61 protein-coding genes and 1 riboswitch (2 of these 62 running past the window's edge) are annotated in these 54,931 nt (G+C 73.0%); of the genes, 33 read left to right on the forward strand and 28 right to left on the reverse strand.

Features of this window, described 5'->3' with window-relative positions:
* A protein-coding gene (locus TOK_RS09960) for a transglycosylase family protein (protein WP_098957508.1) crosses the window boundary here: on the reverse strand, positions 1–188 show its 5' portion. The gene continues 508 nt to the left of window position 1, outside the view; only the first 188 of its 696 coding nucleotides appear in the window; the start codon lies at positions 186–188; its stop codon lies beyond the left edge, outside the window.
* A gap of 416 nt (positions 189–604) precedes the next feature.
* Between TOK_RS09960 and moaC the strand changes: the two genes are divergently transcribed.
* From moaC to TOK_RS09975, 3 genes are read left to right on the forward strand one after another with little or no spacing between them, the layout of a single operon-like run.
* Positions 605–1,084, forward strand: coding sequence for a cyclic pyranopterin monophosphate synthase MoaC (moaC, locus tag TOK_RS09965; RefSeq protein WP_098957509.1), 480 nt, complete (start codon positions 605–607; stop codon positions 1,082–1,084).
* Positions 1,081–1,563 (forward strand): molybdenum cofactor biosynthesis protein B, encoded by a 483-nt coding sequence (locus tag TOK_RS09970; RefSeq protein WP_098957622.1) that lies wholly within the window; start codon positions 1,081–1,083, stop codon positions 1,561–1,563. Before moaC ends, TOK_RS09970 begins: the two co-directional genes overlap by 4 nt.
* On the forward strand, positions 1,560–2,006 hold the full coding sequence (locus TOK_RS09975; protein ID WP_098957510.1) for a molybdenum cofactor biosynthesis protein MoaE: 447 nt from the start codon (positions 1,560–1,562) through the stop codon (positions 2,004–2,006). Before TOK_RS09970 ends, TOK_RS09975 begins: the two co-directional genes overlap by 4 nt.
* 103 nt (positions 2,007–2,109) lie before the next feature.
* Here TOK_RS09975 and TOK_RS09980 read toward each other — a convergent pair whose 3' ends face one another.
* The gene (locus TOK_RS09980) at positions 2,110–2,718 is read right to left on the reverse strand and encodes a transglycosylase family protein (protein ID WP_253258290.1); all 609 of its coding nucleotides are present in this window, start codon (positions 2,716–2,718) and stop codon (positions 2,110–2,112) included.
* 535 nt (positions 2,719–3,253) lie between these two features.
* Between TOK_RS09980 and TOK_RS09985 the strand changes: the two genes are divergently transcribed.
* From TOK_RS09985 to TOK_RS10010, 6 genes are all read left to right on the forward strand, one after another.
* Complete coding sequence (locus TOK_RS09985; RefSeq protein WP_098957511.1) at positions 3,254–4,156, forward strand: MoxR family ATPase; 903 nt, start codon at positions 3,254–3,256, stop codon at positions 4,154–4,156.
* A gap of 22 nt (positions 4,157–4,178) precedes the next feature.
* Positions 4,179–5,327 (forward strand): VWA domain-containing protein, encoded by a 1,149-nt coding sequence (locus TOK_RS09990; RefSeq protein ID WP_098957512.1) that lies wholly within the window; start codon positions 4,179–4,181, stop codon positions 5,325–5,327.
* The gene (locus TOK_RS09995) at positions 5,320–6,444 is read left to right on the forward strand and encodes an XdhC/CoxI family protein (protein WP_098957513.1); all 1,125 of its coding nucleotides are present in this window, start codon (positions 5,320–5,322) and stop codon (positions 6,442–6,444) included. Before TOK_RS09990 ends, TOK_RS09995 begins: the two co-directional genes overlap by 8 nt.
* A 264-nt stretch (positions 6,445–6,708) precedes the next feature.
* Entirely contained in the window at positions 6,709–7,953 is a 1,245-nt protein-coding gene (locus TOK_RS10000; protein ID WP_098957624.1) for an iron-containing alcohol dehydrogenase, read from the forward strand.
* Between the two features lie 7 nt (positions 7,954–7,960).
* Positions 7,961–9,334 (forward strand): GAF domain-containing sensor histidine kinase, encoded by a 1,374-nt coding sequence (locus tag TOK_RS10005; RefSeq protein ID WP_305775556.1) that lies wholly within the window; start codon positions 7,961–7,963, stop codon positions 9,332–9,334.
* Positions 9,331–10,056: a response regulator transcription factor gene (locus tag TOK_RS10010; protein WP_098957514.1), complete on the forward strand. Its 726-nt coding sequence runs from the start codon at positions 9,331–9,333 to the stop codon at positions 10,054–10,056. Before TOK_RS10005 ends, TOK_RS10010 begins: the two co-directional genes overlap by 4 nt.
* A gap of 27 nt (positions 10,057–10,083) precedes the next feature.
* Here TOK_RS10010 and TOK_RS10015 read toward each other — a convergent pair whose 3' ends face one another.
* On the reverse strand, positions 10,084–10,935 hold the full coding sequence (locus TOK_RS10015; protein ID WP_172457509.1) for a Gmad2 immunoglobulin-like domain-containing protein: 852 nt from the start codon (positions 10,933–10,935) through the stop codon (positions 10,084–10,086).
* Positions 10,936–11,032: 97 nt separating this feature from the next.
* Positions 11,033–12,253, reverse strand: coding sequence for an MFS transporter (locus TOK_RS10020; RefSeq protein ID WP_098957516.1), 1,221 nt, complete (start codon positions 12,251–12,253; stop codon positions 11,033–11,035).
* A 58-nt stretch (positions 12,254–12,311) separates the two neighbouring features.
* On the opposite strand from TOK_RS10020, the gene TOK_RS10025 reads away from it, so the two are divergent.
* Positions 12,312–13,073: a DeoR/GlpR family DNA-binding transcription regulator gene (locus tag TOK_RS10025; protein ID WP_098957517.1), complete on the forward strand. Its 762-nt coding sequence runs from the start codon at positions 12,312–12,314 to the stop codon at positions 13,071–13,073.
* A 17-nt stretch (positions 13,074–13,090) separates the two neighbouring features.
* Entirely contained in the window at positions 13,091–13,615 is a 525-nt protein-coding gene (locus TOK_RS10030) for a gamma carbonic anhydrase family protein (RefSeq protein ID WP_098957518.1), read from the forward strand.
* Here the strand turns inward: TOK_RS10030 and TOK_RS10035 are convergent.
* From TOK_RS10035 to thiO, 3 genes are all read right to left on the reverse strand, one after another.
* Positions 13,612–14,382 (reverse strand): thiazole synthase, encoded by a 771-nt coding sequence (locus TOK_RS10035; RefSeq protein ID WP_098957519.1) that lies wholly within the window; start codon positions 14,380–14,382, stop codon positions 13,612–13,614. The genes TOK_RS10030 and TOK_RS10035 overlap by 4 nt on opposite strands.
* 2 nt (positions 14,383–14,384) lie before the next feature.
* The gene (thiS, locus tag TOK_RS10040; RefSeq protein ID WP_098957520.1) at positions 14,385–14,585 is read right to left on the reverse strand and encodes a sulfur carrier protein ThiS; all 201 of its coding nucleotides are present in this window, start codon (positions 14,583–14,585) and stop codon (positions 14,385–14,387) included.
* Positions 14,582–15,727, reverse strand: a complete 1,146-nt coding sequence (gene thiO / locus TOK_RS10045; RefSeq protein ID WP_098957626.1) for a glycine oxidase ThiO — start codon at positions 15,725–15,727, stop codon at positions 14,582–14,584. Before thiO ends, thiS begins: the two co-directional genes overlap by 4 nt.
* A riboswitch (TPP riboswitch) is annotated at positions 15,721–15,829 on the reverse strand. It overlaps the preceding gene by 7 nt.
* Positions 15,830–15,860: 31 nt before the next feature.
* Here thiO and thiE point away from each other — a divergent pair.
* Positions 15,861–16,529: a thiamine phosphate synthase gene (gene thiE, locus TOK_RS10050; protein WP_098957521.1), complete on the forward strand. Its 669-nt coding sequence runs from the start codon at positions 15,861–15,863 to the stop codon at positions 16,527–16,529.
* A 146-nt stretch (positions 16,530–16,675) separates the two neighbouring features.
* On the opposite strand, the gene TOK_RS10055 is transcribed toward thiE, so the two are convergent.
* Together TOK_RS10055 and TOK_RS10060 are read right to left on the reverse strand one after the other, a co-directional pair.
* Positions 16,676–18,046 carry a hypothetical protein gene (locus TOK_RS10055; RefSeq protein ID WP_098957522.1) on the reverse strand — a complete coding sequence of 457 codons (1,371 nt, stop codon included), beginning with the start codon at positions 18,044–18,046 and terminating at the stop codon, positions 16,676–16,678.
* A 181-nt stretch (positions 18,047–18,227) separates the two neighbouring features.
* On the reverse strand, positions 18,228–18,935 hold the full coding sequence (locus tag TOK_RS10060; protein WP_253258291.1) for a DUF3159 domain-containing protein: 708 nt from the start codon (positions 18,933–18,935) through the stop codon (positions 18,228–18,230).
* A 162-nt stretch (positions 18,936–19,097) separates the two neighbouring features.
* Between TOK_RS10060 and TOK_RS10065 the strand changes: the two genes are divergently transcribed.
* Positions 19,098–19,904 (forward strand): SGNH/GDSL hydrolase family protein, encoded by an 807-nt coding sequence (locus TOK_RS10065; protein WP_098957523.1) that lies wholly within the window; start codon positions 19,098–19,100, stop codon positions 19,902–19,904.
* 65 nt (positions 19,905–19,969) lie between these two features.
* Here the strand turns inward: TOK_RS10065 and thpD are convergent, their stop codons facing one another.
* The 6 genes from thpD to TOK_RS10095 all read right to left on the reverse strand — a co-directional run bounded on the left by thpD (position 19,970) and on the right by TOK_RS10095 (position 25,667).
* On the reverse strand, positions 19,970–20,881 hold the full coding sequence (gene thpD, locus TOK_RS10070; protein ID WP_098957524.1) for an ectoine hydroxylase: 912 nt from the start codon (positions 20,879–20,881) through the stop codon (positions 19,970–19,972).
* On the reverse strand, positions 20,882–21,319 hold the full coding sequence (locus tag TOK_RS10075) for an ectoine synthase (RefSeq protein ID WP_098957525.1): 438 nt from the start codon (positions 21,317–21,319) through the stop codon (positions 20,882–20,884).
* Between the two features lie 2 nt (positions 21,320–21,321).
* Positions 21,322–22,632, reverse strand: a complete 1,311-nt coding sequence (gene ectB / locus TOK_RS10080) for a diaminobutyrate--2-oxoglutarate transaminase (protein ID WP_253258305.1) — start codon at positions 22,630–22,632, stop codon at positions 21,322–21,324.
* 154 nt (positions 22,633–22,786) lie between these two features.
* Positions 22,787–23,317 carry a diaminobutyrate acetyltransferase gene (gene ectA / locus TOK_RS10085; RefSeq protein WP_098957527.1) on the reverse strand — a complete coding sequence of 177 codons (531 nt, stop codon included), beginning with the start codon at positions 23,315–23,317 and terminating at the stop codon, positions 22,787–22,789.
* A 188-nt stretch (positions 23,318–23,505) separates the two neighbouring features.
* On the reverse strand, positions 23,506–25,107 hold the full coding sequence (locus tag TOK_RS10090) for an NAD(P)/FAD-dependent oxidoreductase (RefSeq protein WP_098957628.1): 1,602 nt from the start codon (positions 25,105–25,107) through the stop codon (positions 23,506–23,508).
* 152 nt (positions 25,108–25,259) lie between these two features.
* On the reverse strand, positions 25,260–25,667 hold the full coding sequence (locus TOK_RS10095) for a YccF domain-containing protein (protein ID WP_098957528.1): 408 nt from the start codon (positions 25,665–25,667) through the stop codon (positions 25,260–25,262).
* A gap of 169 nt (positions 25,668–25,836) precedes the next feature.
* On the opposite strand from TOK_RS10095, the gene TOK_RS10100 reads away from it, so the two are divergent.
* From TOK_RS10100 to zwf, 7 genes are all read left to right on the forward strand, one after another.
* Complete coding sequence (locus TOK_RS10100; RefSeq protein WP_098957629.1) at positions 25,837–26,046, forward strand: DUF2945 domain-containing protein; 210 nt, start codon at positions 25,837–25,839, stop codon at positions 26,044–26,046.
* A gap of 36 nt (positions 26,047–26,082) precedes the next feature.
* Positions 26,083–26,457, forward strand: coding sequence for a DUF427 domain-containing protein (locus TOK_RS10105; RefSeq protein ID WP_098957529.1), 375 nt, complete (start codon positions 26,083–26,085; stop codon positions 26,455–26,457).
* Between the two features lie 275 nt (positions 26,458–26,732).
* Entirely contained in the window at positions 26,733–27,920 is a 1,188-nt protein-coding gene (locus tag TOK_RS10110) for an LLM class flavin-dependent oxidoreductase (RefSeq protein WP_098957530.1), read from the forward strand.
* 11 nt (positions 27,921–27,931) lie between these two features.
* Entirely contained in the window at positions 27,932–29,281 is a 1,350-nt protein-coding gene (locus TOK_RS10115; RefSeq protein WP_098957531.1) for an NtaA/DmoA family FMN-dependent monooxygenase, read from the forward strand.
* Between the two features lie 38 nt (positions 29,282–29,319).
* Complete coding sequence (locus tag TOK_RS10120; RefSeq protein WP_098957532.1) at positions 29,320–29,892, forward strand: NADPH-dependent FMN reductase; 573 nt, start codon at positions 29,320–29,322, stop codon at positions 29,890–29,892.
* 44 nt (positions 29,893–29,936) lie between these two features.
* On the forward strand, positions 29,937–30,881 hold the full coding sequence (locus TOK_RS10125; protein ID WP_098957533.1) for an NADP-dependent oxidoreductase: 945 nt from the start codon (positions 29,937–29,939) through the stop codon (positions 30,879–30,881).
* Positions 30,882–31,035: 154 nt separating this feature from the next.
* Positions 31,036–32,529 (forward strand): glucose-6-phosphate dehydrogenase, encoded by a 1,494-nt coding sequence (gene zwf / locus TOK_RS10130; RefSeq protein WP_098957534.1) that lies wholly within the window; start codon positions 31,036–31,038, stop codon positions 32,527–32,529.
* Positions 32,530–32,711: 182 nt separating this feature from the next.
* Here the strand turns inward: zwf and TOK_RS10135 are convergent, their stop codons facing one another.
* Entirely contained in the window at positions 32,712–33,440 is a 729-nt protein-coding gene (locus TOK_RS10135; RefSeq protein ID WP_098957535.1) for a zf-HC2 domain-containing protein, read from the reverse strand.
* 13 nt (positions 33,441–33,453) lie between these two features.
* Complete coding sequence (locus tag TOK_RS10140; protein WP_306305131.1) at positions 33,454–33,714, reverse strand: hypothetical protein; 261 nt, start codon at positions 33,712–33,714, stop codon at positions 33,454–33,456.
* Positions 33,715–33,752: 38 nt separating this feature from the next.
* Between TOK_RS10140 and TOK_RS10145 the strand changes: the two genes are divergently transcribed.
* Complete coding sequence (locus tag TOK_RS10145) at positions 33,753–34,331, forward strand: sigma-70 family RNA polymerase sigma factor (protein WP_172457510.1); 579 nt, start codon at positions 33,753–33,755, stop codon at positions 34,329–34,331.
* A gap of 40 nt (positions 34,332–34,371) precedes the next feature.
* Here the strand turns inward: TOK_RS10145 and TOK_RS10150 are convergent, their stop codons facing one another.
* On the reverse strand, positions 34,372–35,385 hold the full coding sequence (locus tag TOK_RS10150; RefSeq protein WP_098957538.1) for a TerC family protein: 1,014 nt from the start codon (positions 35,383–35,385) through the stop codon (positions 34,372–34,374).
* Positions 35,386–35,609: 224 nt separating this feature from the next.
* Here TOK_RS10150 and TOK_RS10155 point away from each other — a divergent pair, with 224 nt between their 5' ends.
* From TOK_RS10155 to TOK_RS10165, 3 genes are all read left to right on the forward strand, one after another.
* The gene (locus TOK_RS10155; protein ID WP_098957539.1) at positions 35,610–36,044 is read left to right on the forward strand and encodes a VOC family protein; all 435 of its coding nucleotides are present in this window, start codon (positions 35,610–35,612) and stop codon (positions 36,042–36,044) included.
* A gap of 76 nt (positions 36,045–36,120) precedes the next feature.
* On the forward strand, positions 36,121–37,275 hold the full coding sequence (locus TOK_RS10160; protein WP_216361916.1) for a luciferase family protein: 1,155 nt from the start codon (positions 36,121–36,123) through the stop codon (positions 37,273–37,275).
* 34 nt (positions 37,276–37,309) lie between these two features.
* The gene (locus TOK_RS10165) at positions 37,310–37,678 is read left to right on the forward strand and encodes a hypothetical protein (RefSeq protein ID WP_098957540.1); all 369 of its coding nucleotides are present in this window, start codon (positions 37,310–37,312) and stop codon (positions 37,676–37,678) included.
* Here the strand turns inward: TOK_RS10165 and TOK_RS10170 are convergent.
* Entirely contained in the window at positions 37,609–39,015 is a 1,407-nt protein-coding gene (locus TOK_RS10170; protein ID WP_098957541.1) for a PLP-dependent aminotransferase family protein, read from the reverse strand. The genes TOK_RS10165 and TOK_RS10170 overlap by 70 nt on opposite strands.
* A gap of 50 nt (positions 39,016–39,065) precedes the next feature.
* Here TOK_RS10170 and TOK_RS10175 point away from each other — a divergent pair, with 50 nt between their 5' ends.
* Positions 39,066–39,563 carry a carboxymuconolactone decarboxylase family protein gene (locus TOK_RS10175; RefSeq protein ID WP_098957631.1) on the forward strand — a complete coding sequence of 166 codons (498 nt, stop codon included), beginning with the start codon at positions 39,066–39,068 and terminating at the stop codon, positions 39,561–39,563.
* 14 nt (positions 39,564–39,577) lie between these two features.
* Here the strand turns inward: TOK_RS10175 and TOK_RS10180 are convergent, their stop codons facing one another.
* Complete coding sequence (locus TOK_RS10180; RefSeq protein WP_098957632.1) at positions 39,578–40,357, reverse strand: methyltransferase domain-containing protein; 780 nt, start codon at positions 40,355–40,357, stop codon at positions 39,578–39,580.
* A gap of 112 nt (positions 40,358–40,469) precedes the next feature.
* Here TOK_RS10180 and TOK_RS10185 point away from each other — a divergent pair, with 112 nt between their 5' ends.
* Positions 40,470–41,948 carry an amidase gene (locus TOK_RS10185; RefSeq protein WP_098957542.1) on the forward strand — a complete coding sequence of 493 codons (1,479 nt, stop codon included), beginning with the start codon at positions 40,470–40,472 and terminating at the stop codon, positions 41,946–41,948.
* 304 nt (positions 41,949–42,252) lie between these two features.
* Positions 42,253–44,244, forward strand: coding sequence for a potassium transporter Kup (locus TOK_RS10190; RefSeq protein WP_098957543.1), 1,992 nt, complete (start codon positions 42,253–42,255; stop codon positions 44,242–44,244).
* Positions 44,245–44,269: 25 nt separating this feature from the next.
* Here TOK_RS10190 and TOK_RS10195 read toward each other — a convergent pair whose 3' ends face one another.
* Both TOK_RS10195 and TOK_RS10200 read right to left on the reverse strand, forming a co-directional pair.
* Positions 44,270–45,010, reverse strand: coding sequence for a DUF5995 family protein (locus TOK_RS10195; protein ID WP_098957544.1), 741 nt, complete (start codon positions 45,008–45,010; stop codon positions 44,270–44,272).
* Between the two features lie 78 nt (positions 45,011–45,088).
* Entirely contained in the window at positions 45,089–45,685 is a 597-nt protein-coding gene (locus TOK_RS10200; RefSeq protein ID WP_098957545.1) for a carboxymuconolactone decarboxylase family protein, read from the reverse strand.
* A gap of 228 nt (positions 45,686–45,913) precedes the next feature.
* On the opposite strand from TOK_RS10200, the gene TOK_RS10205 reads away from it, so the two are divergent.
* The 3 genes from TOK_RS10205 (at position 45,914) to TOK_RS10215 (ending at position 48,193) form a co-directional block, all read left to right on the forward strand.
* On the forward strand, positions 45,914–46,684 hold the full coding sequence (locus TOK_RS10205; protein ID WP_098957546.1) for a hypothetical protein: 771 nt from the start codon (positions 45,914–45,916) through the stop codon (positions 46,682–46,684).
* Between the two features lie 101 nt (positions 46,685–46,785).
* On the forward strand, positions 46,786–46,974 hold the full coding sequence (locus tag TOK_RS10210) for a hypothetical protein (RefSeq protein ID WP_098957547.1): 189 nt from the start codon (positions 46,786–46,788) through the stop codon (positions 46,972–46,974).
* 133 nt (positions 46,975–47,107) lie between these two features.
* Positions 47,108–48,193 carry a zinc-binding dehydrogenase gene (locus TOK_RS10215; protein ID WP_098957548.1) on the forward strand — a complete coding sequence of 362 codons (1,086 nt, stop codon included), beginning with the start codon at positions 47,108–47,110 and terminating at the stop codon, positions 48,191–48,193.
* A 166-nt stretch (positions 48,194–48,359) separates the two neighbouring features.
* Here the strand turns inward: TOK_RS10215 and TOK_RS10220 are convergent, their stop codons facing one another.
* The gene (locus tag TOK_RS10220) at positions 48,360–49,580 is read right to left on the reverse strand and encodes an Ig-like domain-containing protein (protein ID WP_098957549.1); all 1,221 of its coding nucleotides are present in this window, start codon (positions 49,578–49,580) and stop codon (positions 48,360–48,362) included.
* A 183-nt stretch (positions 49,581–49,763) separates the two neighbouring features.
* Here TOK_RS10220 and TOK_RS10225 point away from each other — a divergent pair, with 183 nt between their 5' ends.
* Complete coding sequence (locus TOK_RS10225; protein ID WP_098957550.1) at positions 49,764–50,810, forward strand: nitronate monooxygenase family protein; 1,047 nt, start codon at positions 49,764–49,766, stop codon at positions 50,808–50,810.
* Positions 50,811–50,846: 36 nt separating this feature from the next.
* Here the strand turns inward: TOK_RS10225 and TOK_RS10230 are convergent, their stop codons facing one another.
* Together TOK_RS10230 and TOK_RS10235 are read right to left on the reverse strand one after the other, a co-directional pair.
* Positions 50,847–51,311, reverse strand: a complete 465-nt coding sequence (locus TOK_RS10230; protein ID WP_098957551.1) for an SRPBCC domain-containing protein — start codon at positions 51,309–51,311, stop codon at positions 50,847–50,849.
* Positions 51,308–51,649: a helix-turn-helix transcriptional regulator gene (locus TOK_RS10235; protein ID WP_098957552.1), complete on the reverse strand. Its 342-nt coding sequence runs from the start codon at positions 51,647–51,649 to the stop codon at positions 51,308–51,310. The genes TOK_RS10230 and TOK_RS10235 overlap by 4 nt, the downstream gene beginning before the upstream one ends.
* Before the next feature lie 18 nt (positions 51,650–51,667).
* On the opposite strand from TOK_RS10235, the gene TOK_RS10240 reads away from it, so the two are divergent.
* Positions 51,668–52,282 (forward strand): dihydrofolate reductase family protein, encoded by a 615-nt coding sequence (locus TOK_RS10240; RefSeq protein ID WP_098957553.1) that lies wholly within the window; start codon positions 51,668–51,670, stop codon positions 52,280–52,282.
* A gap of 165 nt (positions 52,283–52,447) precedes the next feature.
* Here TOK_RS10240 and TOK_RS10250 read toward each other — a convergent pair whose 3' ends face one another.
* The 3 genes from TOK_RS10250 to TOK_RS10260 are packed head-to-tail and all read right to left on the reverse strand — an operon-like array spanning position 52,448 to position 54,069.
* The gene (locus TOK_RS10250) at positions 52,448–52,678 is read right to left on the reverse strand and encodes a hypothetical protein (protein ID WP_098957554.1); all 231 of its coding nucleotides are present in this window, start codon (positions 52,676–52,678) and stop codon (positions 52,448–52,450) included.
* A 21-nt stretch (positions 52,679–52,699) separates the two neighbouring features.
* Positions 52,700–53,593 carry an NAD(P)-dependent oxidoreductase gene (locus TOK_RS10255; RefSeq protein WP_098957555.1) on the reverse strand — a complete coding sequence of 298 codons (894 nt, stop codon included), beginning with the start codon at positions 53,591–53,593 and terminating at the stop codon, positions 52,700–52,702.
* Complete coding sequence (locus TOK_RS10260; RefSeq protein ID WP_141566335.1) at positions 53,590–54,069, reverse strand: GNAT family N-acetyltransferase; 480 nt, start codon at positions 54,067–54,069, stop codon at positions 53,590–53,592. The genes TOK_RS10255 and TOK_RS10260 overlap by 4 nt, the downstream gene beginning before the upstream one ends.
* Positions 54,070–54,143: 74 nt before the next feature.
* On the opposite strand from TOK_RS10260, the gene TOK_RS10265 reads away from it, so the two are divergent.
* Positions 54,144–54,931, forward strand: partial view of a hypothetical protein gene (locus TOK_RS10265; protein WP_098957557.1) — the 5' portion only. 82 nt of this gene lie beyond the right edge of the window; only the first 788 of its 870 coding nucleotides appear in the window; its start codon is at positions 54,144–54,146; its stop codon lies off the right edge, out of view.

Genomic DNA, 54,931 nt, shown 5'->3' on the forward strand with positions numbered 1-54,931 from the left:
GTGTTGATGCTCCAGTTGCCACCGCTCTCACACGCGGCGACGCGGTCCCAGGTGGCGTCGGTGGCCGCATTCGCGGCGGGCGCCAGCGCCACGAGAGGGGTTCCGACGACGACACCCGCGAGAGCGGTGCGCGCAAGGGTGCGAGCGGTGCTGGTGGGTTTCCGGTGCAGACCGCGATAGCGGGCCATGACATTTCTCCGTCGCCGCGCATGCGGATTCCGACCGGGGGGAGTTCCGGTGGCGCGGACTTGTCAGGTCCGCGATTTCCGTCCTGTCCGTCGGCTGCTGTCGGGGGATCGGGACCGCCGGACAGGACACGCGCTGCGGAACCGGGCCCACCCGTCAGGGGAGTTCGGAGCGGGCCGTCGGTGACGCTACGTGCAGCGCTTCGGATTGCAAACTCGATCGAGTGAATCAGCGGTGGCTGACGGGGCGCCGCGGGCGTCGTTACATTGCTGTGTTTCTGCAGGTAGCCCGACGTGTATCACGGAACGGCAACGCCAGGATTTCGATTCGCCAGGTTGCTTGAACGTGATATAGGTCACATTTGATCGGGTGGAGGCACCCGCGGCGGCGGCCCAGGCCGACGCCGTAGGGTCGCGGCGTGGAGTTCACCCACATCGACAGCACCGGCGCCGCCCGCATGGTCGACGTCACCGGCAAGGAGCCGACCGCGCGCACCGCGGTGGCCACCGGCGTCCTGCGCACCACGGCCGAGGTGATCGAGCTGCTGCGCCGCGACGGGCTACCCAAGGGTGACGCGCTGGCCACGGCCCGCATCGCCGGGATCATGGGCGCCAAGCGCACCCCCGACCTCGTCCCCCTGTGCCACCCGATCGCGCTGAGCGGCGTCGCCGTCGACCTCCGGCCCGAGGGCGACCACATCGACATCAGGGCCACGGTCCGCACCACCGACCGCACCGGCGTCGAGATGGAGGCCCTGACCGCGGTCGCGGTCGCCGGGCTCGCCCTGCACGACATGATCAAGGCCGTCGACCCCGCAGCCGTCCTGGACGCCGTCCGGGTCGAGCGCAAGGACGGCGGCAAGACCGGCACGTGGACGCGGCCGCAGGAGCAGGCGTGAGCGCGCCGCGCCGGGCCCACGTCGTCACCGCATCCAACCGCGCCGCCGCGGGCGTCTACCCCGACCGGGGCGGTCCGATCATCGTGGAGTGGTTGCGCACCAAGGGTTACGAGTGCCCCGACTCCACCGTCGCGCCCGACGGTGAGCCGGTCGGCGAAGCACTGCGCGGAGCCGTCGCGACGGGGGTCGACGTCGTCGTCACCACCGGCGGGACCGGCATCTCCCCCACCGACGCGACGCCCGAGATCACCCGCGCCCTGCTCGACTACGAGGTGCCGGGACTGGCCGACGCCATCCGCGCGGCGGGTGCGCCGAAGGTCCCGACAGCGGTCCTGTCCCGCGGTCTGGCCGGAGTCGTGGGTCGCACGCTGATCGTCAACCTCCCCGGATCGACAGGTGGAGTTCGCGACGGCCTGTCCGTTCTGGACGGCGTGCTCGACCACGCCGTCGACCAGCTGCGCGGAGGTGATCACGCATGACGGAGCCACAGGGGACGCGTGCGGAAGTGTTGCGCGCCATCGTCGGCGCGGAGCCACTCGACGTCGACGAGCACGCCCGGCTGGTCGACCGCGCCCAGGCGGGGGCGGTCGTGACCTTCGCGGGCGTCGTGCGCGACCACGACGGCGGACGTCGGGTCCGCGGCCTGGAGTACAGCGCGCACCCGACCGCCGGTCGCATCGTGGCCGAGGTGGCCGCTGAGGTGGCGGGCCGTGCGGCGGGCGTCCGGGCGATCGCGGTGAGCCATCGCGTCGGACTGCTGAGGATCGGTGACGTGGCGCTGGCCTGCGCCGTTGCGGCCGATCACCGCCAGGAGGCGTTCGCGGTGTGCGCGGAGCTCGTCGACGAGGTGAAGCGGCTGCTGCCCGTGTGGAAGCACCAGGTCTTCGCCGACGGGACCGACGAGTGGGTCAACTCGACCTGAGCCGGCATGCGGCGACGCCCCGGGGACGACCACGGGCCGCCGCATCCGGCCGCCGCTCCGCGAGGAGCGGAGTGCGGCCGGGCACGACGGCCCGGGGACGACGTCAGCCGACGGTCAGGACCTGGCCCACGTTGATGAGGTTCGGGTCGCTGAGCACGGTGCGGTTCTTGTCGAACAGCGCCTGCCACGTGGTGCCGTGGGCCTGCGCGATCTTCGACAGGGTGTCGCCCGCGACGACGGTGTAGCCGGTGCCGGGCGCCGCGGGGACGACCGGGGCCTTCGGCGCGACGGGCGCCTTGGGCACGACGGGCGCGGATGCGCGCTGCGGGGTGGTCACGGTGCCGATCTTCGGCGGGGTGCCGGAGAGGCCCAGCTTGCGCGAGCAGGCGGGCCATGCGCCCCAGCCCTGCCCGGCGAGCACACGCTCGGCCACGGCGATCTGCTGCGCACGCGAGGCGTTCTGCGGCGAACCGGTGCCGCCGAAGGCCTTCCATGTGCTGAGGGTGAACTGCAGGCCACCGTAGAAACCGTTGCCGGTGTTGATGGCCCAGTTGCCGCCGCTCTCACACTGAGCGAGGCGGTCCCACGCGTCGGCGCCGGCGGCGTTGGCCGTCCCGGCAACGGCGACAGGCGCGCCGACGACTACTGCGCCGGCGACCAGCAGGCGCGCGATGCTCCGCTTGGAGACGAGCGTCATGTCGTTGCTCTCCATACCGCTCGCTCCGAGGAATTCCGTGAGGCCGGGCACGGGTGCCCGTGGACGGTTGGGGAACCGTCCGTACCTCGGACTGCAATTACTTGCATTCCGGAAACTGCTTCCTCGCCCTGCCCCGTCTTTTCCACTCGACGGACCGGAAACCGCGGGACAGGGAGCCGGGAGCGGCGGTTCCGGATGTATTCAGCCACCCCTCACGAGGCGACCGAGCGGGAACGCTACGTTTCTGCCGGGTCGTTGGGTCAAATCGATCCTGAGTGACCATCGTCACTGTAACGTCCTGGAAATACTTGCCGACGCGGTGGATTCCGCTGGTCAGCGTCGGTGAATCACGAAACGATCACGCCAGAAACATTAGAACCGAATCGAAAATATTGTCGGACCAGTCACATCGGAATGGTCGACAATGGGTGACCCCATGATCACGGTCCGTGTGATGGAGGCCCGCGTCACACCTGGCCCGACGTCGGCTCGTCCGCCATGCTGGGGTGGTGAACCGACGTCCTGCCCGCACCGGGCCCATCGCGGCGGCATGGTCGTGACCGCGCCCGCGACGCCCGCCTCCCCCGCCGAGCTCTCCGACGCGCTCCGGGCGACCGGCTATCTCCCCGACGACGGCCTCGCCACCGCAGCGTTCCTCGCGATGCGGATGGGCCGGCCACTGTTCTGCGAGGGCGAACCCGGCACCGGCAAGACCGCGTTGGCGCAGGCGATGGCCCAGGTCCTGGGCGCCGAGCTGATCCGGCTGCAGTGCCACGACGGCATCGACGCCTCCCAGGCCCTCTACGACTGGGACTTCCCACGCCAGCTGCTGCACCTGCGCGCCCTCGAGGCCACCGCGGGTGCCGGCGGCGCGGCGCTCGACACCGACGCCGTCGAGGCGTCCCTCTACGACCGGCGGTTCCTGCTGCAGCGGCCGATCCTGCGCGCCCTGACGACGACGCCGAGCGTGCTGCTCGTCGACGAGGTCGACCGTGCGGACGACGAGTTCGAGGCCTTCCTCCTGGAGGTGCTCACCGAGCACGCGGTGACCATCCCCGAGCTCGGCGAGATCCGTGCGACGACGCCGCCGCTCGTGGTGCTGACGTCCAACCGCACCCGCGAGGTCCACGACGCCCTCAAGCGGCGATGCCTCTACCTCTGGCTCGACCACCCCGACGTGCAGCGCGAGATCCAGATCCTGCGCAGCCGGCTGCCGGGCGTGCCCGAGCGGCTGGCCACCCAGGTGGCGACGACCGTCGCCAAGCTGCGCCGCGCCGAGCTGCTCAAGCCGCCCGGTGTCGCCGAGTCGATCGACTGGGCGCAGGCGCTGCAGCTGGTCGGCGCGACGACGCTCGACGTCGACAGCGCCGCCGCGACGCTGGGGGCCGTGCTCAAGTACCGCGAGGACGCCGACCGGGTGCGCGACCAGCTCGACGCACTGCTGGCATCGTGATCCAGGAGCGGGCGACGCTCGGATGATGCCCGGACGCCCTGTCCTCACCGACGAGCAGACCGACGCCGACCCGATCCCGGGTCTCGTCGGGTTCACCGCCGTGCTGCGCAGCGCCGGCCTGTCGATCACGACGGACCGCGTCGCCGCGTTCCTCACAGCGCTCGACGAGCTCGACGTCACCAGCCGGCTGCAGACGTACTGGGCCGGGCGTCTCACGCTGTGCGCCGACCCGGACGACCTGCCGCGCTACGACATGGCCTTCGACGCCTGGTTCGACCCGCCGCGCGGGGGTGGCACGCGCATCGTCGACGAGCGCCCACCGCCCCCGCCGAAGCTCGCGTCGCTCTCGGTGAACCAGGACGACGGCGGCGAGTCCGAGGACGACGACGGCGAGCAGATCAAGGCGACGGCCAGCGGCAACGAGGTGCTGCGCCACCGCGACCTCGGAGACATGTCGCCGGCCGAGCGCGAGCACCTGCGCACGCTGCTGGCGATGCTGCGCCCCGAGCCACCGACGCGGGCGTCGCGCCGGCTGCGCCCCGGCCGACACGGCGAGCCCGACCCCGGCCGGACCCTGCGCGCCGCCCTGCGCAACCACGGCGAGCTCCGCGAGCTGCGGCGGCGGACGCGCACGCGGCGGCCGCGCAAGGTCGTCATGCTCATCGACGTCTCCGGCTCGATGGAGCCCTACGCCGACTCGCTGCTGCGGTTCGCCCACGTCGTCGTGCGACGTTCCCCGGCTTCGGTGGAGGTGTTCACCCTCGGCACCCGGCTGACCCGCGTCACCCGCGAGCTGCGGATGCGCGACGCCGAACACGCCCTGCACGCTGCGGGCAAGGCGATCCCCGACTGGTCGGGTGGGACCCGCCTCGGCGAGGTGCTGCGCGCGTTCGTCGACCGCTGGGGGCAGCGCGGCGCGGCCCGGCGCGCGGTCGTCGTCGTCTTCTCCGACGGCTGGGAACGGGGTGACACCGCCATGCTGGGCGAGCAGATGGCACGACTGAGCCGGCTCGCCCACCGGCTCGTCTGGGTCAACCCGCACGCCGGCAAGGACGGCTACGCACCGGTGCAGGGTGGAATAGTGGCGGCTCTCCCGTACTTGGACGACTTGTTGGCAGGCCACAGCCTGGCCACGCTCGAACGACTGCTCAGGGTGGTGCAGCATGCGTGATGTCATCGACCAGCTCGAAGGCTGGTGGAAGAACGGACAGGAGGCGGCCCTCGCGACGGTCGTCGGCACGTTCCGGTCGGCACCGCGCCAGCCGGGCGCGTCGATGCTGGTCGGACCGGCGGGCGAGGCGGTCGGAAGCGTGTCGGGCGGCTGCGTCGAGGGCGCGGTGTACGAGCTCGGCGGCGAGGTGCTCGGCGACGGGCGACCACGGCTGCAGCGCTACGGCGTCTCCGACGACGACGCGTTCTCCGTCGGCCTCACCTGTGGCGGGATCCTCGACGTCTACGTCGAGAAGGTGTCCCCCGAGACCTACGAGCAGCTGGACAAGGTCGCGGACGCGATCCGCGAGGAGTCACCGGTCGCCGTCGCCACCGTCGTCGCCGGGCCGGAGGACCGTCTCGGCAAGCGGCTGATCGTGTGGCCCGAGTCGGTCGACGGCACCACCGGCTCCGCGCGCCTCGACGAGGCCGTGCGCGACGACGTCCGCGGCCTGCTCGCCGCGGGCCGCAACGCGACGCTGCACTACGGCGTCGACGGGCAGCGCCGCGGCGAGGGCCTCGACGTGTTCGTGGAGTCGTTCGCGCCGCCGCCCCGGATGATCGTGTTCGGCGCCATCGACTTCGCGGCGGCCGTCGCCAAGATGGGGAACTTCCTCGGCTACCGCGTCACCGTCTGCGACGCCCGCCCGGTGTTCGCCACCGCGAGCCGGTTCCCGGGGGCCAACGAGGTCGTCGTCGAATGGCCGCACCGCTACCTCGCCGCCGAGGCGAAGGCGGGCCGGATCGACGAGCGGACCGTCATCACGGTCCTCACCCACGACCCGAAGTTCGACGTCCCCGTCCTCGAGGTCGCCCTGCGGTTGCCCGCGGTCGGCTACATCGGCGCGATGGGCTCGCGGCGCACCCACGAGGACCGGCTCGAACGGCTGCGGGAAGTGGGTCTCACCGACGCGGAGCTTTCCCGGATGTCGAGCCCGATCGGGCTCGACCTGGGCGCCCGCACGCCCGAGGAGACGGCTGTGTCGATCGCCGCCGAGATGATCGCCCAGCACTGGGGTGGTCAGGGTTCGCGGCTGGCCGAGCGGCAGGGTCCGATCCACCTGGCCACGGGAGCCTGAGCCCCCGCCCCCTCCGTTCGGAGGGGGCCCGGCCTGTGCTGGCGGTGGGTACATCTCGTCTCCCCCGCACGGACGCAGCGGCACCTGCGGGCCGCGTCGTCGCCGCTACGCCCCCTCGCACCTGCCTCTAGCTGCGGTAACGGTTCGTTCGTGGCGCAACGACGACCTGCTGGGCCCGTCACCGCGTTGTAACCTCGACCTACGCGAACGCACCCGCCCGATGGGCTTCCGGTGTTCGCGCACCGAGTCGAGCAGGGGGGCAGCGTGGTCCTCGTCAGCAGCGCCCGTCGCGCGGGCGAGACGGTTCTCGTCGACCAGCGCCCGGACGGTGCGGCGGTGCCGGCCGGGGCCGCCCGGCCGCGGCTGTCCAAGTTCCACGCCCCGGAGATCGTCTTCGGCCCGGACTCCCTCGGGGAGGCCGCGTATGCGGCGGGCCGGCTCGGGGCACGGCGGCCGCTCGTCGTCACCGACCCGGGGCTGTGGGACGCGGGCTGGCCGACGGTCCTGCTCCGCGAGCTGCGCGCCGCCGGGCTCGACCCCCAGGTGTGGATGGACGTCACGCCCAACCCGAAGGACCACGAGATCGAGGCCGGTCACCACGTGTACGTGGAGTCCGGCTGCGACGTCGTGATGGGCATCGGCGGCGGATCGGTGATCGACGCCGCCAAGGGCATCGCCCTGCTCGCCGCCAACGGTGGACGCATCCTCGACTACGAGGGCATCGACCGGATCGCCAACCCGATCCCGCCGCTGATCATGATGCCGTCGACGTCGGGTACCGGCGCCGACGTCTCGCAGTTCTGCATCGTCACCGACACCGGGCGGCACACCAAGATCACGATCATGGGTCGTGCACTTGTCCCGGACGTCTCGGTGATCGACCCACGGCTGCTGGTGACGATGCCGGAGTGGCTCAACGCCGCCACCGGCCTCGACGCGATCACCCACGGCATCGAGGCCTTCGTCTCCCTCGCCCACGGCCCGCTCACCGATCATCATGCGCTGCAAGCGGTGTCGATGGTCAACGCCAACCTCGCGCACACCATGCGCCGCCCCGACGACACCACCGCCCGCTGCGCGATGGCCCAGGCCGCCCTCGAGGCGGGGCTGGCTTTCACCAACGCGATCCTCGGCGCCACGCACGCCATGAGCCACCAGGTCGGCGGCATGCTCGACCTGCCGCACGGCGTCGTCAACGGGGTGCTGCTGCCACACGTCATCCGGTTCAACGGAGCGTCGAACCCTCAGCGGTTCGTGCCGATCGCGCAGGCCATGGGGCTGCCGGTGACCCCGGGTACGCCGGGCGGCGAGGCCGTCGAGATGGTGGCCGAGGCGATCCGGGAGCTCGGAGACGAGGTCGGCGTCCCCAAGGGGCTGTCGGCGCTGGGCGTCACGGTCGACGACATCCCGCGGCTGTCCGAGCTGACCCTGGGCGACGCGTGCCTGACGACGAACCCCCGACCCGCCGACGCCGCGCAGGTCGCGGCGCTGTTCCGGGCCGCCCTGTGACTCTGCCGTGACCGCTGCGCCCTTCCCGCCGAAGCGCACCCAGCACCCGCTGGTGCACACGGTCCACGACCTCGACGCGCTCACCGGGCTGCGGACGGGGAAGCCGTCGTACTACCCGGAGCTGCGGGTGTCGGCGGAGCGGCTGCGCCGGGTCATCCTCGCCCTCGACCGCATCTCCGCCGCGCTCGTCCGCACCGGCGAGGGGTCCGAGGCGCTGGTGCGTGCAGTCGTCGACGCGGCCGCCGACCACCTGTCGGCCGACTGGGTCGTCTTCGCGTTGCGCGACGGCGAGCTGCCCGACTCCCAGCCGCGCCACCTCGTCCTCGGACCCGACGGCGTCGAGTGGCCGGGCCTCGACGGGGTGCCCCCCGCGGTGCGCCACCACGTCGAGCACCTGCACACCGGCGACACCGGCGACGACCACGACCGCGAGACCGCGCGCACCCACCGCCACATCGCGATCCGGCTCGACGGGCGGACCGTCGGCGGGTTCGTCGCCTGGACCCCCGACGACCGCGAGATCGACGAGACCGACCACTCCGTGCTGCGCATCCTGGCCGGTCAGACTGCCGCGGCGCTGCAGAACTGCGCGCTGCTCGAACGGTCCAACCGGCTCTACGCACGGGCTGTGCGCCAGGCCGCCGACCTCGCCGAGCGCAACCGCCAGCTCGAGGCGACCCAGCGCGAGCTGGGCGCGGCGCGCCAGCGCGAGGTCCTCGACGACGAGCGCCACCGCATCGCCCGCGAGCTGCACGACAGCGTCACCCAGTACGCGTTGTCGGCCGGCATGCACATCGAGCTGGTCCGCGCCGAGATCTCCGACGACCGGCTGCGCAGCCAGCTCGACACCGCCAAGGACCTCACCCGCCGCGCCGTCGAGCAGCTGCGCTCGGCGATCTACGCGCTCAACGACGACGGCAACCGCGACAAGGACCTGCCCGCGATGCTGCGCAGGCTCTCGACGGTGCACATGCCCGACGAGCTGCGCGTCGAGGTGCGCACCGACGGCAAGCCGGCCGTGCTACCCAGCGAGACCGAGCAGTCGCTGTTCCGCATCGCGGGCGAGGCACTGTTCAACACCGCGGTGCACGGCGAGGCCTCGCGGGCCGTCGTCCGGCTCGCCTACACCGGCGGCAGGGTGCGGCTCACGGTGTCCGACGACGGCCGCGGCCGCCCCGAGGAGGTGCGCCGCACCCTGCGGGTCGCCCGGCTCGGCGCGCCCTCGGGTGAACATCGCGGGCTGGTCAACATGCAGACGCGCGCGCAGGAGATGGGCGGGACGCTCACCTTCCGCCGGGCCCGCCTGGGCGGGCTGCAGGTGCGGGTCGACATCCCGGTCCCGGGTGCTCCGGTGGCCGCTCGCGAGAGGACTCCACGATGAACCTCAGGACCGGCGTGCCGGCGGGCACTCGCGACGTCACGGGCCTCGTCCGGCGACCCCAGGGTGGTCAGCGACCCCGGGCCGCGGTCGTGCGGGTCGTGCTCGTCGACGACCACGCGATCATGCGCCAGGGCCTGCGGGCGATCCTGGAACGCGAGGGCGACCTGCAGGTCGTCGGCGAGGCGGGGACCCCGGACGACGCGATCACCGTCGTCGCGGCCGCGCGCCCGCACGTCGTGGTGCTCGACCTGAAGCTCACCTCCGGCCCGCAGACCGACGGCCTGCAGGTGTGCCGGCGGCTGTGCGAGACCCACCCCGGCATCGGCGTCCTGGTGCTGACGACGTTCGCCGAGGACCGGCTCGTCGTCGAGTCCGTCCAGGCCGGGGCCCGCGGGTACGTGGTGAAGGACGTCGACACCACCGAGCTGGTGCGCGCGATCCGGGCGGTCGCGCGGGGCGAGAGCGCCTTCGACGCGCACTCGGCCTCGGCGATGGTGCGGTCGCTGTCGGGCGGTGGCCGGCAGGACCGCGAGCGGCTCACCGAACGTGAGCTCGACGTGCTGCGGCTGCTCGCGCGAGGACTGTCGAACCGGGCGATCGGCGCCCAGCTCTACATCTCGGAGACGACGGTGAAGTTCCACGTCGGCAACCTGATGCGCAAGCTGATGGTCTCCCGCCGCGCCGAGGCGGTCTACGCGGCGACGAAGCTCGGCCTGCTGTGACGCCGTGGGGGCGGCTCACGACCCGGCTCAGCGGACGCTGATCCGCTTCGTGTCGGTCATGGGTGCGCGGCCCGCACCACCGGAGGGGTCGTCCTCGGTCACGACCAGCACGTAGTCGCCCGGTTCGAGGGTCACGCCGAACCGGTAGGGGCTGAACTTCTGGCCCTCCGCGGTCGTCGCGAACCCGGAGGTGACGACGCGCTCGCCCTGGCGCACCTCCCAGGGCAGGGTCGCCTCGAAGACCGCGGCCTCACCGGTGACGACGACCTCGCGGCCGACGGTGGCACCGTCGGCGGGCGAGTCGATCTGCACGAGCGAGCGCACGGCCGTCTGGTCGCCGCGCCCGAGCGGCGCACCGATGTCGGCGAGCCCCCACAGCCGGTCGGCGCGCTGCCCGTAGACGAGCACCCGGACCGGGTCGGTCGACTGCAACGCTCCCTGGACGGTGTAGACGAGCTGTTGCAGCGCAAGGGTCGCAGCCTGCTTCGACCCCGGTGCGCGACCGATCCCGGTCAGGTCGACGACGATCTCCCCGCCGTCGCGGGTCACCGGGCCGCGCGGGGTCACGCCGGTCGGCCACAGCGTGCGGTAGTCGCCGTCGATCGGCGGGGTGCCGAGCATCTCGCGGACGGCCGCGGTGCCCGGGTCGTCGAGGGTGACGGCGTGGAACTCCCGGTGGAGCCGTACCCCGGCCGAGGTGTCCGCTGCGTAGTAGACGGGCAGGGCCCGGGTCGCGGGCGGCGCGCTCGTCGGGGCCTTGGACGTGGTCGGGATGGCGCGGTCGTCGGCGTTCCCGCTGCCGGTGCACGCGGCGACGCCGCCCGCGAGCAGGACCGCGAGGGCGACGACGACGAGCCGCCGAACAGGAAGGGGACGCACGCACACAGGGTGGCCGACCGGGCGCGGACCGTGAAGCGCGGCGCGCCGGACAACCACCCCCGTGAGTGGCGATAGTCGCTGTGGCGACCATCGCCGCTCACGACCTCGGTGCCGTTCCCGTTCCCGTCACCGGTGCCGCCGGCTCCGACCCCGACTGCCGCGGGACGGGCCTGACCAGCCGCGCCCCCGCGGCCGCGACCGCACAGAGCAGCGCGGGCAGCAGGAACGCGACGTTGAGCGGCATGAGCGCCGTCAGCGGGCCGATCACCGCCGGACCGGCCAGCATCCCCAGGTAGCCGAGGCCCGCGACCCGGGCGACGAACGTCCCCGACGTCCGCGGGTCGCCCGTACCCGCGGCGCTGAACAGCTGCGGGACGCAGCCGGAGACGCCGAGGCCGAACACGGTCCAGCCGGCGACCGCGACCGGCACCGACGGCGCCACGACCACCACCGCCAGTCCGACGGCCCCGGTCAGCCCACCCCAGCGCACGACGGCGACTGGCCCGATCCGGGCGGTGACCCGGTCGGCGACGAGCCGTCCGGCCGTCATCGCCACGGAGAAGCCGATGTAGGCCGCGGCGGCGGCCGCGGGAGTGGCGCCGTGCACGGACGTGAGGTTCAGCGTGCTCCAGTCGTTGGCGACGCCCTCGGCCAGGAAGAAGCACAGCGCCAGGACGGCAAGGCCCCAGATCCGGCCGGGTGTGCGACGGCCGCGCCGCGGCGGCACGGGAGCGGCGCCGACCGGCACCTGTTCACGCGGCAGCAGGAACGGCCGGGTCGCCACGGCCACGACCAGGCCCGCCACCGCGACCGTGACCGCCGGGACGACCAGGCCTGCGCCCGCGGCCTGCAGCAGGCCGCCGAGCAGTGCCGCGGCTCCCGCGCCGAGCGAGTAGGTCGCGTGGAACGCCGACATCACCGGCCGGCCCGCGTGCCGCTCGACCTGCACGGCGTGGGCGTTCATCGCGACGTCGAGCGCGCCGTTGCCCAGCCCGAGCAGCAGCAGGGCGATCGCGAGGCCGGCGGCGCCACCCGCCAGGGCGGGTCCGGCCAGCGCGAGGCCGCACAGCGCCGCCGCGGGCGGGGCGACGAGGCGGGCGCCGAACCGGTCGGCCAGCGGCCCGCACAGCTGCATGCCCACGAACGCACCCGCACCGAGGACGAGCAGCAGCAGGCCGAGCAGGGCGTGCCCGACACCGGTCTGCCGTTCGATTGCGGGGATCTGGACGACCCAGGCGCCCATGACGAGGCCGTTCGTCGCGAACAGCGCGAAGGTGGCGACCCGGGCCCGGCGCAGCGGTGTCCGTGCGGCGCTCATGCGGCACCTCGTGTGAGAAGAGTGGCGTTTCAAACATGTTTGCTGTTCAATTTCACGTATGGCAAGTGCGGAGCGGCATCGTCACATCATCGAACTGGTCGCGGCCGCCGGCGAGGCCGGAATCGCCCAGCTCGCCGACGCCACGGGCGCGTCCGAGATGACCATCCGGCGCGACCTCGACGTCCTCGCCGGCCGCGGTGTCCTCGAGCGCTACCGCGGCGGCGCCCGCAGTCTGCTGCGCGGCACCGAGCTCCCCTGGGGCGCCCGCGCCACCGACCGCGCAGACGTCAAACGCCGCCTCGCCCGGCACGCCGCCGCGCTCGTCGCCGACGGCGAGTCCGTCCTCGTCGACAGCGGGACGACCTGCCTCGAGGTCGCCCGCGCGCTCAACGGCCGGCGCCTCACCGTCATGGCGCTGTCGGTGCACGCGCTCTCCGCGCTCACCCCGTCGCCCACGCTGACCGTCCTCGCCGCCGGGGGCGCGGTCCGCCCCGGCGAGCTCGCGTTCGTCGGCCCGCTGGCGTGCGACGCCATCGGCAGGCTGCGCGTCGACACCGCCGTGCTGGGGTGCTGCGGGCTCACCGCCGCCGACGGGCTCACCGCCTACGACCTCGACGAGGCCGCCGTCAAGCAGGCGGCGATCGCATCGGCCCGCCGGGTCGTCGTCGTCACCGAAGGGGCCAAGCTCGGCCGCACCGCGCTCGCGCGCGTGTGCGCGCCACCGGCGATCGACCTCGTCGTCACCGAGGACGACGCGCCCGCCGCCGAGGTCGCGGCCCTCACCGACGCCGGCACCCGGATCGAGTTCGCGACCGGGTGATCGGGCAAGCTCGGCCCATGCCGCTGTTCTCGTTCGAGGGCATCTCGCCCACCGTGCACCCCGACGCCTGGATCGCCCCGACGGCCACCCTGGTCGGCGACGTGCACGTCGAGGCCGACGCCTCGATCTGGTACAACGCCGTGCTCCGCGCCGACTTCGGCCGCATCATCGTCCGCGAGGGCGCGAACGTGCAGGACGGCTCGGTCCTCCACGGCGGCGACGACCCGATCACCGAGGTCGGGCCGGGCGCGACCATCGGCCACCTGTGCGTCGTGCACGGCTGCGTCATCGGCGCCGAGGCCGTCATCGGCAACGGCGCCACCATCCAGGACGGCGCCCGCGTCGGCGCCCGCTGCCTCGTCGGGGCCGGCTCGACCGTCGCCCCCAACAAGGTCATCGACGAGGGCACCCTCGTCCTCGGCGACGTCACCGCATCGCCGCGCGGGCCGCTGACCGGCTCGGCAGCGTGGTGGGTGCGGACCAACCCGGAGACCTACCGGCTGCTCGCCCGCCGCCACCGCGCCGGCGTCGAGCCCGTCTAGGCGAGCGGATCCACGTCGGGCGACGACGCCTGCGCCCAGTACCGGCGGGGGATCCGGCCCGCCCCGTGCGCCGCCCGGCCCGCCTCGACGCCGAGGCGCATCGCGTGCGCCATCCGCTCCGGGTCGCCCGCGCGGGTCACGGCCGTGGCGAGCAGGACCGCGTCGCAGCCCAGCTCCATGGCCTGCGCCGCCTCCGACGCCGTGCCGATCCCCGCGTCGAGCACCACCGGAACTCCGGCCTGTTCGACGATCATCGCGATGTTGTGCGGGTTGCGGATGCCCAGGCCCGTACCGATCGGCGAGCCCAGCGGCATGACCGCCGCGCAGCCCACCGACTCCAGCCGCCGTGCCAGCACCGGGTCGTCGTTCGTGTACGGCAGCACGGTGAACCCGTCGTCGACGAGCTGTTCCGCGGCGTCGAGCAGCTCGATCGGGTCAGGCAGCAGCGTCCGCTCGTCGGCGACGACCTCCAGCTTCAGCAGGTCGGTCTCCAGCGCCTCGCGGGCCAGCCGCGCCGTCAGCACCGCCTCGGCCGCGGTGCGGCAGCCCGCGGTGTTGGGCAGGATCTCGATGCCCAGGCGGCGCAACAGGTCGAGCACACCCGTGCCGGTCGTGGCGTCGATGCGGCGCATGGCCACCGTCGTCAACGCAGTCCCCGACGCCACCAGCGCGCGCTCCAGGACCTCCAGGTTCCCGGCGCCGCCGGTACCCATGATCAGCCGCGACCCGATCTTGCGGCCGCCGATGACCAGCTGGTCGTCACTCATGCTCATCCTCCCTGCACCGCGGTCAGGACCTCGACGCGACTGCCGTCGACCAGCGCGGTCGACGCCCACGCCGCCCGCGGGACGACCTCGGCGTCGACCGCCACCGCCACCCCCGCCCGGGGAGCGCCCATGGCGTCGAGCGCGTCGAGCACGCTGGCGCCCGGACCGAGCTCGTGCTCCGCACCGTTGATCCACACCGTCATGCGTCCACCTTCCTGTTCACACGAGCCGGGTCGGCCGCCCGCACGGCGCCGGACACCTCGTCGCCACGCAGCAGCGCGACGATCCCGTCGGCGGTGACGGGCGCGAGGAGGATTCCGTTGCGGTGGTGCCCGCCCGCCACCAGCAACCCCGTCGGCCCGATCCGGCCAATGAGCGGCAGGTTGTCCGGGCTGCCCGGCCGCAGCCCCGCCGCGACCTCCAGCAGCGCGAACTCCGCGACACCGGGCAGCACCCGCTCGGCGTCGCGCAGCAGGTCCCGCACCCCGCCGACGGTCGGCTCCCGGTCGAACCCCACGTCGGCCTGCGTGGCCCCGATGACGAGCCCCCCGCCGTCGCGCGGCACCGCGTACACGGGCCGCCCGTCGACCAGCGCCCGCACCGTCCGCGTCGGCGCCGGGAACGCGCCGGGGCGATGGCCCAGCCGCAGGATCTCGCCCTTCACAGGCCGCACCAGCCCGTCGAGCGCCGGATGCAGCGCCGACGTGTACGCCCCCGCCGCGACCAGTACCGCGTCCGTGTCGACCACGGTGCCGTCGTCGCAGGTCACGCCCGTCACGCGGGTGCCGTCGTCGGCGACCGCCGTGGCGTTGCGGGCGACGAACACGACGCCCGCCTGCTCCGCCGCAACCCGCAACGCGGCGAGCAACAACCTGTTGTCGACGGCCAGGTCGTCCGGCACCGACAGCCCGCCCCGTACCTCCGGCCCGATCGCCGGTTCGAGCCGCCGCAGCTCCCGGCCCGACAGCCGCTGCACCGGGCGACCGATGCCGTCGAGGTAGGACGCGAGCGTCTCCAGCTCTGCGCGGTCGCCACTGCCCGTGGCCGCGACGACCGTCCCGTCCGCCCGCAGCCCCGGGTCACGTCCCGACGCCTCGGCGAGCCGCGCCGCGAAGCCCGGCCACGACCCGACCGACTCCACACCCAGCGCGAGCAGTGCCTCCTCGCCCGGCCACGCCTCCGTGACCGGGGCCAGCATCCCGCCCGCCACCCACGACGCACCGGACCCCGGCGCCGCGTCGACCAACGTCACCCGGGCACCGTCGACCGCCGCACGCCACGCGCACGAGAGCCCGACGACCCCGCCGCCCACCACGGCCAGTCGCATGCTGCTGTCGATCGTCATCTCCATCCGCTCCCTGCGCCGGCATGACCCGGATCAGGTTCGACGGTCGGGACGGCTCGCGTCCCCTCTCAGCCCGCTGTCCGGGCTCCCGTGCGTCACCTGCCGTCCACCCTACGCCGTAGGGTTCCGCGTCGTGCCCATCCCCGACGGTGATTCCCGGCGCGCACGCCTCGCCGACGCCCGCCTCTACCTGTGCACCGACGCCCGCCGAGCGCGGGGCGATCTGGCCGAGTTCGCCGACGCGGCGCTCGCCGGCGGTGTCGACGTGATCCAGCTGCGCGACAAGGGATCCGACGGCCCCCTCGAGGCCCGCGACGAGCTCGCCGCCCTCGAGACCCTCGCCGAGGCCTGCGCCCGGCACGGTGCGCTCCTGGCCGTCAACGACCGCGCCGACGTCGCCCTCGCCGCCGGTGCCGACGTCCTGCACCTCGGCCAGGACGACCTGCCCGTCGAATGGGCGCGCCGCGTCGTCGGCGACGACGTCGTCATCGGCCGTTCCGCCCACAGCGCTCAGGAGACCGCCACCGCTGCCGACGAACCCGGTGTCGACTACTTCTGCGCCGGCCCCTGCTGGCCCACCCCCACGAAGCCGGGTCGCCACGCCCCCGGCCTCGACCTGGTCCGCACCGTCGCCGGCCGCGAACCCCACCGGCCCTGGTTCGCCATCGGCGGCATCGACCACGCCCGCCTCGACGAGGTCCTCGACGCAGGCGCCCGCCGCATCGTCGTCGTCCGGGTGATCACCGAGGCCGAGGACCCGAAGGCCGCCGCTCGCACCCTGGCCGACCGCCTCCGCGCCTGACCCGCCGATGACCACCGTACGGGGCGGCTGAGCGACGCCGGCGACGTTCCGGCGATCAGGAGCACTCCTGCCGGACGACCACTGCTCCGGGACACGAGCGTCGCCACCGACGCCCATGTCCAACAGTCGACGATCACCCCGAGGGGTCAGCCGTCCGCACCGGAGCCTCCGAGGTTCGGGAGGAGGCCGCCGCCGCGCGGAGCGGTCGGGGCGGCGCCGGTGGTCGTCGGGGGGCTGGTGGTGCGGCTCGCCGGCCCACCACCGTCGGGCTGGTTGCGCTGCGACGGCTGCTGCGTGGCATCGGTCCCGGGATCCTGGCGGCCGTCGTTCGCGCCGCTGGACTCCGGGTCCTGCGGCGGCGCGGTGGTCGTGGGCTCGGCTGCGCCGTCGGCGGGGCGCAGCACCCGGCCGACCGAGGTGCCCGACTCGCCCCCGGAGATCGGCGATCCCTTGATCCATTCGATCCCGGTCACGACGAACAATCCGATCACGAAAGCCAGGACCGCGATTCCGGCCATCACCGCGATCCGCTTCGGCGTGAACCGGGACCCACTCCGGGCGGTGTCCTGGTCGCCCAGCCGGATGGTGCCGTCGGCATCGGCGACGGCGCGGGTCGCGTCGGGGTCGCCACCGTCGCGCGGGGCCGGGAGCGGCGGCATGACGGCGGTCGCCTCGGTGCCGGTGTCGACGCGCCGCAGGCGCACGACCCGGGTTCGGACCGTCCTGGTGGTGGTGTCGAGGCCGCGCTGGAACGTCGTTGTCGCGACGGAGGTCACGATCGCGGCGAGGGCCGCTCCGACCACCGTTCCCGCGACGCCGAAGTACGAGCCGACGACGGCGGTGGTCGCGGCTGCACCGCCACCGGCGATGACCTTGGGAAGGTTGTACTCGGCCCGGGAGATCGCTCGCGCCCGCGCACCGGTGGGTTCGTCGCCCGCGGCGGGGCCGCTCGGAACCGGGTCGCGACGGGTCGGCGGCAGGTGGGGCGGGGCGGGCTGGCCGGCGGGCGGCGTCTGGACGCCGACCCTGCCGCGGTGCAGGTGCCGTCCAGGCCTGCCGTGGCCGGGCGCGAACCCACCGGGCGGGGTGCCACCCGGGCCGTTCCCACCGGACGGAGCGGCGCCCGGGCCGTAGGCGGCCGGCGGCGTTCCTCCGGGACCGGCCGACGCGCCGCCCGGCGAGAGCCGGCCGGGAGGGGTCCCACCGGGCCGGGCTGCGGCAGGCGAGATGCCGCCGGGCGCGGGCGCACCTGCGGCCGGGCCACCAGGGACAGGGCCGGCAGATGCGTACCCGTCCGGGTACGCGGGCCGTGACGCCGGGAGGCCGGCGTGGGCCGGATCGGGCGGCCACGGCAGGCCGGACCGGCCGGCGTCGGGCCGGGCAGCGCTCCGCCGGCCCGGTGACGCGGGGCCGGTGGGGAGCGGGCCGTTCGCGTCGGTGTCGGGGTGTCGGCGCTGCCGGGGAGCCGGCTGCCGATCAGGGTCGGGGTTCGGGGGTGGGGACTGCTGGTACCGCATGGCTCCTGTTCGCGTTCACGTCGGTTCGGTGCGCTCACCGTCTACACCGGGGTCAACGCGACTGAGCCGCAGAACGCGCCCGTTGATCACCGACAGTGAGTGCCTTCACTCTCCTTCGTGGTGCCGGAAGCCGTCGATGTTATCGAACCGTCACCAAGCATCCACCAACGGGGTGGCGACGTCACGACTCTCCGTGATCATTCGGGCGAGTCGGAGATTCCGTCGGCGAACCGTCGACGACGGGGTGCAGCAGGCCCGGATGCCCCTCGGGCAGCGACCGGCGCAGGACCACCCACGAGAGCCCGACACAGGCCGCGACGAGGGGCCACGTCAGCGCGATGCGGGCGATGCCGAGGGCCACGACCTGCCCCGCGGCGAAGAGCGGGAGGAACACGACGAGCCGCACGAGGTACTGCCCGGCCCACACCCAGCTGGCCCGGCCGTAGCCACGCAACAGGTCCGGGTCGCGACGCCAGCGCGTCCGCTGCCCGAGCACGAGGCCGACGATGACGCCCAGCAGCGGCCAGCGGATCACGATCGACACCGCGAAGGCGAGCGCGCTGCCGGCGTTGCTCACGATCTGGACCAGGAAGAAGTCGACGGCCCGCCCTGTCGCGACGGCGACGCCGACGGCCACGGCGACCGGCAGCAGGCCGAGCAGGACCGAGCGCGGCCTACCCCCGCGCACCATCCGGAAGCCCGCCACCAGGATCGCGGCGACGACGGCGGCACCGCCACCCCAGGCGACGGCCGACGGGCTGCCCAGACGGTCGGCGAGGAGCCAGCCGACGACGAAGGCGGCGACGGGGGCGGTCGCGTCGATGGCGCCGTGCCGGCCGCCGAGGATTTCGCGCAGTGTCGGCTCGACGGGTCGAGGGGGAACGGTCACGAGGTAAGGGTGCCCTATTGATGCGATCAGATCACCCCTCTGGCGTTCCGGACCGACTCTGGGTGATCCTGGGGGGAGCATCATCCGACGGTGGGATGACGTCCCGGTGAACGCGTCCGGGACGTCCGGTTGGTGCCGAAGTGGGATCGAGGGGGCAGCACCATGCGCACCAGGAACAGCTACGTCGCGATCGGGGACAGCTTCACCGAGGGGCTCGACGACCTGTGGGACGACGGTTCGCCCCGCGGATGGGCCGACCGTACGGCCGAGCGGTTGGCAGCCGGGCGTCCCGATTTCACCTATGCCAACCTCGCGGTGCGCGGGAAGCTGCTCGACCAGGTCGTCGAGGACCAGATCCCGGTGGCCGAGCGGATGAAGCCGGACCTGATCACGTTCTGTGCCGGTGGCAACGACATCATCGGCATCCGGTGCGACACCGACGAGCTCGTGGCGCGGTTCGACGCGGCGCTCGCCCGGCTCGTGGCCACCGGCGCGGAGGTCGTCATCTTCACCGGCTTCGACCTGCGGAAGATGCACCTGCTGATGCGCAGGCTCCGTGGCCGCGTCGCCTGCTACAACGAACTGATGCGGGCCAGTGCCGAGCGTCACGGCTGCCTCGTCGTCGACCTGTGGGGCATGGACGTGCTGGCCGATCCACGGGCGTGGAGCCAGGACCGGCTGCACCTGACGCCGGAGGCACACGAGCGCGTGTCGCTGCGGGTCCTCGAGGCCCTGGGCGAGCCCGTCCCGGCCGACTGGCGCACCCCGTGGCCCACGGCCGAGGCGCCGGGCTGGCGGACGCGGCAGCAGTCGGACCTCGTGTGGTTCCGCGACCACGTGATGCCGTACGTCCGCAAGCGGTTGCAGGGCATCGCGATCGGCGACGGCTACCTGCCCAAGCGCCCAGAGCTCTCCCCCGTCGTCCGCCTCGACGACACCCTCGGCTCCCGCGACTCCCGCCGGGTCTGACCCGCCCTACCCGTACGACGCCGGCCCCACCCGGACAGGGTGGGGCCGGCGTCGGGGGGAGCCCGTCAGTGCGGCACAGGCGTGAAGTCGCGTGCGCCGATGAACTCCGGCCGCGGCTCGGGCGCGGAGAACGGCGCGACACAGGCGTTGTCGACGCTGTTGAACACCACGAAGATGTTCGACCGCGGGTAGGGCGAGATGTTGTCCGACGAACCGTGCATGCAGTTCGAGTCGAAGAACGTCGCCGACCCCGCGGTGCCCGTGAGCATCGCGATGCCGTGCCGGTCGGAGAGCACCGTCAGGCTGTCCGGGTCCGGGGTGCCGATCTCCTGCTCCTTCAACGACGCCCGGTAGTGGTCCTTCGGCGTCTCACCGACGCAGGACACGAACGTCCGGTGCGAACCCGGCATGATCATCAGGCAGCCGTTGTAGGCGTAGTTCTCCGTGAGCGAGATGGAGCAGCTCACCGCACGCGGGACGGGCATGCCGTCCTCCGCGTGCCAGGTCTCGAAGTCGGAGTGCCAGTAGAAGCCGCCACCACCGAACCCGGGTTTGTAGTTTATCCGGCTCTGGTGGACGTAGACCTCCGAGCCCAGGATCTGACGGGCCCTACCGGCGACGCGTTCGTCGGCGACCAACCGCGCGATCGCGTCGCTGATGCGGTGCACCTCGAAGATCGAGCGCACCTCGTCCGACGTCTTCTCCACGACACATCGTTCGTCGCGGCGGACATCCGGGTCCGTCGCCAGCCTGTCGAGCTCGGCTGCGTACCCGGCGACCTCGGCCGGCGTGAGGAGCTGCGGGACCTGCACGAACCCGTCCCGTTCATGCGCCTCGAGCTCTCCCACCCCGAACATCCCGCCTTCGGGGCCGCCCCAGACGGCCGGCTCCGCACGATCGATCAGCGACACGCCCGCCGCGATGCGTGTGGGGTACCGGTCGCCGGTCCGTCGATCACCGCCGACAGCAGCGGTCATTCAGCTCGCCTCCTCCACTTTCGCTTTCCGGGTGCCGGTCGCCTCGTCGGGGTTGATCCTGATCAGCGGGTACACGCCGTTCTCGTCGTGCACCTCGCGCCCCGTGACCGGCGGGTTGAACACGCAGACCGTCCGCATCTCGGTGCGGGGACGGAGCTGGTGCCGCTCGTTGCCGTTGAGCACGTAGATCGAGCCCGGCCCGAGCTGGTGGGTGATGTCGTTGTCCTTGTCGTACAGCTCGCCCTCACCCGCGGTGATGAAGACGGCCTCGATGTGGTTGGCGTACCAGAAGTCGTTGACCGATCCCGCGTCGAGCACGGTCTCGTGCACCGAGAAGCCGACACCGTCGTCGGCGAGCACGATGCGCTTGCTGCGCCAGTTCTCGGTCTTGACGTCGCGCTCGGTGTCGGTGATCTCTGCAAGCGTCCGGACGATCACGGTCAGGCCCCCTTCACCACGGTGCGGACGGACTCGGCGATCGTCGCGAGTCCTTCGTCGAGCTCGGCGTCGCTGACCGTCAGCGGCGGCAGCACCTTCATGACCTCGCTGTCCGGGCCGGCGGTCTCCATCAGCAGACCACGCTCGAACGCCGCGGCACAGACCTTGGCGGCCTGCTCGGGCTGCTCGAACTGCAGGCCCCGCGCGAGACCACGACCCTTGACCGTGATCCCGGCCTCGCAGTTGTCGGCCGCGATCCGCTGGAAGACGGCGTCGACGTGCTCACCCTTCGCCAGCGTCGAGCGCTCGAGGGTGTCATCGGACCAGAACTCGCGCAGCGCCGCGGTGGCGGTCACGAACGCGGGGTTGTGACCGCGGAAGGTGCCGTTGTGCTCACCGGGCCCCCACTGGTCGAGCTCCGGCTTGATCAGCACGAGCGCCATCGGCAGCCCGTAACCGGAGATCGACTTGGAGATCGTGACGATGTCGGGCTCGATCCCGGCGATCTCGAAGGAGAAGAACGGGCCGGTGCGCCCGACGCCCATCTGCACGTCGTCGACGATCAGCAACATCCCGTGGCGTTTGCACAGCTCGGCCAGGGCCTGCAGCCACTCGATGCGCGCCGGGTTGATTCCACCCTCGCCCTGCACGGTCTCGACGATCACGGCGGCGGGCTCGTTGAGCGACGATCCCTGGTCCTCGAGCAGCCGCTCGAACCACAGGAAGTCGGGGACCTGGCCGTCGAAGTAGTTGTCGAACGGCATCGGGGTGGCGTGCACCAGGGGGATCCCGGCGCCGCCGCGCTTCATCGAGTTGCCGGTCACCGACAGCGCGCCCAGGGTCATGCCGTGGAACGCGTTCGTGAAGTTGATCATCGCTTCGCGGCCGGTGACCTTGCGTGCCAGCTTGAGCGCGGACTCGACGGCGTTGGCGCCGGTCGGGCCCGGGAACTGCACCTTGTAGTTCAGCCCGCGCGGCTGGAGGACGACCTGGCGGAAGGTCTGCAGGAACTCGCCCTTGGCCGTGGTGTACATGTCCAGGCCGTGGGTGATGCCGTCGCGCGTCAGGTACTCGATCAACGGTTTCTTCAGCGCGGGCGGGTTGTGTCCGTAGTTGAGCGCGCCCGCACCGGCGAAGAAGTCGAGGTAGGAGTTGCCGTCGACGTCGGTGAGGCGGCTGCCGCGGGCGGTGTCGAACACGACCGGCCAGTTGCGGCAGTAGCTGCGGACCTCGGACTCCAGCTCGCCGAACACGGCGGTGTCGTCAGGTCGTCGGACCGTCGGGGTCGAACCGGCGGTGGGCGTCTCGCGCATCGGGGTCCCCAGGGTCGTGGAGTTCGGGTCGTCGTCGGTCGTGCGGGGAGATCCGGGCAGGTCGGTCGTCGTCATCTCACGCCTCGGGTCGGTCGTGACCGGCGGGCAGCCGGCCGTGATCGTTCGTGATCGGGGGTGTCGAACGCCGCTGGGATCAGGCCGCGAACGGGCCGATGCGGTGCAGGATCTCGGGCTCGTGGTCGTCGCCGAGCAGGTCGGCGGAGAAGAGCTCGGACGTCACCAGCGGGGCGTCGCGACGCTCGGCGAACGCCGAGAACAGCCGCTCGGACGCATCGTTGCCGGGGGTGATCGTGGTCTCGAGGTGGTCGACGCCGGGGACGGCGTCGACCAGCTCGTCGAGCATCCGGCCCGCGACGCCCAGACCACGGGTGGCGGCGTCGACGGCGACCTGCCAGACCACGAGGGTGTCCGGCGAGTCGGGACGGCGGTAGCCGGTCACGAAGCCGACGGGCGCGCTGCGGGGGTCGTCCAGGCGCGCCAACACCGAGGTCTCGGCGAAGTCGCGGCACCAGAGCAGGTACGCGTAGCGGGAGTTCAGATCCAGCACCTTCGACTCGGCAGCGAGCCGGGAAACGTCCACACCGTCATCGACGGTCGGTCGCGAAATCAGCACGGTCGGGGCTGTGCTCGAACGATGGTCGAGGTCGCTCAGGTCTACTGCCATGATGAGTGAAAGTAACAACCAAGTTGCCCACGTGCAGCCGTCGTGAGGCGGCGACCTGCGGAAACACGGAAATTCTGTGAGGTGGTCCACGGATATGTTTAGCCGCCGCAGCGATCGGGAACCGGTCGTCGACCGACCCCGTGAGGGCGCCGATATCGCCGGTCCACAATGCTGCGGCGGAAGCGTCCTCAGGCCATCACGAAACCGCGATATCCATCCTTCGCGACGTCCTCGCAGGTCCCCGCGTACGACGCCATTCCGCCTGCATAGGGCATGAAGACGCGTGGCTTGCCCGGCACGTTGGCGCCCAGGTACCAGGAGGTCGACGCACGCGGCAGCAGCGTCCGGTTCGCGGCCCGTTGCACCTCGTCACCCCACTCCTCCTCCGCGGCCTCCGTCGTCTCGATGCGGGTGAGGCCGCTGTCACGGGCGTGCTCGAGCGCACCGGCGATCCAGTCGACGTGCTGTTCGATGCACGTCGGCATGTTGGTGAGCACCGACGGGCTGCCCGGTCCGGTGATCGTGAACAGGTTCGGGAAGCCCGCGACCTGAAGCCCCAGGTAGGTCCTCGGGCCCTCGGCCCAGCGGTCGCGCAGGGCGACGCCGTCGCGGCCGCGGATGTTCATGCGCAGCAGCGGGCCGGTGAGCGCATCGAAGCCCGTCGCGAACACGATGGCGTCGAGCGGGTACTCCTGCTCGGACGTGCGCATGCCGGTCGGGGTGATCTCCTGGATCGGCGTGGCCCGGACGTCGACGAGCGTGACGTTGTCGCGGTTGTAGGTCTCGAAGTACCGGGTGTCGATCGGCGGCCGCTTCGTCGCGAAGCCGTGGTCGTCGGGCAGCAGCCGTTCCGCGACCTCGGAGTCCTTGACGACCTCACGGATCTTGTCGCGGATGAAGTCCGACGCGGTGTCGTTGGCGGACTGGTCGGACAACAGGTCGGCGTAGGCCGCACGGAAACGCAGACCGCCGAACTCCCACGCGGACTCGTAGGTGGCCGAGCGCTCCTCGTCGGCGACCGCGAGCGCGGAGGTCTCGCTGATCAGGAACGGATGGCCGTTCGTCGAGGAGCGCTGCACCGCACGGATCTCGGCGTAGTCCGCCTTGATCTTCGCGGACACCTCGGGCGGCATCGGGCCGTTGCGGGCCGGGATGGAGTAGTTCGGGGTGCGCTGGAAGACGGTGAGGTGCTCGGCCTCGGCGGCGATCACCGGGATGGCCTGGATACCCGTCGAGCCGGTGCCGACGATGCCGACGCGCTTGCCGGTGAAGTCGACCTTCTCGTGCGGCCACTGCCCGGTGTGGAACCAGTCGCCGTCGAATGCGTCGAGACCCGGGATGTCGGGCACGTTGGCCGACGACAGGCAACCGACCGCGGTGACCAGCCAGCGGGAGGTCCAGGTGCCACCGTCCTCGGTGCCGACGGTCCAGCTGCCCGCGGTGTCGTCCCACAGGGCCGCGGCGACCCGGGTGTTCAACCGGATGTCGCGGCGCAGGTCGAAGCGGTCGGCGACGTGGTCGAGGTAGCGCAGGATCTCGTCCTGCCCGGCGTAGCGCTCCGACCAGGTCCACTCCTGCTGGAGGTCCTCGTCGAACGAGTAGGAGTAGTAGTAGCTCTCCGAGTCGCATCGGGCACCCGGGTAGCGGTTCCAGTACCAGGTGCCGCCGACACCGTCGGCGGCCTCGAGCACGACCGCGCTCAGGCCGAGACGGCGCAGCCGGTGCAACATGTACAGGCCGGCGAAACCGGCGCCGACGACGACCACGTCGACGGTCTGCTCTTCGGTCATGAGTCCCTCCTCATCGAGGGTGCGGCTCGACGCCGTCGGACGCACGTCGGAGCGGCGGACAGGGGTCGTCATTAGTGTAACGACCGTTCCACGAAACCGCGGCTCCGTGACACCGGAGCAACTCGAACCCGACGAGTCGCAGGGCGGGAGGGTCAGTACGCCGGGCGGTATCCGGGGTAGGTGAGCTCGGGGCGGTCGACGATCACCCGGCCCAGCGGGACAAGCGACACCGGGATCAGCTTGATGTTGGCCCACGCCAACGGGATCCCGATGATCGTCACCGCCAGCGCGATCGCCGTCGCCAGGTGCCCGAGCGCGAGCCACCAGCCCGCGAAGATGAACCAGATGACGTTGCCGACCACCGACGGGGCGCCGGCGTCGGGCCGGCGGACCAGGTCACGGCCGAAGGGCCACAAGGCATAGTTCGCCATCCGGAACGAGGCGAGCCCGAAAGGGATCGTCACGATCAGGATGCAGCAGACGACACCCGCGACCGCGTAGCCGATCGCGAGCCACACCCCGCACAGCACCAGCCAGATCACGTTGAGCACCGTGCGCATCGTGGGTCCACCCTCTCACCCGGCGCGTTCGTCCGGACCGTCCAGTGTGCCCGTGACCGGCGAGCACTCGCCACCGACGCCCCGTCCGGCCACGACCGACGACCGCGGGCGCATGCGGACGGCGCCGCGGGGTACGCGGCCGGCACCGGACCGGCGAGAGGTGATCGCGATGACGCAGGAGTTCCGCAAGGGCGACAAGGTCCGCTGGAAGAGCCACGGCGGCACGGCGGAGGGCGAGGTGGTCCGGAAGATCACCTCCGACACCGGGGCGGGCGGCCGGACGGTGCGCGCGTCGGAGGAGGAGCCGCAGTACCTGGTGCGCAGCCGGAAGAGCGGCGGCGAGGCCGTCCACAAGCCCGACGCGCTGGAACGGACATGACGCAATAGATCATGGCCGGTGGGGGTTGGACCGGACATGAGCCGTAGCGTGAGGATTCCCGGTCCGGACCACCCGATCACGGTCGAGCCCGGTGGCGTGCGCGTCGTCGTGACGGCGGGCGGGCACGTCGTCGCCGACTCGACGCGGGCGCTCGCCCTGCGCGAGGCCGACTACCCCGTCGCCTACTACGTGCCGCGTGACGACGTCACCCCCGGCGTCCTGTCCGACAGCGACACCACGACGTACTGCCCGTACAAGGGCGACGCCTCCTACGTCACGGTGACGACGCCGGAGGGGGCGGTCCCTGACGCCGCCTGGAGCTACGTGGAGCCCTACGACGCCGTGGCGCCGATCGCCGGTCACCTGGCGTTCTACCCCGACCGCGTCGAGATCGTCGTCCAGGACTCCTGAACCGCACGGTTCCCCGCGGGACCGAGGAAAGCGTCACGCTGACCTCGGCCTCGTTTCTGTGCGATGTTGGAACCGTGCACGGCTCGACGCAGGTCACGAGGCGCACACGGGTCCCCGTGCCCGTGGGTGGCCGGGTGCCCGCTCGCGGGCCCGGCGACGTGCTCGTCGGCAGGCTGTGGCTCGACGGCTTCGGATCGCCCGCCGGGTTCTGACGCCCGGCGCCGCCACCGCGGCGCTCGTCCGCGTCCCTGCCGGTCCGACCCGAAGGCCACACCGTGTCCGACACCCCCTTGCACCTCGGCGTCTCCCTCGACGGCGCCGGCCGCCACCCCGCCGCCTGGCGTGAGCCGGGCGCCCGGCCCGACGAGCTGTTCACCGCGGGCTACTGGGCCGATCTCGTCGCCGAGGCCGAGCACGGTCTGCTCGACCTGGTGACGATCGACGACTCACTCGGCCTGCAGTCGGCCGACCCGTTCGCCGCCGACGACCGCGTCGACCAGGTCCGCGGCCGCCTCGACGCGTCGATGCTCGCCGCCCGCATCGCGCCGCTGACCGCGCACATCGGGATCCTGCCGACGGTCGTCGTCACCCACACCGAGCCCTTCCACGTGTCGACGACCATCGCGACGATCGACTACGTCAGCAGTGGCCGCGCCGGCGTCCAGGTGCGGGTGGCCGCCCGGCCCGACGACGCCGCGCTCCTCGGCAGACGCACCTTCCCGGCCGACCGCGACGCCCTGCTGCGCGAGCTGTTCGACGAGGCCGCCGACGCCGTCGAGGTCATCCGCAGGCTGTGGGACAGCTGGGAGGACGACGCGATCGTCCGCGACGGCGCGACGGGCCGGTTCGTCGACCGGGAACGCCTGCACTACATCGACTTCGAGGGTCCGCGGTTCAGCGTGCGCGGGCCGTCGATCACGCCGCGGCCGCCGCAGGGCCAGCCGGTCGTCGCCGCACTGGCGCACCGCGCGGAGCCGTTCGCGCTGGTCGGGACATCGTGCGACATCGGCTTCGTCACCCCGCGCGACGCCGCCGACGCCCGCGGCATCGTCGCCGCGATCCGGGAGGCCCAGGCGGGTGCGGGTCGCGAGGCCGAGACCGTACACGTGTGGGCCGACCTCACCGTCGTCCTCGACGACGACGCGGCCGCCGCCCGCGACAGGCTCGCCCGGCTCGACGCCACCGACCCCTGCACCGACGACGCGCGGGTCGTCGCCGGGACACCGGCCGAGCTCGCCGACCTGCTCGTGGAGCTGGGCGAGGCCGGGCTCACCGGCTTCCGGCTGCGCCCGGCCGTGCTGCCCGACGACCTGCGGCACATCACCCGCGGGCTCGTCCCCGAACTGCAACGGCGCGGCCTGTTCCGCACCGCATACGAGGCGACGACGCTGCGCGGGCACCTCGGCCTGCCCCGTCCCGCCGACCGCTACGCGACCGCCGACACCGCAGGGAGCCACTCGTGAGCCGCAGGCAGATGCACCTCGCTGCGCACTTCCCCGGCGTCAACAACACGACGGTCTGGAGCGAGCCCGAGTCGGGCAGTCAGATCGAGTTCGCCTCGTTCGCGCACATGGCGCGCACCGCCGAGCGCGCCAAGTTCGACTTCATCTTCCTCGCCGAGGGCCTGCGGCTGCGCGAGCAGAACGGGGCGATCTACGACCTCGACGTCGTCGGCCGCCCCGACAACGCGACGATCCTCGCCGCGGTCGCCGCCGTCACCGACAGGCTCGGGCTCGCCGCGACGATCAGCTCCACGTTCAACGAGCCCTACGAGGTCGCGCGCCGCCTCGCCTCCATCGACCACCTGTCGGGCGGGCGCGCGGCGTGGAACGTCGTGACCTCCTGGGACAAGTTCACCGGCGAGAACTTCCGCCGGGGCGGCTACCTCGCCCAGGGCGACCGCTACCTGCGCGCCAAGCAGTTCCTCGACACCGTCATGACGCTGGTCGACTCCTGGCGCGGCGACGAGATCGTCGCGGACAAGGCCACCGGCGAGTTCCTGCGCGACGCCGGCGCGGGCCGGTTCGACGTGGCCGTCGACCAGTTCGACATCCGCGGCCGGTTCTCGGTGCCGCGCAGCCCGCAGGGACGACCCGTCGTGCTGCAGGCGGGCGACTCCGACGAGGGCCGCGAGTTCGCCGCCGCGAGCGCCGACGCGATCTTCACCCGGCACGGCTCGCTGGAGGCCGGGCAGGCGTTCTACACCGACGTCAAGCGGCGGCTCGCGGCGTACGGTCGCAGCGAGGACCAGCTCAAGATCCTGCCCGCCACCACGTTCGCGCTCGGCGACACCCAGGCCGAGGCCGAGGAGCGGGGGCGCCGGATCCGTCGCCAGCAGGTGAGCGGCCAGACCGCGCTGCGCTTCCTGGAGCAGGTGTGGAACCGCGACCTGTCGCACCTCGACCCCGACGGACCGCTGCCCGAGATCGACCCGCTCGTCGTCGACGCCGACTCGCCGCGGGTCTCGCAGGGCCGCGCCGCCGACCGGATGTACCGCGACCCGCTGGCGACCGCGAAGGAGTGGCGCGAGCGCGCGGCCGCCGGGAACCTCTCGATCCGCGACCTCATGACCGAGGTGACGTCGCGGCAGTCGTTCGTCGGCACCCCGCTGGGGATCGCGGAGCAGATGGAACGGTTCGTCGAGCAGCGGGCGTCCGACGGGTTCATCCTGGTCCCGCACATCACGCCCGGTGGCCTCGACGACTTCGCCGACCGCGTGGTGCCGATCCTGCAGGAGCGCGGCTCGTTCCGCGCCGACTACACGGGGACGACGTTGCGCGACCACCTCGGCCTGGCCCCGCTCGACGCCCGCAGCGTCGTCTGACCTGCCGATCCATCCGCCGCCGCTCGCGAGAGGACCACATGTCGCCCCTTCTGCAGATCGTCGTCGGCAGCACCCGGCCGGGCCGCGTCGGCGCGCCCGTCGCGGCCTGGATCGCCGAACAGGCGAGAGCCCACGGCGGCTTCGACGTCGAAATGCTCGACCTCGCGGAGATCGACCTGCCGATGTTCGACGAGCCCATCCACCCGGTGCGCGCCCAGTACTCCAACGACCACACCAAGCGGTGGTCGGCCACGGTGGCCCGCGGCGACGCCTACGTCTTCGTGACGCCCGAGTACAACGGCTCGTACCCCGGCTCGCTCAAGAACGCGATCGACTTCCTCAACCACGAGTGGCGCTACAAGCCGGCGGGCGTGGTGTCCTACGGCGGCGTCTCCGCGGGCACCCGGGCGGCCGTGGCACTGCGGAGCGTGTTGTCGACGCTGCGGATGGTCCCGGCCGTCGACGCCGTGAGCATCCCGTTCGTCGGGGAGAAGATCGCCGAGGACGGCACGCTCGTCGCCAACGACGTCATGGTCGCCGCGGCCAAGACGATGTTCGACGAGATCGAGCTGCTCCGCACCGGCATCGCGCCGCTGCGGCCCGGCGCCTGACGGGCCCGCGGAACACCGTCGGTGTCTGCGGGGTTGGGGGCGACATGACCATCGCGATCGTCGCCACCGCGTTCGGTGGGCCCGAGGTGCTGTCCGCCACCGAGATCGAGGTCCCCGTCCCCGGACCGGGCGAGGTCACCGTCCGGGTCCGGGCCACGTCGGTCAACCCCATCGACCAGAAGCGCTTCAGCGGCCTCATGGGCGCCGACCCCGCGGCGCTGCCGATGCGCCTGGGCAACGAGGCCGCGGGCGTCGTCACGGCGGTCGGTCCCGACGCGCAGGGCCCCGCTGGTCCGGTCGCGGTCGGCGACGAGGTCGTCGTGTACCCGGCCCCGGGCTCGTACGCCGGGGAGATCACGGTCGCGGCCACGGGCGTCGTCCCCAAGCCTCCGCAGGTGTCCTGGGAGGTCGCCGGGTCGGTGATGGCCGTCGGCGCCACCGCCGTGCACACCCTGGAGGCCGCCCGCGTGGGCGAGGGCGACACCGTCGTCGTCCACGGCGCGTCCGGCGGGGTGGGCTCACTCGTCACGCAGCTGGCGCTGGCCCGGGGCGCCACCGTCATCGCGACGGCGAGCAAGCGCCACCACGACACCCTGCGCGGCTACGGCGCCGTCCCGATCGTCTACGGCGACGGCCTGGCCGACCGGATCCGGGCGGCCGCACCGTCGGGTGTGGACGCCGCGATCGACACCGTCGGCACCGACGAGGCCGTCGACACGTCCCTGGAGCTCGTGGCCGACCGCGGACGCGTCGTCTCCATCGTCGCGTTCGGCCGCGCCTCCGAGGGTTTCCGGCTGCTCGGCGGCGGCCCGGGCGCCGACCCGGGCACCGAGATCCGGTCCAACGCCTGGCGCACACTGCTCCCCGCGGTCTCCGAGGGCTCGCTGCGCGTCGTCGTGGCCGCCACGTTCCCGCTGACGGGGGCGGCCGACGCGATCACGTTCGTCGGGACGGGGCACGCCGGAGGCAAGGTCGTGCTCGTGCCCTGACGCGCGGTACGTGCCGCCCGGACCCGGCGCCCGCCACCCACTCGTCACCACGTCGACACCTGACGGGCCTGAGGAACCGCCCGGATCTCGGTACGGTCCCACGAGGGAGTCGCCCCGCGTGGTCGCGCGGGGCTCAGTTCGTGGAGGTCGCAGCGTGGTCAGCCCCCGTCGTGCCCAGACGATCGCCTATCCGGCCACCGGCGGGCGGCCACGCCTGCGCGAGAACGAGCCGCTGGCGCCGCACGTCATCGTCCTGTTCGGAGCGACGGGCGACCTGGCCAAGCGCAAGCTCATCCCCGGCATGGCCTATCTTGAGCGGTCGTCGCTCGCGCCGGACATCCGCGTCGTCGGGACCGCGATGGAGGACATCTCCACCGACGAGTTCCGCGCGCTGGCCCGCGCGGCCATAGAGTCGTTCGGGATGCACAAGCTCGACGACGACGGCTGGTCCCAGTTCGCCGAGCGGCTCACCTACGTCCCGCAGAGCGCCGGGCCCGAGGGGCTGTCCGCCGAGGTCGAACGGGCCCAGGAGCTGCTCGGCCCGGACTGCCGACGGCTGCACTACCTGTCGGTCCCGCCGAAGGCCGCGACCGCCGTCATCTCGATGCTGCGCGACGCCGACCTCGTCATCGACTCGCGCGTCGTCATGGAGAAGCCGTTCGGCTCCGACCTCGACAGCGCGATCCGGCTCAACGACTTCGTCCACGAGGTGTTCGACGAGTCGCAGGTCTTCCGGATCGACCACTTCCTCGGCAAGGAGGCGGCGCAGAACATCCTTGCGTTCCGCTTCGCCAACGGGCTGTTCGAACCGATCTGGAACCGCAACTTCATCGACCACGTCCAGATCGACATCCCCGAGACCCTCGGACTGGACCTGCGCGCGAACTTCTACGAGTCGACCGGCGCCTACAAGGACATGGTCGTCACGCACCTCATGCAGGTGCTGGCGTTCGTCGCGATGGAGCCGCCGACCGCGCTGGAACCGCGCGCGATCAGCGAGGAGAAGAACAAGGTCTTCCGCTCGTTGCTGCCGATCCACCCCTCCGACGTGGTGCGCGGGCAGTACTCCGGCTACCGCGCCGAGGAGGGCGTCAGCCGCGAGTCCGACACCGAGACCTTCATCGCGCTCAAGGTCGGTCTCGACAACTGGCGCTGGGCCGGCACCCCGTTCTACCTGCGCACCGGCAAGAAGATGGCCGAGGGCATGCGGATCATCTCCATCGCATTCAAGGAGGCGCCGCGGACGATGTTCCCGCAGGGCTCGGGCGTCGGGTCGCAGGGACCGGACCACCTGACCTTCGACCTGGCCGAGTCGGGGCGGGTGTCGCTGTCGTTCTACGGCAAGCGCCCGGGGCCGGGGATGCGGCTGGAGAAGCTGTCGCTGCAGTTCTCGACGCAGGACACCGAGCACGGTGGCGACGTCCTGGAGGCCTACGAGCGGCTCATCCTCGACGCCATGCGCGGCGACCACACGCTGTTCAACACCGCCGAGGGCATCGAGTCGCTGTGGGAGCGGTCGGCGCCGCTGCTGGAGGACCCGCCACCGGTCAAGAGCTACCCCCCGGGCACCTGGGGCCCCAACGCGATCCACCAGCTCATCGCCCCCAACGCGTGGCGGCTGCCGTTCGAGCGGGCCTGGCGGGAGTAGCCGCACCGGCACAGCGGCACGGTGCGGCCGACCTTCCGCGCGCAACCCCACGGCCCTGCGGAGTGCGCCGAACAGCGGTGAGGTTGCGCGCGGGATGGGCGGGCCGGCCCCGGCGGGCACCCGGGATGTGCGGGCCGGGACCGGCGGGGCGTGCCGGCGTCGGCCGTGCTCCTGGGCCCTGCTCAGGCCGCGCGGCGGGCCGAGGGACGCAGGTCGACGCGACGACGTGGACCGGACGGGCCGTCCGCCCGCTCCATGGAGCCGTGCCCGTCGGCGGTGACCCGGTCGGTGACGACGGCGCGGTTGCCGCCGCCGGTGCGCGGCCCGGTCCGGTGCAGCAGGACCATCAGGACCAGCCCGGCGACGAGCACCGCGTGCCCGGCGAGGCGGCCGGCCTCGACGCGGCCGGCGAGGGCGTCGACACCCGAGGTCGCGAGCAGGACCGCGGTGAACACGCCGAGCGTCGCGACGAGACTGCCCGCGGGCCGGGTGCGCCGCAGCGCGACCACGAGGAACCCCACCCCGACGGCGACGTTCCAGGCCGCGCTCTCGTGCCCGAGGTGGGCGATCGCCGCCCCGCCGAGGGTGCCGCCGTGGTGGCCTGCGCCCGCGGCGTCGAGCAGCCCGGTGACCCCCAGCGCGAGCTGCGCGACGCCGGCGGCGGCGAGCAGGGCGTGCACGAGGTCGACGCGGGGCCGCTCGGGGACGACGTCGGGGAGCTCGAGAACCGCACCATCGGTGGAGGCGACCAGCCTCGTGCGGGTCAGCCTGGTGATGCGTGCGGACCGGTCGTGGAAGGCCCGGCACGCCGCGCAGCCGGCGAGGTGGGCGTCCGTCGCCTCGGCCTCACCGGGCCGGTCCTCACCGTCGAGACGCGCGGAGAGCGCGTCGCGGCACGTCGGGCAGTCCATCGAACGGTGTCGGTCAGCTCGCGGTGGACGCGACGACCTCGTCGAGGACGCCGCGGCGGACGTCGTCGATCAGGTCGGCGAGCTGTCCGACGCTCATCTGGATCCGCTGGCCGAAGTCATCGGTGATGACGATCCGCTTCTCCGCCTCGGCGGTCTCGTCGACGAACAGCTCGGGGCATCCGCAGTTGCAGCTTCCGCAGAACGTGGCGATGTGGCGCATGACGGAGAGGTCGTCGACGGCAGGCCTCCGGTTCCCCCAGGGGTACGATGTCACTCGATCGTGTCCGGATCACGGCGCCTACGGTCTGGCCCATGTTCCGCCGGTCCGTCCCCGTCGATCACGCCCCGGCCGACCCGGTGACGGCGTGTGCGCTGGCCGCGGCGGCGGGCGACCGCGCGGCCCTCGACGAGTTCGTCCGCGCCACGCAGGCCGGCGTCCGGCAGTTCCTCATCCACCTCGCGGGCCCGGCCGACGCCGACGACCTCGTGCAGGAGACCTACCTGCGCGCGGTCCGGTCGCTGCCGCGCTTCACCGGCGACGGCCCGGCCCGGGCGTGGCTGCTCGCGATCGCGCGCCGGGCCGCGGCCGACGCCGTCCGGACCGCGGTGCGCCGGCCGCGGACGACGAACGTCGGCGACTGGGACGCGGTCACGGCCCGCGGCGCCCGGGTGTCGGCCGTCGACGAGGCCGTCCTCGTCGGCGAGCTGGTGGCGGGCCTGGAGCCGGACCGCCGCGACGCCTTCGTCCTCACCCAGGTGGTCGGGCTGGGCTACGCGGAGGCCGCGCAGGTGTGCGGCTGTCCCGTCGGCACGATCCGGTCGCGGGTGTCCCGGGCACGCGAGGACCTGGTCGCGGCGCTGGAGCCCGGCGACGCGCGCGCCTCGGGCTGACGCGGGCCGACCCGCCGAGGTCGAGCCCGGTGCGCGGGGGTCAGGACTTCTCGTCGGCCTGCGGCTCGCGCGACTTCGTGGCCTTCAGCGAGCCGGCGTGCGCGGTGGCGGTGGGGTCGTTGCGCGTCTTGACCAGGCTCGCGACGGTGACGACGACCAGGATGCCCACGATGATGCCCAGGCTCAGCGGCGTCGGGATCTCGGGTACCGATGGCGCGATGTCGACGTGCAGCCAGTGCAGGATCAGCTTCACCCCGATGAACGCGAGGATGATCGCCAGCCCCGTCGACAGGTAGACGAGCCGGTCGAGCAAGCCCTTCACCAGGAAGAACAGGGCGCGCAGGCCGAGCAGGGCGAATGCGTTGGCGGCGAAGACGATGAACGCCTCCGACGTCACCCCGAAGACGGCGGGGATGGAGTCGAGCGCGAACAGCAGGTCGATGCCGCCGATCGCGACGAGCACGATGAACAGTGGCGTCACCATCCGCTTGCCGCCCAGCCGGGTGAAGAGCTTGCCGCCGTCGTACTCGTCGGTGACCGGGAAGACCCGGCGGGCGACCCTGACCAGGCCGTTGTCCTCGACGTCGGGGTCCTCGTCGCGGTGGCGGAACAGCTGGACCGCGGTGTAGACGAGGAGCAGCCCGAACAGCAGGAACATGAACGAGAAGTAGTTCAGCAGCGTGGCGCCGACGACGATGAAGATGGCCCGCATGATCAGTGCGAGCACGATGCCGAAGGTCAGCACCTTGTGCTGGTGCTCCTCGGGCACGGCGAACGTCGACATGATGATCACGAAGACGAACAGGTTGTCGACCGACAGGCTCTTCTCGACGATGTAGCCGGCGAAGAACTCGGTGCCGTACTGGGAGCCCGCCGTCATCCAGAAGACGATGCCGAAGGCCACCGCCACAGCGATGTAGAACAGCGACCACAGCAGCGCCTCGCGGAAGCCGACCTGGTGCGGGCGTACCGACGCCACGATCAGGTCGACGGCGAGAAGCACGACGACCAGCCCGATCGTCAGCCCCCACCCGAGCACACCGATCTCGAGCAACGCGGCACCCCTGTTCCGACGACCCTGCCGCCGAACCGGACGATTCGGACGGACGTCACCACCTTGCCACGGTCGGCCCGACGGTGCCGGGCCACCCGCCTCGTGCCCCGGCGACGTCCGGTCACAGGCTAGGGCTCCGGGACCTCCGGTGCGCGACGTCGCCCGTGCGTGGGTGTCCGATCCGTTCACGCCACCGGCCCCGGCGGTGGCTACGGTCCGACGACATGGACCATCGGCTGAGCTTCGTCACCGTGGCAACCCGGGACCTCGACGCTGCACGCACGTTCTACCGCGACGCGTTCGGCTGGTCCCCGCACCTCGACGTGCCGGGCGAGATCGTCTTCTACCAGGTGGCGCCCGGCCTGCTGCTCGGGTTCTTCGACACGGCCTCCTTCGACCGCGACCTCGGCGTCCCGCCTGGCACGACGACCGGCCCTGCCGGGATGACATTGGCCCACAACGTCGGCGACCGCGACGAGGTCCACGCGCTGGCCACCGCCATGGCCGCGGCGGGCGGGACGGTGCTGAAGCCGCCTCAGGAGGGCGAGTTCGGCGGGGTGTTCCACGCGCTGGTGCGCGACCCCAACGGCGTGCTGTGGGAGGTCGCGCACAACCCGTCGTGGCGGATCACCGACGACGGCACCGTCGAGCTCGGCTGACACACTCCGCGCTCGCGAGCGGCGCGCGTCTCCAACTGAGACGGAACGGGGGGCCCGGACGCGGCAGGCTGTGCGGATGGACGGGCTGCCCGAGGAGCCGATGACCGCCCGGTGGGGGACCGAGCACCCCGCGGCGCCGCTGGTCGTCGGGCTGCACGGCAACGGGACCAGCGAGCACTCACTGATCGAGCTGTCGCCGTGGCTGCCCTACGGCCCGGTCGCGTACGTCTCGCTGCGCGCACCGCACGTCGGCGGCTCGGGGTACTCGTGGTTCCCGCTGGTCGACGGCGTCCCCGACGCCGAGGCGCTCGCCGCGACGAGCCGGTGGGTGCTGCGCTGGCTCGACACCGAGGGCGACCCGGAGCGGCCGGTGCTGCTGCTCGGGTTCCGCGAGGGCGTCGCGCTGGCCGGGGCGCTGATGCTGCTGGCGCCGTACCGGTTCGCGGGCGCTGCGCTGCTGTACGGGGCGCTGCCGTTCGACGCAGGCGTCGCCATGCCGGCGGCCGCGCTGGCCGGGATGCCGGTGTTCCTCGCGCACGGCAGCGACGACGTCCGCACCCCGCCGCCGCTGCTGCACCGCACATGGGACTGGCTGACCCGCCGCAGCGGCGCGCCGGTGTGGGCCGAGCGCGAGCCGGGCGGGGACCAGCTGGCGGGCAAGATCGTCGGCGACATGGGCACCTGGCTGGGCGACCGGCTCGACTGGGTGCACGCGCACGGCGAGAACCCGCTGGCCGACGGCGACGAGCCGCCGTGGCCGACGCTGCAGGGCGGACGGCTGGGCTGCCGTGCCGGGGAGCCCCCGGAGACGACGACGGGCATCCCCCAGCACCAGACGTCGCAGAACGGGCCGGCCGCGCTCGCCGACACGCTGTGGAAACGGGTCGCCGCGTTCGACGGGGTGACGACGGGCCCGACGCGGGTCGGCGTCGAGGGGACGCGGGCGCTGCTGCTGGACCGGTCGACGACCGCCGCGCCCGACGACGCGTTCGTCCTGCCCGACGCCGGCGAGTTCGCCCACCAGCACCCCGCCCCCGACCACAGCCTGCACGTGACACTGCCCGCCGAGCTGGCCTACGACGCGGTGGCCAAGGGCTGGGCGGTGCCGCACCCGTTGGCGGGGGTGCGGGTGAGTCCGGGGATGGTTCTGGTCCCCGGCCCGCGCGACGACGCCGAGCTGGAGACGGTCGCGGGGATCGTCGCGGCGGCGCACCGGCACGCCCGCGGCTAGCTAGCGCACGAGCAGCCGCGCGAACGATCGCCACGTGGGCCGAGCCGTCGCTCAGCACGTTGTCGTGGTGCAGGTCGCCGTGCGGCACGACCCGGCGCACCGCCGAGTCGCACGGGTCGGTGAGCAGCTCTGCCCTGCGCGCGACGTACCCGCGCGGCAGCGGATCGGCGTCGCCGCACCGGCCGTGGTGGGCGGCGAGGTCGCCACCGAGGGTGCGGACGTCGGCGGCCCGGCCGGGCCGGGCCCGCGGTGCGACCGGGTCGCGACGGAGGCGATCGCGGCCCGCGTCGCCGAACGCGCGGGTGACATCGCGCGCCGACGTGTCCATCCCGGTCACGGCGACAGCACCCGGCACAGCGCCTCGAGCGCGCCCGCCCACGCGCTGTCCGACGGCGTCGCGTAGCCGACGACGATCCCGGCCTGCCCGGACGGGGCGTCGGGATGGCGGAACGTGCTCAGCCCCTCGACGGCCAGCCCGTGCCAGGCTGCGGAACGCAGCACGTCGCCCTCGGTCCCGTCCGGCACCGTCACGACGACGTGCAGGCCTGCGGCCAGCCCACCCACGCCGACGTGGGGAGCCTGGTCGGCGAGCGCGGCGACCAGCTCGTCGCGCCGCCGCCGATAGGACCGCCGCCGGCCCCGGACATGGCGGTCGTAGGCGCCCGAGGAGATCAGGTCGGCGAGGACCAGCTGTTCGAGCGCGCTCGTGACCGACGGCTCCGGATCGGCTGCGCCGCTGTCGATCTCCGCGACGACGTCGGCCGGAGCGACCATCCAGCCCAGCCGCAGCCCTGGCGCGAGCGCCTTGCTCGCCGTCCCGAGGTGCACGACGTGCTCGGGATCGAGCCCCTGCAGCGCGCCGACGGGCTGGCGGTCGTAGCGGAACTCGCCGTCGTAGTCGTCCTCCACCACCAGGCCGCCCGTGGTGCGGGCCCACTCCACCACCGCGGCCCGCCGGGCAGGGTCGAGCGCGACGCCCGTCGGGAACTGGTGGGCGGGGGTGAGCAGGACGGCGCCGACGTCGCGGCCCAGCGTCTCGGTGCGGGCGCCGAGAGCGTCGACCTGGACCGGCGGGATCCGCAGGCCCGCCCCGAGGAGCAGGTCACGGTGGATGTGCAGGCCCGCCGACTCGACCGCCACCGCCCGCACCCCGCGCCCGCGGAGCACCCTGGCGAGCAGCGTGAGCCCGTGCGACATCCCCGCGCACACGACGATCCGATCGGGGTCGGCGCGCACCCCTCGGGCCCGGGCGAGGTACCCGGCGAGCGCCTCACGCAGCTCGGGACGACCGCGGACGGCGCCGTAGCCGAACGCCTCGTCGGGTGCCGACGCCAGCGCCCGCCGGGTCGCCCGCAACCATTCGGCGCGCGGGAAGCTGGCGACGTCGGGCCGGCCGGGCATCAGGTCGTGCCGCGGGCCCGAGGTTCGCGGCGGCGCGGGCGGCACCGGCTCCCGCGGCGCGGCGGGAGCACGTTCGGCGACGCGGGTCCCCGATCCGTGCCGCGCGGTCAGCCAGCCCTCCGCGACGAGCTCGGCGTAGGCCTCGACGACCGTCGTCCGCGCCAGGCCCAGGTCGGCGGCCAGGGACCGGGACGCCGGCAGCCGGGTGCCGGGGGCGAGCCGGCCGCTGCGGACGGCGTCGCGCAGGGCGTCGGTGAGCGCGACCCGGACGCCGCGGCCGTGGTCGACCCGCAGGTCGAGATGCAGGTCCGCACCCGGAGAAGTGGTCCGCGAACTCATCCCAGGATTGGACCACACCTGCGAGCCACACCCGAACTAGCGTGGTGATCATGACGCAGACGACCACGGCCCCCGACCGCGCCCCCGAACACCCCGCACGCCTGCAGATGGCCGAGCTCGCGCCCGACGTCTACAAGGCGATGATCCGGCTCGACGGCGCGGTCCGGCGCAACATCGACCCCGTGATCAACGAGCTCGTGAAGATTCGTGCCTCCCAGATCAACCACTGCGCGTTCTGCATCGACATGCACACCAAGGACGCACTGGCCGCGGGCGAGAGCGTCGAGCGCATCGTCCAGCTCCCGGCGTGGGACGAGTCCCGGCACTTCTACTCCCCCAAGGAGATCGCGGCGATCGAGCTCACCGAGGCGATCACCGTGCTGACCGACGGCTTCGTCCCCGACGACGTCTACGCCCGCGCCGCCGAGCACTTCGACGAGACCGAGCTCGCCCACCTGATCGCCGCGATCACGGTGATCAACGCCTGGAACCGCTTCGCCGTCTCGACCCGGATGGTCCCCGGCCACTACACCCCGGGCGCGCACTGATCCCGTGAGTGGTCTCAGCCGCGGACCGTCGCCAGGAACGCGTAGCGGTTGAGGCTGAAGAAGTACTCGTCCTCCGCCGCCCGCGCCTGCAGGTCGGCGAGCCAGGCCGCCGTGTCGTCGGCCGTCACCCCGCGCCTGCCCGGCACGAACGCCGCGATCGTCTCCTTGATCGTCACGCTGAACGTGTCCGCGTGCAGGCGCGGGTTGAAGATCGGGACGACCCGCTGCTCGGTGACGTCGAACCCGCCGCGGCGCAGCAGCCCGCCCAGGCGCCGCGGCAGCCGCGAGTCGGCGAGGTGCTCCTCCCAGGCGTCGATGATCCGGTCGTGCAGCGCCCGGTCGGCGACGTTCCAGACCAGCGAGTCCCAGTCGGTGTCGAGCACCAGCGCGCGCCCACCCGGACGCAGCACCCGGCGCAGCTCCGCGACCGCCGCAGGCATGTCCGGGACGTACTCGTAGACCTGCGTGGAGACGGCGACGTCGAACGCGGCGTCGCCGAAGGGCAGGGCGAGGGCGTCGCCGGTGCCGACGGTCGCCCACGGCATCGACGCGCAGCGCTCCCGGGCGAGGGCGTTCATCGCCTCGCTCGGGTCCATGCCGTGCACCGCACCCGCCGGGCCGACCGCCTCGGCCATCGCCGCCAGCAGGTGCCCGGGCCCGGACCCGATGTCGAGGACGCGTTCGCCGCGCTGCAGGCACAGCATGTCCAGCGTCTGCGCCCGTTGCCCGACGACGTCGCTGGTCGCGTAGCTGCGGTCGAGCCGCCTGGCCTCGTCGTCACCGAACTCCAGCATCGCCACGTACCGGAGGTTAGCGACCGCCGGGTCCCCGCGAGCGGTGTCTGTCCGCCGGCGCCGCACCACGTTAGGGTCGCCCCGCCCCGACGATCGGCGAGGGAGCCGCGACGTGGACTACACCGAGTACCGCCGCCACGACGCCGTCGGGCTGGCCGAGCTGGTCGCGAAGGGCGAGGTCGGCGCGTCGGACCTGCTGGAGACGGCGATCTCGCGGGCAGCGGAGGTCGAACCGCGGATCCACGCGATCGTCCGGCCCATGCACGAGATCGCCAGGGCCCGCGCCGCAGGCCCGCTGTCCGGGCCGTTCGCCGGGGTCCCGTTCCTGCTCAAGGACCTGGGCCAGCACTACGCGGGCCTGCCGACGGGCGCGGGGTCCCGCTCGCTGGCCGCGTACGCGCAGCCCGCGCACGCGGTCGTCGTGCAGCGCTGGCTCGACGCCGGGCTGGTCCCGTTCGGCAAGACCAACACCCCGGAGTTCGGGGCGAAGGCCATCACCGAACCGGAGGTGAACGGCCCGACCCGCAACCCGTGGGACGCCGGCCGCACCCCGGGCGGCTCGTCGGGCGGGTCGGCGGCGGCCGTCGCGGCGGGCATCGTCCCGGTCGCGGGCGCCTCCGACGGCGGCGGTTCCATCCGGATCCCGGCGGCGTGCTGCGGGCTGTTCGGTCTCAAGCCCGGTCGTGGCCTGCTGCCCGACGGGCCCGACGTCGCCGAACGGCTCCACGGCGCGGCGGTGAACGGGGTGGTGTCCCGGTCGGTCCGCGACACCGCCGCGATGCTGGACGTGCTGGCCGGGCCGGACCCGGGCGGGCCGTACGTGACGGCATTGCCGGCCGAGCCGTTCGCCGACCTGGCCCGCCGGTCCCCCGGGACCCTGCGCGTCGGGTTCACCACGGCCTCGCCGCTGGGCACACCCGTCGACGCCCAGGCCGTCGCGGCGGTGCAGGATGCGGCGGAGCTGCTGGAGTCCCTCGGGCACGTCGTGGAGCCGGCGTCGAGCGGGGTCGACGAGCGACAGCTCGCGAAGGACTTCCTGACGATGTGGTTCGCGGCGGTCGCCTCCCAGGTCACGCAGACGCGGACGCTGACGGGCTGCGGGCCGGACGCCTTCGAGCTCGACACCCGGATCATGGCGGCCGTCGGGCGGGCGACGTCGGCCCCGACCTACATCGCCGCGCACGACCGGTGGAACGACCACACCCGCAGGCTTGCCGCGTTCCACGAGCGCTACGACCTGCTGCTGACCCCGACCCTGGCCCGTCCACCCGTGCGGATCGGGGAGCTCACCGCGCCCGAGGCGGTGCAGCGGGCGAGCCGGGCGCTGCTGCGCGTCCACGCCGCCGGGTTGCTGGCGAGGACGAACGTGCTGGACACGCTGATCGACCAGAACCTGTCGCCGGTGCCGTTCACACAGCTCGCGAACATCACGGGCCGCCCGGCGATGTCGGTGCCGCTGTACCGGACGCCCGACGGTCTGCCGCTGGGCGTGCAGTTCGTCGGACCGCTCGGCGGCGAGGGCCGGCTGCTCGCGCTGGCGACGCAGCTGGAGGAGGCGCGCCCCTGGGCCGACCGGGAGCCGCCCCTCTGACCGGAACGGGGGCGCACTCGATCGTCGCAGGGCCCCGACAACACCCCCGGACCACGGTCCGGGGGTGTTGCGCGTCCGCATCTGGCTCGAACGTGTCGTCCGCGCCACCCGGGCGCGCTCAGCACACGTTCACCGGCGGGCTCCGCACCCGACCGAGCCCGAGGGCATCCGGGAACTCGGCGAGTCGATCTCCATGCCGCTGAACAGGAAGTATGCGATCAGCCACGTGTGGTGCCGCACGGCACCCACCGCTCGGAGCGGTGATCGCTACTGGTGCGCCCCACGACCCGTGCAGACTGAGCGCGTGACCGACGCAGAGCCCTCCGCCGTCGCGGAGGCCGGGGCACCCGAGCCCGTCGAACCGCCGCCGTCCGCACCACGGCCGGCCACCGGGAACCCCGACCATCCCGCCGCGCACGGCGGGGGCCTCGCCGGCCTCGCGCTCGGCGCGCTCGGGATCGTGTTCGGCGACATCGGGACGAGCCCGCTGTACGCGATGCAGACGGTCTTCTCCATCGACGACGGCGCCGTCAAGCCGACACCGTCGGACGTCTACGGGATCGTGTCGCTGATCTTCTGGTCGGTGACGATCGTCGTCACGATCAAGTACGTCTCGTTCATCCTGCGCGCCGACAACGACGGCGAGGGCGGGATCATGGCGCTCGCCGCCCTGGTCCGGGAGGCGACGAAGTCCCATCCCCGCCGCGCGGCGCTGGCGCTGATGTTCGGGGTGCTGGGGGCGTCGCTGTTCTACGGCGACTCGTTGATCACCCCGGCCATCTCGGTGCTGTCGGCCGTCGAGGGGCTCGAGCTCGCCGAGCCCCGGCTCGCCGACCTCGTGCTGCCCATCGGGATCGGCATCCTGGCGCTGCTGTTCCTGGCCCAGCGTTTCGGGACGCACCGCGTCGGGCGGCTGTTCGGGCCGATCATGATGCTGTGGTTCGCCGCCCTGGCGGTGCTGGGCGTCCCACACATCGCCACCCACCCGACGGTGCTGGCCGGGCTGTCGCCGACCTACATCGTGTCGTTCGTCGTCGACCACCCGTTCACGGCGTTCATCGCGATGGGCGCGGTCGTCCTGTCGATCACCGGCGCCGAGGCGCTGTACGCCGACATGGGGCACTTCGGGAAGCGGCCGATCCGCGTGTCCTGGTTCGTGATCGTGTGGCCCGCGCTGGTCCTCAACTACCTGGGTCAGGCGGCGCTGATCCTCGACGACCCGAAGGCCGTCGACAACCCGTTCTACCTGCTGGCCCCCGACTGGGCCCGCTGGCCGCTGGTCGTCCTGGCGACCTTCGCGACGGTCATCGCCTCCCAGGCCGTCATCTCGGGGGCGTTCTCGGTGTCCCGGCAGGCCGTGCGGCTGGGCTACCTGCCGCACCTCACCGTCCGGCACACGTCGACGCACGAGAGCGGCCAGATCTACGTCCCGGCCGTGAACTGGCTCCTGTTCGCCGGGGTGCTGGTGCTGATGGTCGCGTTCACGTCCTCGGACAAGCTCGCCACCGCCTACGGCCTTGCCGTCACCGGCACCCTGATGCTGACGACGACCCTGTTCCTGATGTACGCCCACACGAAGTGGCGATGGCCGACGTGGCAGCTCGTGCTCACCGGCATCGTGTTCGGCGGGCTGGAACTGCTGTACTTCGCCGCCAACGTCACCAAGATCCCGCACGGCGGCTGGCTCCCGCTGCTGATCGCGGCGATCGTCGTCACCGTGATGACGACGTGGCAGCGCGGCCGCCAGATCGTCACGGGCAGGCGGATCGAGCTGGAGGGCCCGCTGCCCGAGTTCGTGCAGAAGCTTCGCGACGACCGGGTGCCGCGGGTGCCGGGGATCGCCGTCTTCCCACACCCCACCAACCAGACGGCGCCGCTCGCGTTGCGCGCCAACGTCGAGTTCAACAAGGTCCTGCACGAGCGGGTGGTGATCGTGTCGGTGCAGTCGCTGAACGTGCCGTACGTGCCCCTGACCGAGCGGCTCACCGTCGACGACCTGGGCGACGTCGAGGACGGGGTCGTGCACGTGACGGCACGGTTCGGGTTCCAGGACCCGCCCGACATCCCGCAGCTGCTGCGCGACTGCCGGTCGATGTCCGAGGAGCTGGACTTCGACTCCGACACGGCGTCGTACTTCCTGTCGCGGCTGACGATCGAGCGCGGCCGGTCCGGCGGGATGGCGTCGTGGCGCACACGGCTGTTCATCGGTCTCTCGCACAACGCTGCCACGCCTGCCGCGTTCTTCAAGCTGCCCCTGGAACGGACCGTCGTGATGGGCTCCCGGATCGAGATCTGAGGCTGCCGGCCGGTTGCGCGCCCGGTCAGGGCGGCGGGAGCGTCACGCCGAACCCGGCGACCGAGAGTCGCAGCAGCACCTGCCCCGGCGCGAGCAGGTCGGCGATCTTCGCCGCGGCCAGCACCTCCAGCTCGGTGAGCCGGGCCGCGTAGGTGTCGGGCCCGGCGAGGCGCGCCCGCTGCAGCTCGATCGCGTTGTGCCACACCTTCTGCCGGGACTCGCGCAGGAACCGTCGTGACGCCCGGCGGTTGACCGGGGTCAGCGCGCGGTCCAGCAGCCGGCGCGCCGAGCGGGCGGCCAGCTCGCCGTCCTCGGCCGCCACCCGGGTAGAGAGGATGCCGTCGATGCGCTCGTGGTCGCGGCGGCGCAGGTCCATCAGCGCGGGGTCGGCGAACGCGGCGTCGGGGATGACGGCGAGGAGTGCCTGGGGCAGGTCGTAGTTGACGTGCGCGTTCACCCCGAGCAGCACGTGCAGCAGCGACGGCAGCGACTCCCGCGCCCCGAACGCCAGCCGCCACGGCCGGGGCGGTGACGCGCCGGTGAGGTGGGCGTCGAGCGCGGCGAGGTAGAACCCCGCGAACACGACGTCCCACTCCTCCACCCACGCCGGGTCCTCGAACACCCCGCGGCCGACGGCCTCGCCGACGGCCAGCGTCGTGCGCCGGTAGGTCCCGAGGAAGTCGCGCTGGGCGGTCCGGCCGGGTGGCATCGCGTCGAGCCGGGCCTGCAGGTCCGCGGCGACGGCCTCGATCGCGGCGCTGCTCATCGGGGCGATCCTGCCCGCGAGCGTGCCGTCACGCCACGGCGGACGTGTGCCCGGTGCTCGTGCGACGCGGGTGCGTCATCAGCGGTGGTCGGCGACGACCGCGTCGGAACCCCACGGCGTCACCTCGACGTCGCGGGCGTGGAAACGTTCGGGCAGGTCGTCGACGATGTCCCAGGTCGCCGACAGCCGTCCGAACCCGACGAACACCGCGATCTGCATGCCCAGCTCGACGATCTCGGGCTCGGCGAAGTGCAGGCGCAGGTCGTCGAAGACGGCCTCGCCGGCGGCGAGGTGGTCGGTGGCGAAGAGGTCGGCGTAGCGCAGTGCGGCCTTCTCGGCGTCGGTCAGGTCCGGCGCCTCGTCCGGCTTCTCCAGCGAACACACCAGGGCCTCGGTGACGCCGTCCGCGGCACCGGTGGCCGTGCGCAGGGCCATGCAGCTGCGGCACTGGTTGTGGAACGCGATGCGCAGCCGCGTCAGCTCGACCAGCCGCGGCGGCAACGTGGACGTCGCTGCCATCGCGCTGCGGAACGCCAGGAAGGCGTCCGTGACGTCGGGCCGCTGGGCGAGGACCCGCAGCAGGCCGAGGCCCTGGGGGTCGTCGATGGCGGGGCCGAGCGTGGTGCGCAGGGCCGGGTCGAACTCGTGCGGCGGGACGGCGTGCAGGCGGGCCACGGGACCTCTCCTCGTCGAGGGACGGTCCGAGTGTCATCGCGCACGCCTGACGTAGTCAAGGTTCTAACGACGACACCCGGGCCCGCCGAGCCAGCGGCGAACCCGGCGCGGGAAGAAACGGGGGTCGCCCCTACCCGGCTCGGGGGTCGGCACGATCGAGACCCGGCCACCGGATCGGCAGGATTCTCCTCATGCGGGAGCCCCCCGCCCCCTGGAAGGAGACTCCCGATGCCCCCCTACAGCAACGGCCCCGCACACCACGGTCAGCAGCCCGGCTACGGCTACCCGCCCCCACCGCCCCGCCCGCCGATGCCTGGGCAGCGCAGCTACGGCGAGGCGCCCGGGTACTTCCCGCCCCAGGGCTACGCGCCGCCCCAGGCTCCGTCCCGCTCCGGCGACACCCACATCGCACGGTCCGGTTCGGGCAAGTCGATCGCGACGATCGTCGTCGTCGTGATCGCTGTGCTCGTCGTCGGTGGCGGTGCCGCGTACTGGGCCCTCGGCGGCTCACTGCCGTTCGGCTCGGGCACGGCCAAGCCCTCCGCCGTGTCGACCGGCTCCGCCGGCTCCGGTTCCGGTTCCGGTTCCGGTTCCGGTTCCGAGGACGTCGCCTTCGGCGGCGGCGCCGGCACCACGGCCCCCGGCTGCCCGTTCACGGCCGCGGAGATCACCTCACTGGTGGGCCAGCCGATGAAGGACGACGGCAGCTGCCTGTTCGGCGACGGCAAGGGCGTCGCCCAGCTGAGCATCACGATGTCGAGCGCGTCGACCGGCGAGATCATGCTCGACACGCTGCGCGAGCACGCGAGCGGGCAGTACGACCAGGTGTCGGACCTGTCCGGGGCGAAGGGTTACGTCGCCACCAAGGAGCTCGGCGGCGAGGCCGTCGCGGTCACCGGCAAGGGCGGCTACACGATCACCATGAGCGGCTTCGAGCGGTTCTCGAAGACCGGCTACGGCCCGGTCCTGACGAAGATCGCCGACGCGCTGCCCGCCTGACCCGCACGTTCCCTACCACGCGCCGGGCGGTCCCCCGACCTCCCGGCGCCTTCTTCATCGCAAGTAGTTGTCTTGCGTCAAGCAAGCATGATGATGCGGAGGTGGCCACCCCGGACGCCGGCGCCATCTGGCTGCTGGCCTGGCGGATCGGGCAGGGCGTCGGCGGGGCGTTCCCCGTCGGCGACTCCGGCGCGATCCTCACGATCGTCGCCTGCCTGATCGCCGCGGCGGCCAGCGTCTCCCGCGGCACCAGCTACGTCGACGGCGGCGTCCCGACGACGGGCCGCTGACCACCCGGCGCACGGCCCACGGGGTGTCGTGAGTGGCGACGGCCGCTGTGGCGACTATCGCCACTCACGGGGGGGCGCTCACACTGATCGCGACGGCGGCGCTCGGCGTGGAGCCCGCCCGGAGGGAGACGCGATGCCGGACACCGTCGAGGCCATGGTGCTCACCGAGGCGCGAGAGCTCGTCGCACGCGAGTTCCCGAGACCCGAGGTCGGGCCCGACGACGGGCTCCTGCGCGTGGAGATCGCGGGCATCTGCCACACCGACGTCGACATCGTCACCGGCGGCTACCCCACGCCTTTGCCGCTGATCATGGGCCACGAGATCGTCGGCAGGATCGAGGAGGTCGGCGCCCGGGCCGCGCGGCGATGGGGGGTGGCGACCGGGGACCGGGTCGTCGTCGAACCGATGGTGGCCTGCGGCGCCTGCCCGTACTGCACGGCCGGGGACAGCCGGTTCTGCGACAACGCCGACGGCTACGGCACCGTCACCTCCTCCGACGTCGCGCCGCACCTCTGGGGCGCCTACTCACCGCTGATGCACCTCGCGCCCGGCTCGGTGGTGCACCGCGTCCCCGCCGGGATGAGCGCCGAGACCGGGATGCTCTGCACCGTCGCGATCGCCAACGCCGTGCAGTGGACGCTCGCCCGGGGCGGGGTCGTCCAGGGTCACGACGTCGTCGTGCAGGGTGTCGGGCCGATCGGGCTGTGCTGCGTCGCCGCCGCCCGGGCCGCCGGGGCCCGCACGGTCATCGCCACCGGCCTGCCCCGCGACGTACTGGGCCGTGAGCTCGCCCCCGATTTCGGTGCCGACGTCGTGGTCACCGCCGGCGAGCAGGACGTCGTCGAGGCCGTGCGGATAGCGACGGGTGGGCGGCTGGCCGACGTCGTCGTCGACACCACGGGCAGCCCGCAGGCGCTGCGCACGTCGCTGGACCTGGTCCGCCGGACCGGGACCGTCGTGAGCGGCGGGGTCACCGGCAAGGACGTGCTGACACCGCTGCCGATGGACGTCGTGACGCTCAAGGAGATCCGGCTGCAGGGCGTGTTCAGCTTCGACAGCTCGGCGGTCCGCCGCGCGATGGCCCTCGCGGAGACGGGCCGTTTTCCCTTCGAACGCCTCGTGACCCACCGCTTCGACCTGCACGACGCGGCGGCAGCCCTGGCGGCCGTGTCGAACCACGACCTCACGGACCGCCTCAAGGTCGTCCTGGTGCCCTGACCCGGCCGAGGTCAGCAGCCGACGAGGTACAGCACGAACGACGCCACCAGGACGACGAGGACGACGACGACACGGCCGCGCAGCAACCGCTGCTGACGGGTCACTCCTGCCTGGTCGGCGCCGGACTCCGCCCGTTACTCCGCAGCCCCGTCGGTTCGCGGCACCGCTACTTCGCCGCGCTGCCCGTCTGCCACTGCGCCCAGGACAGCTCCCAGTCTCCGTAGGTGTCGCCCAGCGGGAGCGTCGGCCCGCCGGAGTTGGCGATCTCGACGACGTCGCCGATCCCGAAGTGGTCGAAGAACCACTGCGCGTTGGCGGGACTGAGGTTGACGCAGCCGTGCGAGACGTTGGCCCCGCCCTGCGACCCCACCGACCAGGGCGCGGAGTGCACGAACTCGCCGTCGTCGGAGATCCGCAGGTCCAGGTCGACCTGCTCCTTGTAGTAGCCGGGCTGGCCCGCGCAGACGCCGTAGGTGCAGGAGTCCATGGTGATCGTCGGCTGCTTGTCGGAGATGACGTGCGGGCCGGTGTGCGAGGGGAAGCCGGGCGAGCCGAGGCTGATCGGCATCGTCTTGACCAGCGCGCCGTTCTGGAAGATCTGCATCTGCTCGGTCTTGCCGTCGGCCTTGGCGACCCAGGAGTCGTGGACGTGGATCGTCTCGGTGCGGTCGGTCTGGCCGTAGGTGCCGTTGCCGAGGTCGACGCCGAAGAGGTCGGCCTTGAGCGTGAGGGTGCTGCCGGACTGCCAGTAGACCTTGGGCCGGTAGTGGACCTCGGTGTTCGACAGCCAGTACCAGCTCCCCTCCTGTGGTGGGCTCGACGTGACCGTCAGCGCCTTCTCGGCGGTGGCATGGTCCTTCACGGCGTGGTCGAAGCGCACGACGATGGGCTGCCCGACCCCGACGGTGGTCTGCGCGGGCGGCGGGATGAACGACGGGTAGGCGGTCCGCTCGGGCGCCAGGGTCGTGACGGTGCGGTCGTCGTGGTGACGGCTGCCGTCGGGGCCGAGGGTGTCGACGCCGACGGTGTAGGTGGTGCCGTAGCCGAGGTCACCGGTGGAGGACCACTCGGTGGCGTTCTGCGCGAGGTCGCCGGTGACCTGCTTGCCGTCGGACTTGTCGGTCATCGCGACGGCGGCGATGGTGCCGCCGGTGACGCTGAGGTGCAACGGGTCGCCGGGGTTGAAGGGGCCGCTGTCGGCGTTGGTGGCGACGACGGGCGCGACCGGCGCCGCCGGTCCAGCGGCGTCGCCACCGATGCCGGCCGAGAGCGCCTCCGCCTGTCGTGGCGACACGATGACCAACGCGGCCAGCACGATGCACGCCAGCACCGCGACGCCCAGCGACAGCGTCAGCCCGGTCCGCACGCGGCCCGTCGGAGCTCTCACGACAGTCCCCACCCACCCCTTCGGCCCCCGTCGCGACGGCCTACGGGTACAGACTGCCACCGTCGGGTGAGGGCCCTCCCGTGAGGCGGATCCCTTGTGACGCAACGAGAACGAACCGCGCGAACCTCCCCAACAGGGCTCGCGTGAGAACCTGGGACCGAGCGGGACGAACAGGAGCTGACGATGACGGTGACGGCGCGGGTGGCCGCATTCTGCGAGCGGTTCGGCACGACCGTGCCGGTACTGGAGGCCCCGATGGCAGGCGCGTGCCCACCGGAGCTGGCAGCGGCCGTCGCCAACGCGGGCGGGATGGGCGCGAACGGCGTCGTCCTCGACGGTCCGGCCAGGATCGCCGACTGGGTCGCCCGCTTCCGCGGGCTGTCCGACGGCCCGCTGCAGCTCAACGTCTGGCTGCCCGACGAACCCGTCGACGCCCCCGAGCGTGTCGCCGCGGCCACCGCGTTCCTGGAGACCTTCGGCTCGCCGGGCGCCGACGCCGAGGGTCCCGACTTCGCCGCACAGTGCGAGGCGATGCTCGGCGCGGCACCGACCGTCGTGTCCTCGATCATGGGCCTGTTCGCGCCCGACTACGTCGACCGCCTGCACGAGCGAGGTATCGCGTGGTTCGCCTGCGCGACGACGCTGGACGACGCCTTGGCCGCGCAGGACGCGGGGGCCGACGTCGTCGTCGCGCAGAGCATGGAGGCCGGCGGGCATCGCGGGACGTTCGACCCGGCGGCCGCGGAGGCGACGACGGTCGGGTTGATGGCGCTGGTCCCCCGGTTCGCCGACGCCCTCGACGTGCCGGTGGTCGCCGCGGGCGGGATCGCCGACGGCCGGGGTGTCGCGGCGGCACTGGCGCTCGGGGCGAGCGCGGTGCAGGTCGGGACGGCGTTGCTGCGCTCGCCGGAGGCGGGGATCGACGCGGAGTGGTCGACGACGCTGGACGGCCTCGCGCCGGAGCGGACCACTCCGACCCGCGCCTACTCGGGCCGGTTGGGCCGGGCGGTGGCGACGCCGTTCGTCGAGGCCTGGGCTGCGGACGGCGGGCCGCGCCCGGCGCCCTACCCGCAGCAGCGGCGTCTCGTCGGGCGGTTCCGCCGGGGTGGCGCCGAGGGCGTCGACCGCGTGAACCTCTGGGCGGGCCAGTCCGCGGGCCTCGCCCGCGCGGAACCGGCCGGGCAGATCGTCACGCGGATGTGGGCGGAGGCCCGCGCCCTGCTGGCCTGATCCTGCGAGCGGCTCGGCTCATCCGTTGCACGCCGCTCACGACTCCGCTGCGAGGAGGTCGTCCCCCTGCGCGACCGCCGCCGAGAGCCCGCGGTCGAAGCCCAGCGACAGCAGGAGCTCCATGTCGTCGCCGCCGGCGAAGCGGACCAGGATCGTCACGCGGGTGCCGCCGGGCCGGTCGGCGACGGTGATGCAGACACTCGTCGACGGCACCCCCGGGTCGCTCATCGTGAACTCGACCCGGCGCGGTTCGTCGACGTGCGACACGGCCCAGCTGCCCGAGCGTGGGCCGTCAGGGGTCGCGCAGTCGTAGGTGACACGCCCTCCCACGACGAGGTCGTGCTCGTGCACGGTCGCGGTGACGCCGGGCGGGAACCACCAGCGTTCGAGCGTGCGGGGTTCCGCCCAGAGCCGCCACACCCGTTCGGCGGGCGCGTCGAACTCCGCGGTGATGGTGAGCGTCCGTGCGCTCGCGTCCTTCTCCACCGACACGACACTCACGAGTCGTTCTCCTCCTCCAGCAACATGCCCATCCGGTCGACCCTGGCCCGCCAGACGTCCTCCAGCGCGTCGAGCACGGCGCCGGCCCGCCGGAGCGCGTCGACGTCGCCGGACACGAGCTGTTCGCGGCCCTGTCTCCGCTTGGTGACGAGCCCGGCCTCGGCCAGCACGGTGACGTGCTTCTGCACGGCAGCGAAGCTCATCGGGTAGCTCCGGGCCAGCGCGGAGACCGAGTGCTCGCCCTGCAGGGTGCGTACGACGATGTCGCGGCGGGTGCCGTCGGACAGCGCGTGGAAGAGCCGGTCGACGGATCGCCGCTCCCCCATATCTACAACCATGTGGTAGTACGTTACGCCATGAAGCTCACCGTGATGCAGTTCGTGTCGCTCGACGGCGTGTGCCAGGGCCCCGGCGCCCCGGACGAGGACCTCACCGACGGGTTCACCCGCGGCGGCTGGCTCGTCCCGTTCCTCGACGACCGTTTCCTGGAGATCGTCACCGCGTGGACGTGCGAGGCAGCGGCGTTCCTCTTCGGGCGTCGCACCTACGAGGCGTTCGCCCGCGACTGGCCGAGGGCCACCGACCCGGACGACCCCGTCGCGAGCAGGCTGAACGGCCTGCCCAAGTACGTCGCGTCGACGACGCTGCGCGACGCCGGCTGGGCGCCGTCGACGATCCTGACCGGCGACGTCGCAGCGCGGGTCGCGGAGCTGAAGGCACAGCCCGGCGGGGAGCTGCAGGTGCACGGAAGCGCCCGCCTCGGCGCATGGCTCCTCGGCAGGGGCCTGGTCGACGAGCTGCGGCTGACCGTCGCGCCCGTCGTCGTCGGGGAGGGTCGGCGGTTCTTCCGGCCCGGCGACGAGCCCGCCGCGCTTCGCCCGCTGCGCCAGGAGACGACGCCCGCCGGCGTCACCGTGCTGACCTACGGACCGGCCGGTCCCGCGCGCTTCGGCAGCCACGAGGTGGCCTGAGCCGCGCGCTGCACCCCGGGGATGCACTCGAACCTGCGCCCGACCCAGCAGGGCACCGCGATCGCCAAGGACGTGTGGCTGCTCGGCACGGGTCTCGCCCTGGTCGCCGACGGCGTCCGGAAGCAGAAGGCCTGACGCCACTCACGGCAGCCTTCCCCTGCACGGTCAGTCGCGCTCTCCGCGCATCGTGAGGACGACCCGGAGCACGTGGTCGACGGCCGCCGCGAACAACGAGCCGCGCAGCTCGTCACGGGCGGCGAGCGAGTGCGACGCGAACTGCAGCATCTCCTCCTCGCCGAGGCGCCGGACGACGAGCGCGGCGACCTCCTCCAGGTCGACCCCCGGGTTGTCGAGGCGCACGAGCGCGAACGCGACGATCAACTCCTCGTCGGACACCGCACACCTCCTCGGGGCCCATCATCCCGGATCCGGGGCGACCCCCGACAGGGTCCGGGCCTCGATCGCACCCAGCACGGCGACCATGTCGTCGGCACCGCGCCCGGCCGCGACCGTCTCGGCGAACAGCTCCCGGCAGACGTCGATCAGCGGGGACGCGATGCCCACGGCCCGGGCGGCGTCGGTGACCAGCCGGGCGTTGTGGGCGACGTCGGCTGCCGCGGCCTGGGCGGTGACGTCGCCGTCGACGAGCTTGGCCGCCTTGACCCGGGAGACGTCGCTGGCCATCGGGCCGGCGTCGAGCACCGCGCGGACGACGTCGAGGTCGAGGCCGTTGCGGTCGGCGAAGTGGAAGGCCTCGGCGAGCCCGGTGACCATCGTGACCAGGTAGAGGTTCACGGCGAGCTTCGTCAGCAGCGCGCCGGGGACCGCGCCGCAGGGCACGGTCTCGCGGCACGTCGGGGCGAGCAGCGGCCGGACCGCGGCGACGGCGTCGTCGTCCCCCGCGAGCATCGCGACGAGCTCACCCTGCTCGGCCGGCACCCGCGACCCGGACACCGGCGCCTCGACGTAGCGCCCGCCGGCGGCGCGGACGTCGGCGGCGAGGTCCTGGGAGAACCCGGGCGCGGTCGTGCCCATGTGGACGAGCGTGCGACCGCGGACGAGGCCGGCGAAGGTGGGGGTACCGCGGTGCAGCACGACGTCGATCGCGGCGGCGTGGGCGAGCATCATCAGCACGACGTCGGCGCGGGCGAACACCTCGGCGGGGTCGGCGGCGACGTCGGCTCCCGCCTCGCGCAGTGGCGCGCAGCGCGACGGCGTCCGGTTCCAGACGACGAGCGGCGTCCCGGCGCGGGCGAGCCGCAGCGCCATCGGGGTACCCATGAGACCGAGTCCGAGGAAGCCGATCGTCATGCCGGGATCGCGATCTCGTAGGTGAGCTCGCCCGCGTCGGACGAGGCGAGCCGGACGGGGCCGAGCGCCTGGGTCCGCAGCAGGGCGACGGCGGCGCGGTTGTCGGCGCGGACCGTGGCGCGGACGGTCCAGCCGGCGCGGGCGGGTCCGCCGAGCGCGTGGGCGAGCAGGCCGGTGGCGACGCCGCGGCGCTGCACGTCGTCGACGACCAGCAGGGCGAGGTCGGTGGTGCGCGGCCGCAGCGGGTCGTCGACGAGGTTGAGCAGCCCGACGGGTCGCGCGCCGGCCATCGCGACGACGGCGTCACCTGCGAGCAGCCAGTGCCGGTGGCGGGTGAGGACGACGTCGGGGGTGAGCCGGTGGGCGGCGAAGCGCTCGGAGAGCGACCGTACCGAGCAGGCCCGCACCAGCATCTGGACGGTGGCGTCGGTGGCGGACGTCCAGCCGGTCACGAGGCGTTCTATGACAGTCGTCATAACCCGCTGTTCTACGCGCTCACCCCGTTGTCAGGCATCATGACGCTCGTCATACCCGGCGACCCGGAGGACGGATGGACAACACCGCACGCCGTATGTGGACCCGCTACGAGCCGGTCCACGACGTCACCTACTTCGCCCCCGAGGCGCGCGCCGCGGCCGACGCGCTCGGCATGCGCGGCTTCTGGATGGGCTACGTCGCGCAACGCGTCGCACCCCTCGGCGCGGTCGGCCCCCGGGTCGCGACGGCCGCGTTCCACGGTTTCCACCCCAGCAGGCTCGAACGCGCGCTCCCCGAGGCCTGGACGGTCGCGGGCCCGGGACAGGCGCTGGCCGCCCGCCTCGACGGCGTCGACGCAGCCCTGCGTCGCGTCTGGGGTGCCGACGGCGTCGCATCCCCGCAGGTCAGCGAGGCAGCCGACCTCGCCTGGGCCGCCGCGCAGGCCGCCGACACCGCGGGCCGGGTGCTCGCCGCCGCCAACCAGGACCTCCCACGCCCCAGGCAGCCGCACCTCGCGCTCTGGCAGGCGACGACAACGCTGCGCGAGCACCGCGGCGACGGCCACATCGCCGTACTGGTCGCCCGCGGGATCGGTCCGCTGACCTCGCACCTGGTGAAGGTCGCCGCCGACGAGTCGGAGCCGGCCGCGCTGCAGACCGGGCGCCGCTTCACCGACGGGGCGTGGCAGTCGGGCATCGACGACCTGCGCGCCGCGGGCCTCCTCGACGCGGACGGAGCGCTCACCGACGCCGGCTGCGCCCTGCACGACGACGTCGAGGCCGCCACCGACGCCGCGGCGAGCCAACCGTGGCGGGCGCTGGGCGCCGAGGCGACCGACCGGCTCGCCGAGCTGCTCACGCC

It is taken from the genome of Pseudonocardia sp. N23 (assembly GCF_002583555.1).
GTDB lineage: Bacteria > Actinomycetota > Actinomycetes > Mycobacteriales > Pseudonocardiaceae > Pseudonocardia.

Coding starts and splice junctions, on each gene's coding strand:
- TOK_RS10215 (WP_098957548.1), top strand. CDS start 47,108: ATGCCGGACACCGTCGAGGCCATGGTGCTCACCGAGGCGCGAGAGCTC.
- TOK_RS10155 (WP_098957539.1), top strand. CDS start 35,610: ATGGACCATCGGCTGAGCTTCGTCACCGTGGCAACCCGGGACCTCGAC.
- TOK_RS10225 (WP_098957550.1), top strand. CDS start 49,764: ATGACGGTGACGGCGCGGGTGGCCGCATTCTGCGAGCGGTTCGGCACG.
- TOK_RS09990 (WP_098957512.1), top strand. CDS start 4,179: ATGATGCCCGGACGCCCTGTCCTCACCGACGAGCAGACCGACGCCGAC.
- thiO (WP_098957626.1), bottom strand. CDS start 15,727: ATGACGATCGACAGCAGCATGCGACTGGCCGTGGTGGGCGGCGGGGTC.
- TOK_RS09985 (WP_098957511.1), top strand. CDS start 3,254: ATGGTCGTGACCGCGCCCGCGACGCCCGCCTCCCCCGCCGAGCTCTCC.
- TOK_RS09995 (WP_098957513.1), top strand. CDS start 5,320: ATGCGTGATGTCATCGACCAGCTCGAAGGCTGGTGGAAGAACGGACAG.
- TOK_RS10100 (WP_098957629.1), top strand. CDS start 25,837: ATGACGCAGGAGTTCCGCAAGGGCGACAAGGTCCGCTGGAAGAGCCAC.
- TOK_RS10175 (WP_098957631.1), top strand. CDS start 39,066: ATGACGCAGACGACCACGGCCCCCGACCGCGCCCCCGAACACCCCGCA.
- TOK_RS10145 (WP_172457510.1), top strand. CDS start 33,753: ATGTTCCGCCGGTCCGTCCCCGTCGATCACGCCCCGGCCGACCCGGTG.
- TOK_RS10030 (WP_098957518.1), top strand. CDS start 13,091: ATGCCGCTGTTCTCGTTCGAGGGCATCTCGCCCACCGTGCACCCCGAC.
- TOK_RS09975 (WP_098957510.1), top strand. CDS start 1,560: ATGACGGAGCCACAGGGGACGCGTGCGGAAGTGTTGCGCGCCATCGTC.
- TOK_RS10255 (WP_098957555.1), bottom strand. CDS start 53,593: ATGACGATCGGCTTCCTCGGACTCGGTCTCATGGGTACCCCGATGGCG.
- TOK_RS10195 (WP_098957544.1), bottom strand. CDS start 45,010: ATGAGCAGCGCCGCGATCGAGGCCGTCGCCGCGGACCTGCAGGCCCGG.
- TOK_RS10125 (WP_098957533.1), top strand. CDS start 29,937: ATGACCATCGCGATCGTCGCCACCGCGTTCGGTGGGCCCGAGGTGCTG.
- TOK_RS10205 (WP_098957546.1), top strand. CDS start 45,914: ATGCCCCCCTACAGCAACGGCCCCGCACACCACGGTCAGCAGCCCGGC.
- TOK_RS10090 (WP_098957628.1), bottom strand. CDS start 25,107: ATGACCGAAGAGCAGACCGTCGACGTGGTCGTCGTCGGCGCCGGTTTC.
- TOK_RS10120 (WP_098957532.1), top strand. CDS start 29,320: ATGTCGCCCCTTCTGCAGATCGTCGTCGGCAGCACCCGGCCGGGCCGC.
- TOK_RS10170 (WP_098957541.1), bottom strand. CDS start 39,015: ATGAGTTCGCGGACCACTTCTCCGGGTGCGGACCTGCATCTCGACCTG.
- TOK_RS10065 (WP_098957523.1), top strand. CDS start 19,098: ATGCGCACCAGGAACAGCTACGTCGCGATCGGGGACAGCTTCACCGAG.
- thiS (WP_098957520.1), bottom strand. CDS start 14,585: ATGACGGTGTGGATCAACGGTGCGGAGCACGAGCTCGGTCCGGGCGCC.
- TOK_RS10160 (WP_216361916.1), top strand. CDS start 36,121: ATGGACGGGCTGCCCGAGGAGCCGATGACCGCCCGGTGGGGGACCGAG.
- TOK_RS10260 (WP_141566335.1), bottom strand. CDS start 54,069: ATGACGACTGTCATAGAACGCCTCGTGACCGGCTGGACGTCCGCCACC.
- thpD (WP_098957524.1), bottom strand. CDS start 20,881: ATGACCGCTGCTGTCGGCGGTGATCGACGGACCGGCGACCGGTACCCC.
- TOK_RS10020 (WP_098957516.1), bottom strand. CDS start 12,253: ATGAGCGCCGCACGGACACCGCTGCGCCGGGCCCGGGTCGCCACCTTC.
- TOK_RS10035 (WP_098957519.1), bottom strand. CDS start 14,382: ATGAGTGACGACCAGCTGGTCATCGGCGGCCGCAAGATCGGGTCGCGG.
- TOK_RS10010 (WP_098957514.1), top strand. CDS start 9,331: ATGAACCTCAGGACCGGCGTGCCGGCGGGCACTCGCGACGTCACGGGC.
- ectA (WP_098957527.1), bottom strand. CDS start 23,317: ATGGCAGTAGACCTGAGCGACCTCGACCATCGTTCGAGCACAGCCCCG.
- TOK_RS10095 (WP_098957528.1), bottom strand. CDS start 25,667: ATGCGCACGGTGCTCAACGTGATCTGGCTGGTGCTGTGCGGGGTGTGG.
- TOK_RS10115 (WP_098957531.1), top strand. CDS start 27,932: ATGCACCTCGCTGCGCACTTCCCCGGCGTCAACAACACGACGGTCTGG.
- ectB (WP_253258305.1), bottom strand. CDS start 22,632: ATGCGCGAGACGCCCACCGCCGGTTCGACCCCGACGGTCCGACGACCT.
- TOK_RS10025 (WP_098957517.1), top strand. CDS start 12,312: ATGGCAAGTGCGGAGCGGCATCGTCACATCATCGAACTGGTCGCGGCC.
- TOK_RS10135 (WP_098957535.1), bottom strand. CDS start 33,440: ATGGACTGCCCGACGTGCCGCGACGCGCTCTCCGCGCGTCTCGACGGT.
- TOK_RS10105 (WP_098957529.1), top strand. CDS start 26,083: ATGAGCCGTAGCGTGAGGATTCCCGGTCCGGACCACCCGATCACGGTC.
- TOK_RS10055 (WP_098957522.1), bottom strand. CDS start 18,046: ATGCGGTACCAGCAGTCCCCACCCCCGAACCCCGACCCTGATCGGCAG.
- TOK_RS10180 (WP_098957632.1), bottom strand. CDS start 40,357: ATGCTGGAGTTCGGTGACGACGAGGCCAGGCGGCTCGACCGCAGCTAC.
- TOK_RS10235 (WP_098957552.1), bottom strand. CDS start 51,649: ATGGTTGTAGATATGGGGGAGCGGCGATCCGTCGACCGGCTCTTCCAC.
- TOK_RS10240 (WP_098957553.1), top strand. CDS start 51,668: ATGAAGCTCACCGTGATGCAGTTCGTGTCGCTCGACGGCGTGTGCCAG.
- TOK_RS09980 (WP_253258290.1), bottom strand. CDS start 2,718: ATGGAGAGCAACGACATGACGCTCGTCTCCAAGCGGAGCATCGCGCGC.